Below are 57033 nucleotides of genomic sequence, written 5' to 3' on the forward strand. Positions count from 1 at the left end.
ACTTGGCTCGACCGGGCCTTCGTGGTGAACGATTGGTACATCTCTGGCTACCAGCCGATCACGGATAGTTTCGGCGAGCGGGTAGGGATGCTTTACGTCGGCTTTCTCGAAGCACCCTTTGCACAGACGAAGCGGGAGGCGTTCTGGTGGATGCTAGCTGCTTTCTTTGCCGTGCTGGCGCTGTCGGCGCCGGTGTTCCTTTGGCTGGCACGCGGTATCTTTTCACCGCTCGAACGGATGACAAAGGTCATGCACCGCGTCGGCAAGGGGGAACTTTCGGCGCGGATCGGCGCAGTGCCTGCACGGGATGAGATCGGGGCGGTGGCGCATCACCTCGATTGGTTGCTGGAGCAGGTTCAGGAACGTGATCGGCAGTTGCGCAGCTGGAACGATGAGCTGAACCAGCGGGTGGATCAGCGCACCGCCGAGTTGCGCGAGGCGAATGAGAAGTTGGAACAGACCTTCCGCCAATTGGTGATGAGCGAGAAGCTCGCCTCCATCGGAGAGATTACAGCAGGGGTCGCGCATGAGATCAACAACCCCGTCGCGGTGATCATGGGTAATGTCGATGTCATCCGGGAGACCCTCGGGGCGGATGCCGCGCCGGTGGTCACGGAACTGGGGCTGATCGACAGGCAACTGTCCCGGATTGAGGTCATTGTCGGCAAATTGCTCAAGTTCGCCGCCCCGTCTGAATTTTCCGATTGTGAACATAATATCTCCCTGCGCCCCTTGGTGCAGGACTGCCTTGTACTCGTCGATCATCTGATCAGCCGGGGCGGGGTCGAGGTGCACTGCGACCTTGAAGAGGTCCCACCGGTTCGCGCGGACTCGGGCGAGATACAGCAGGTCGTGGTGAACCTTGTGGTCAATGCCGTGCAAGCGATGCAGGGGGCAGGGCGGCTGGCATTGTACCTTGGGGTTGAGGATCGCGACGGCGTAGCCGGTGTGGCGCTGTCGGTCCATGATAGTGGGCCGGGGGTGCCTGAGGCGCTGCTCGGATCGCTTTTCGATCCCTTCTTTACCACCAAACCGGGGGAGGGGACGGGCTTGGGCCTGTCGATCTCTCAGACGCTGATCCAGCGGGCCGGGGGGATCATCACGGTCTGCAATCGGGCGGAAGGGGGTGCGGCCTTCTCCGTCTGGCTTCCGCAAACCCCCGATGATGCAGGCCCCCCTAAACGCCCGTGACGCTCAAGGGGGCAGGGGGCTTTAGGCTGTCTTGCCGTCAAAGCCTTCGAGGTAGGCGACGAGGATATCCAGCGCCGCCTGTAGGTCTCCCTTCGACACCATCTCGGTCACCGTGTGGATATAGCGGGTGCCGACCACGATCCCCACAGCCCGCGCGCCAGCGGCGGCTTGCTGCGCCGCAGCACCGTCTTGTCCGCCTGCGGCGAGCATGGTGCGTTGGAAGGGGATGTCGCGGGCTTCGGCCAGTTTTTCGATGTCGCGCACGAGGTCCACATCCGCGATGAAGCTGCTGTCGCGGACGTGCAGGCCAAAGCCTTTGCCGAGCCGCGTGGTAGAGAGGTGCTCCGGCACTCCGGGCGTGTCACAGGCCAGCGTCGTGTCGATGCCAAGGCCGATGTCGGGTTGTACCTTATAGGCCGCCGTGCGCGCCCCGCGCAGGCCGACTTCTTCCTGACAGGTGAAGGCCACATGAATCTCCGCGCCGCGCCCCTTGCCGGCCAGCTTGCGGATCGCCTCGATCCCGAGCCAGCAGGCCACGCGGTTGTCGAGCGCTTTGGAGACGAACTGCTCACCCATCTCAAGGAAAGGCTCGTCCATGACGACGAAGTCACCGACCTTGACGATGTCCTTTGCTTTTTCGCCGAGCCCCAGATCGACGAAGAATTCCGAGACTTCGGGGATCTTCTTGCGGTCTTCGGGGGAGGAAATGTGAATGGGCTTGCCGCCGGGGTTCATCACGCCCTTCAGATCGCCCTGATCGGTGCAGACCAGCACCCGGCGCGAGAAAAGGTTGCGCGGATCGAAACCGCCCACGGGCTGCAGGTAGAGGAACCCGTCTTTCGACACATGGCTGACCAGAAAGCCGATCTCGTCCATATGGCAGAGCAGCATGATCTTGGGCGCTTTGCCATCGCCCGCCGTCGCATCCCGGCGGCAGAGGAGGGAGCCCATGGCGTCGGTCTCCACATGGTCGAACAGCCCTTCGATCTCACGGGTGATCAGATCGCGCACGCGGTGTTCGCGCCCCGGAACGCCGGGGGTTTCGCAAAGGTCTTTGAGTAGGTCGATGTTCATGCTGGCCTCATCCTTGGTGATTTGGCCGCACTATCGCGCCGCGCCTGCCGAAGTGCAAACAGGCGCGGTGCGATGAGGCTGAGAGGGCAGGGGGCTACATCTGACCCGGCAGGAACAGCACCAGCGCGGGGAAGACGAGCAATAGGATCAGCCGCAGGATATCGACCAGCCAGAACGGGGTGACGCCGCGAAAGATCGTGCCGGTGGAAACATCGCCGACCACGCCTTTGAGGACAAAGACGTTGAGGCCGACGGGCGGGGTGATCAGGCTGATCTCGGTCACGACGACGACGATGATGCCGAACCACACCGGATCGAAGCCAAGGCTCGTGACCAGCGGGAAGAAGATCGGCACCGTCAGCAGCAGCATCGACATGCTTTCAAAAATGCAGCCGAGCGCGATGTAGATCAGAAGGATTAGACCCATCACCACCCAAGGCCCGAGGTCGAGCGCGGTGACGGTGGCCAGCAGCCCTTCGGGCAGCCCCGCGAGGTTCACGAAGTTGGAGAAAATCCACGCCCCGATCAGCACAGAGAAGAGCGAGGCGGAGGTGAGCGTCGTCTCCTCCAGCACTTCACGCAGGCCCCGCCAGCTAAGCCCGCCGCGCGCCCAAGCGATGAGGAAGGCCCCCGCCGCCCCCATGCCCGCGGCCTCGGTCGGGGAGAAGGCGAGGTGGATCGGCCAGAAGTCCAAGACCCCATAGAGCCCGCCGATGACCAGCGCAAAAAGCGCCAGCACCGACCAGACGTGATTGAGCGCGCGTAGCCGCTCGCCCCAAGTCGCACGGGGGCCAGCAGGGCCGGCCTCGGGGTTCATGGCGACGGAAAACCGCACCGCGCAGAGGTAGAGCAGGATGCCCAATGCGCCCGGCACGATGCCCGCGATGAACAGCGCGCCGATGGAGGTCTCGGTCAGCAAGCCATAGATCACGAGGATCACCGACGGCGGGATCAGGATGCCGAGCGTGCCCCCGGCGGCGATGGAGGCGGTCGAGAGGCTATCGGAATAGCCGTATTTGCGCATCTCCGGCATGGCGACCTTGGACATCGTGGCGGCGGTGGCGAGCGATGAGCCGCAGATCGCGGCGAAGCCCCCGCAAGCGACGATGGTGGCCATCGCCAGACCGCCCCGGAAGTGGCCCAAAAAGGCGTTAGAGACTTGGTAAAGCTCGCGGCTGATCCCGCCTTTGTTGACGAAAAGCCCCATGAGGATGAAGAGCGGGATCACCGACAGCCCGTAGTCTTGGCTGGTGTCGATGATCAGCCGCGACACCATGGAGATCGACGCGCGGTAGCTGGTCTCATAGACCAGCCCGATCATCCCGACGAGGCCCATGGCAAAGGCAATAGGCAAGCGCAGCAAGACGAGGACGAAAACGGCGGCAAAGCCGATAGCAGAGGCGATCATGTAGCAGGGTCCAGAAGTTGCGGCGCAAAGAGGCGCAGAAGCCCGCGCAGGATCAGCACGACAGCGGTGAGATAGGTCATCACCGCGATGAACATGCCGATGTAGAAGGTCGGGATTTCAAGATATTCGGTGACGTCGCCATAGCTGAGCGCGCGGTAGGCGAGGTCGACGACCCGCCCCGCCGGAAACCACAGCATCACCCCGCACCCCAGCGTCACCAGCCCGTCGCGCCAGCGTTGCAGCCCCCAGTTTTCAAAGGGGCGGTCCAAAAGGTCGGCGGCGATATGCCCCTCGCGGCCCGACAGGACCGGCAAGGCAGAGAAAACGATCAGCGCGATGCCGATGCGGATCAGCTCGGTTGCAGCTTCGATGGGTGCATTGAAGACCGACCGCATGATGACATCGGCAAAGGTCAGCACCATCAGCGCGAAGAGCGCGAGAGAGGCCATCGTCATCGGCAGGGCCGAGAGGGCGGTGGTTAGGCGGATTAAAGAGCGCATGGCGGTTCCCTGGCTGGGGGCCGACCGCGTTTGCGCCCGGCCCCTTTGGCGGTGGGGGTTACTGGCTGGCGTTCGCCATTTCCTCACGCATCATCTCGTAGGCGGCCCGCCCATCGACACCGGCCTCGTCGAGTTCCGCGATCACCTTGTCGCGCACTTTGGCGGCCATCTCGGCAAAGCGGGCTTGGTCCTCTTCCGAGGCGGTGACGATCTTGTTGTCGCCCGCGGCCTCGGTCGCCTCACGCGCGTCAACGTCGCTTTGGTCCCAAACGGCACCCATCATGCGGCTCGCCGTCTCGCCAAAGACTTCGCTGTCGAGCTTTTGCTGCACGTCTTCGGGCAGGCTGTCGAAGGTCTCTTGGCTCATGATGACCGAGAAGGAACCGCGGTAGAACCCGCCGGGCATCTCATAGACGTTCTTGGCCACTTCGTTCAGCTTAAAACTGATCCGCTCGCCCATGTTCATGGCCACCGCATCGGCGGCGCCGGAGTCGAGCGTCTCGTAAACCTTGGGCGCGGGCACCTGAATGCCGACAAGGCCAAGTTCCGCCCCCACATCCGCCGAGACACCACCGCCGAGGCGGGTTTTCAGCCCCTGCAGATCGTCGAGGGTGTTGACCTCTTTGTTGGAGTGGATTTGCCCCGGGCCGTGGGTTGTGAGCGCGATCACCTTCACGCCGCGGTGCTCGTCCAATTCAGACAGCATCGCCTCATGCACGCGCCAATGGGCAACCGATGCGGCCTCGGCGTTGCCTTCGTAGCCCGGGATTTCCACCAGTTTCGTGCCGACGAAACGACCGGGCGTGTAGCCGTGGAACAGAATGGCGATATCGGCGGCACCGTCCAGCAGCAGGTCCATCTGCGCGGGCGGCGGGGCGAGGCCGTTTTTCAACTCAGTCTCGATCAGCCCATCGCTGGCCTCGGCCATCATGTCGGTCAATTGGGTGAACATCCCGGTGTTGACCGGGTGGCTCGGCGGCAGCCATGTGGAAATGGTCAGCGTCTCGGCGGCGAAAGCGCCGGTCGCGGTGCAGAGCGCAAGCGCACTCGTTGTGAGAAACTTGGTGAATTTGGTCATTTTGGGCTCCTCCCCATACCGTTCGATATGCCTTGGCGGGGTTCTCCCAAACCCGTATCGCCAAGTATATGCTTTTTCATGTATTCACATTTACAGCACGATTGGAACCATTTTTTGCCCCCGGGGCAAGGGCGGTGATCAGCCGCGAAGATCGCCCGTGTCATCCAAGGCGGCGAGCAGCGATTTCAGCGCGGGCTTCAACTGCGCCCCCTCGTTGCGCTTCAGCATTTCCATCAAGGCCGCCTCATGGCGGCGCGCTTGCGGCACCAGTTCGGCGGCCAGCGCGCGGCCCGCGTCGGTCAGATATACCCGCACGCGGCGGCCATCGGCAGGGTCGCTGCGGCGAAGCAGCAGGCCGCGTTCCTCCATTTGGGCGATGATCCGTGTGAGGCGGGACTGTTCGGCCAGCGCCCGGCGTGCGAGCTGCGTGATCATCGCGCCATCGGTGTCCGACAGGCAGGCCAACACGCGCCATTCCGGCACCCGCAGCCCCGCTTTGCGCACCTGCGCGTGGAACTGCGCGCTTGCCACATCGCTGGCCGCCGCCAAGAGATACAGCAGGTAATCCGAGACGAATCCCCCCTCCTGACCCGTCTCCTTTTGGGCGGTTGCATCGGTCTTTTGCTGCGTCACACCAGTTAACCCTTTGATGGAAAGAGGGCTCCTCGCACCTCGGCATCCCTAAATGGCGGGCAAACTCGCGCTTGGCAAGAAAACCCTTGACCAAAACTATATGAAAAATCATATTGTTTGTCAGGGAGGACGCCACATGTCGAAGATCAACGCCGTCGTGCGCAAGGTCACAGCGCTGACCGATCGCATCACCGAGTTCGAGATTGCAGCCGCCGACGGCAGCCCGCTGCCGAACTGGGAAGCGGGGGCGCATGTGCTTTTCGATCTGCCCGATGGCGACACCCGCGCCTATTCCCTGATCACCTTCGATCCGATCCCCGAGGCCCCCGAAAGCTACCGCATCGCCGTTCAACGCGAGCCCGAGGGCAAGGGCGGCTCGACCCATATGCACGGGCTGAAACCGGGGGCACAGATCACCTGCGCCGCGCCGAAGAACGATTTCCCCCTGTCCCCGGACGCGCCCGCCGTGCTGCTGGCGGGGGGGATTGGCATCACGCCGATGATCTCGATGGCGGCGACGCTCAAGGCCGCGGGGCAGGACTTCGCCTTTCACTATACGGGCCGCAGCGCGCCCGTTATGGCCTACCGCGATGCCCTACGCGACAATTTCGGCGATGCGCTGCATCTGCATTGCGATGATGATGCGACGGCGCTGGACCTCGGCGCGGTGATCGACAGCCTTGGAGCCCAAGCGCATCTCTATGTCTGCGGCCCCAAAGGGTTGATCGACGCGGCCAAGGCAAAAGCCGAAGCCGCGGGCATCGCCGCCGAGCGCATCCATTTCGAACTCTTCGACGCGCCACAGGAGCAAGAGGGCGACAGCGCCTTCGAGGTCGAAGTCGCCTCAACCGGAGAGGTTTTCACCATCCCCCCCGGCCAATCCATCATCGACGTGCTGGAAGCGGGCGGTGTCGATGTCATGTACGACTGCCAGCGCGGCGACTGCGGCATCTGCCAATGCGATGTGCTCAGCGGCACCCCCGATCACCGCGACGTGGTCCTGTCAGAGGCCGAGCGCGCGGCAGGCAATGTCATGCAAATCTGCGTCAGCCGCGCGAAATCTCCGCGCCTTGTGCTCGACATCTGAGGGAGGAACTCATGGGACGTTACGACAGCCCGGCGGCCTTGGCCGCCCTCGTGCAGCCACATCAGGTGCACCGCGATATCTACAATGACCCAGAGGTGTTCCAGCAGGAGATGAAGCATCTCTTCGCCAATGCTTGGGTCTTTGTCGGCCATGAAAGCCAGACCCCGAATAAGGGCGATTATTTCAGCACCCATATCGGCACCCAGCCCGTCATTCAGGTGCGCCATTCGACGGGCGACATCCATGTCCTGCTGAACCGCTGCCCCCACAAAGGCACCAAGATCGTGATCGACCGGCAAGGCAACACCGGCAAATTCTTCCGCTGCCCCTATCACGCATGGAGCTTCAAGACCGATGGGTGCCTTTTGGCGATCCCGCTCAAGAAGGGCTACCAGAACACCGGGCTGGAAGAGACCGACAGCGGCAAAGGAATGCGCAGCGTCGGCGATGTGAAGAACTACCGCGGCTTCATCTTTGCCCGCCTCGCCGAAGAGGGCATCAGTTTCGAAGAGTTCTTCGGCGAAAGCCTGTCGTCGCTCGACAATATGGTTGACCGCTCCCCCGCCGGACGGCTCGAAGTGGTCGGCCCGCCGCTGCGCTACATGCATCATTGCAACTGGAAGATGCTGGTAGAAAACCAGACCGACACCTGCCACCCGATGGTGGCGCATGAAAGCTCCGCCGGGACGGCGGTGAAGCTCTACGAAGAACTGGGCCTGCCTGAGGACGCGCCCAAACCCCCCGCGATGGAGATCATCGCCCCCTTCATGTCGCCTTACGATTTCTTCGAAGGCATGGGCATCCGCACATGGCCCAACGGGCATGGGCACACCGGCGTAAACCACTCTATCCACTCGGATTATTCCGCCATCCCCGGGTATTTCGAAGCGCTCTGCGACAGCTATGGAGAGGAGAAGGCCAAGGCGATCCTCGATGAGAACCGCCACAACACGGTCTATTTCCCCAACATCATGATCAAGGGTCCGATCCAGCAATTGCGGGTCTTCATCCCCATCGCCGCCGACCGGACCGTGGTGGAAAGCTACATCTACCGCCTTGTCGACGCACCCGATGAGCTGACGGCTCGCACCGCGATGTACAACCGCATGATCAACGCGCCCACCTCCATCGTCGGCCATGACGATCTGGAGATGTACGAGCGCGCGCAGGAAGGGCTGATGGTCGACGGGCTGGAATGGGTGAACATCCAGCGCCTGATCGAAGAAGACGAAGACTTCGATGTCGAAGCGGTCGAGAACGGCACCACCGAACGCCAGATGCGCAACCAATTCCACGCATGGGTCAAGTTCATGACCATGGGCCAAAAGACGGAGGCGGCGGAATGAGTGTGACGCGCGAAAGCCTGATCGACTTCATCTATGACGAAGTGCGCATGCTGGACGAGGGGCGCTATACCGAATGGCTCGACCTCTGGCTGCCGGACGGGCACTATTGGATGCCGTTGGACTATCAGCAAAAAGACCCGATCAACGAGACCTCGTTGATGTATGAGGATATGTTCATGCTCAAGCTGCGCGTCGAACGTCTGAACGGCGCGCGCACCTTCAGCCAAAAGCCCAAGAGCCGCTGCCACCATGTGATCCAACGGCCTTTCGTGGATGAGATGGACGCGGAGGCCGGGCGTTTCGTCACGACCACCTTCATGCACTACGTCGAGACGCGGCTGGACGAGCAACAGTTGCTCGCCGTCACCGCGCGGCATGAGCTGGCGCTGGTCGAGGGGCGTCTGCGCATTGCTAACAAACGGGTCGATATCGTGAATTGCGACGCGGCTTTCCGCAACATCCAGTTGCTGCCATGATCGGGGCAGAGACTGAGACGGTCTACGCGGCCTTTGAAGACACCGCCGCGCGGCACCCCGAACGGGGTTTCCTGAATGTCCTGCCGGAAACGGCGGACATCTACGGCATCGCGGCGGGGGAGGTGAGTTATGCCGAAGCCGCGCGCGAGGTTGCCGCCCTGCGCAAGCGCATTTCGGCGGCGGGCTATCTGCCCGGGCAGCGCGTGATGCTGCTGATGGAGAACCGCCCGGCCTTCTTCCTCTGGTGGCTGGCGCTGAATGGACTGGGCCTGTCGGTCGTGCCGGTGAACCCCGATCTGCGTGCGGCAGAGCTGAGCTATATGATCGACCATGCCGAACCGGTCTTGGCCGTGGCGATCCCTGCGCGCGGCGAGGACTTGCGCGCGGCGGGACGGCAAGTCGGGCGCGACATGTCGGTAATCGCACCGGAGGATCCCTTGCCCGCCCCCGCGACGCGTGAGACCATCGCGGCACGGCAAGGGGGGGCGGAGGAGGCTGAGGCGGCACTGCTCTACACCTCGGGCACCACCGGTCAGCCCAAAGGCTGCATTCTGACCAACACCTATTTCCTAGATGCCGGATGCTGGTACGCCGACACCGGCGGGCTTTGCGCCCTCTCGCAAGACGGCGAGCGCATGATCACGCCCCTGCCGATCTTCCACATGAACGCGATGGCCTATTCCTTCATGGCGATGATCGCAGTGGGCGGCTGCCTGACCGCGCTTGACCGCTTCCACCCCCGCAGTTGGTGGTCCTCGGTCCGGGCCTCGGAGGCGACCTGTCTGCACTACCTCGGCGTGATGCCGTCGATGCTCATGGGGGCCGAGGCAAGCGAAGCTGACCGCGACCATGCCGCGCGCTTTGGCTTCGGCGCGGGGGTGGACCCGAAATTGCACGCCGCCTTCGAGGCGCGTTTCGGTTTTCCATTGGTTGAGGCTTGGGCCATGACCGAAACCGGCGCGGGCGCGGTGATCTGCGCCAACCGCGAACCGCGCCGCGTGGGCGAAAGCTGCCTCGGCGCGCCCGAAGGGGGGCTGGAGGTCCGGCTGCTCAACGATGCCGGGGAAGAGGCCGATCAGGGCGAATTGCTGGTGCGCCGCGCCGGTGCCGACCCGCGGCGTGGGTTCTTTGCGGGCTACTTCAAAAATACCGAAGCCACGGATGAGGCTTGGGCGGGCGGTTGGTTCCACACCGGCGACATCGTGCGCCGCGCGCCGGATGGGGCGATGTATTTCGTCGACCGCAAGAAAAACGTGATCCGCCGCTCGGGCGAGAACATCGCGGCGGTCGAGGTGGAATCGACCCTGATGCGCCACCCCGCCGTGGCCAGCGCCGCCGTGGCCGCCGTGCCTGACGCGGTGCGCGGGGATGAGGTTTTCGCCTGTATCGTGCCGAAGGACGCCGGTGCCGACCCTGCCGTCTTGGCCCGTGAAATCACCGAATGGTGCCTGACCCAACTTGCCTATTACAAAGCCCCCGGCTTCATCGCCTTTGTCGAGGCGCTGCCGCTGACGGCGACGCAGAAACTCCAACGCGGGGTGCTGAAAATGCTGGCCGCCGACCTGCTGGACGATCCCGCCACGCAAGACCTGCGCGGGCTAAAGAAACGGACGGCAGCATGAGACGCAGGGGCTATGACGGCGTCGTCATCGCGGTGCCCACCTCGGTGCCCTATGCGCGCTACAGCAATGAGACCGCCCATTGGTGGATCGCCCGCGCGCTGCGCGCGATGCTGGGCAAGGCTGGGATCGCGCCGGGCGAACTGGACGGGTTCTCGGTCTCCAGCTTCTCGCTCGCGCCGGACACGCCGGTCGGGTTGACCCAGCATTTGGGGCTCAGCCCGCGGTGGCTCGATACCGTGCCGACGGGCGGGGCCAGCGGGGTCATCGCGCTGCGCCGCGCTGCGCGGGCGGTGCAGGCGGGCGATGTGGATGTGGTGGCCTGCGTGGCGGGGGACGCGAACCGGATCGACAGCTTTCGCAGCCTGCTCAGCGGCTTTTCGCGCTTTTCGATGGATGCGACCTTTCCCTATGGTTTCGGCGGCCCGAACGCGAGTTTCGCCCTGCTGATGGACCGCTACATGCAGGAATTCGGCGCCACGCGAGAGGACTTTGGCAAAATCGCCGTGGCGCAACGCGCCAATGCGCTCTGCTATCCCGATGCGCTGATGAAAACCCCGCTGACGCTTGACCAATACCTGAATGCGCGCATGATCTCGGACCCCATCGCGCTATTCGACTGCGTGATGCCCTGCGCCGGGGCCGAGGCGTTTTTGGTCATGCGCGAGGATGAAGCCCTGCGGCGCGACCTGCCCTTCGCGCGGATCAGCGGCACCATCGAGCGACACAACGCCTACCCCGAAGATCCGATGCAACTGCGCGGCGGCTGGGGCGTGGATATCGGTGAGCTCTACGAGATGGCGGGCCATGGGCCTGAGGGGATCGATCTGCTGCAAACCTATGACGACTACCCGGTGATCTCGATGATGCAGTTCGAAGACCTCGGGTTCTGCGCCAAGGGGGAGGGGGCCGCCTTTACCCGGCGGCGGGATCTGACGATCCACGGCGATTTCCCCCACAACACCTCGGGCGGGCAGTTGTCGGTCGGCCAAGCCGGGGCCGCGGGCGGCTATCTGGGGCTGGTCGAGGCGATCCGGCAGGTGACGGGGAAGGCCGAGGCCACACAGGTTGCCAACGCCCGGCGGGCCTTGGTCTCGGGCTTTGGTATGATCAACTATGACCGGGGCGTCTGTTCTGCCGCGGCGATCATCGAAGGGGGCGCGCCATGACCGACCCATTGACCCCGCCCCGAAAGAAGAACCCGCAAAAGCGCAGCAGGGTGCCGACGCTGCCGCCCGCGCAGCGGTCGCGCGCGGCCCTCGGCCTTGCCATCGCCGCCGGGCGTGGCACCTTCGCCTTGCAACACTGCGCCGATTGTGGGGCGGTGCAATACCCCCCGCGCGATGCCTGCTGCAAATGCCTGTCCGTCGCGCTGGACTGGCGCGAGACGGACCGCGCGGGCGAAGCCTTGGCCGAAACCACGATCCGCGTCTCGCCCGACCCGTATTTTCGTGAGCGGTTGCCGTGGCGCATCGGCACGGTGCAACTGGCCGCAGGGCCGGTGGCCGTGTGCCATCTGCATGGCGAGGTCGAGCGCGGTGATGCCGTGCGGCTGGCGTTGAAACTGGACCGGGCCGGGCAGGGGGTCATGGTGGCCCTGCCGCGAGAGGGAAGCGAATTGATGCAAGACGATCCGATGCTCCGCGAAATGTCGAGCGATCCGAAACATCGGCGGGTGTTGATCACCGATGCCCGCTCGCCCTTGGCCCTGCCGCTGGCCCAAGCGCTCCTGAGCGCAGGTGCGGCGAAGATATTCCTGGGGGAGCCGGAACATTGGCGCCGATGGGAAGGCCGCGCGGCCTTCGAGGGGATGGAGAGCGTCAGCCTCATGCCGCTCGATGTCACCGATGGGGCCTCCGTCTCGCGCCTCGCGGCTGAGATCGGTGGCAAGGTCGACATCCTGATCAACACCGCCCAATTCATCCGCCCCGGCGGGGTGCTCGGCAGTGACACTGTCTTTGCCCGCGAGGGGATGGAGACCAATGTGCTGGGCCTGATGCGATTGGCGCAGGGCTTTGGCCCCGCGATGGCCGCGCGCACGGCGGATGGGGCTAATGCCGCGGTGGCTTGGATCAATCTCCTCTCGGTCGGGGCCTTGGCCCCAGAGGCGGGGTTCGGTGGTTTCGATGCCTCACAAGCGGCGGCGCGGTCGCTCAGCCAGACGATGCGGGCGGAGTTTGCCCGGGCAGGGCTGCGGGTGATGAATGTCTACACCGGCCCCGTCGATGACGAATGGCGCCAACCCCTGCCGCCGCCCAAAGTCTCCCCCCGCGCACTGGCGCGGACCGTGGTGAGCGGGCTGGTCGACGGGTTGGAAGAGGTCGCATGCGGTGACGTGGCCAAGGACGCGCTGGCCCGCTGGCTGGACGATCCGGCCTTGATGGAACGCGAAACGCGAGGGGGCGGCGCATGAGCGATGCAATCATGACACTGGCCGAAGCACTGGCAAGCGGTGCCGCAAAGGTCGTCGATCTGACCCATCGGCTCGACCCGGACTTCCCGGTCATCGTCCTGCCGCCAGAGTTCGGCCAATGTGCGCGGTTTCGGATGGAGGAAGTCTCAGCCTATGATCAACGCGGCCCGGCGTGGAAGTGGCATAACCTCACGCTGAACGAACACACCGGCACCCATTTCGACGCGCCCATTCACTGGGTCTCGGGCAAGGACGTGGCCCATGGCGCGGTGGATGAAATCCCGCCCGAAGCCTTCATCGGCCCGGTCGTGGTGATCGACTGCTCGGCGGGGGCGGCGCAGAACGACGACTTCGAACTGACGCCCGAGATCATCCGCGATTGGGAGGCCCAGCACGGGCCGATCCCCGCCGACGTTTGGGTGTTGATGCGCACCGATTGGTCGAAACGCAGCGGCGCGGATTACCTCAACATGCGCGAGGATGGCGCCCATTCGCCCGGCCCCACTCCCGCCGCCATCGAACTGCTGCTAGAGCGTGGCATTCGCGGCTTTGGCACGGAAACGGTCGGCACTGACGCGGGGCAGGGGATGCATTACGACCCGCCCTTCCCCGCGCATTACCTGCTGCATGGGGCGGGGAAATACGGGCTGCAATGCCTGTGCAACCTCGACCAACTGCCGCCCACCGGGGCCATGCTGATCGCACCGCCGCTTAAGATCAAAGGCGGCACCGGCAGCCCCTTGCGGGTGCTGGCACTGATACCGGGAGAGAGGCCATGACCGAGTACACCGCCGTCATCACCGGGGGCAGCAAGGGTATTGGCGCCGATCTCGCGCAGCGGTTGCTGGGGCGAGGCTATCGCGTGATCTCGATCGCGCGGGGCAAGCCGGAGTGGGAGGCGGAGGGCTGCGAGCATATCGAAACCGACCTGCTCGACCCCGCCTCCGTCGCCGCCGTTGCCGCTGACATCGCCGCGCGCCATGAGGTGACCCATCTGGTGCATAACGCGGGGCTGATCTGGCCCAATCTGGTTGAAGAGGCCAAGCCCGAAGACATCACCGGCCTTGCGCAACTGCACCTCGGCTCGGCCCTGACGCTGCTGCAAGCCTTCTTGCCCGCGATGAAAAAACGCGGCTTTGGCCGAGTGATGTTCAACGCCTCCCGCGCGGCCCTAGGCGCGCCAACGCGCACCGCCTATTCGGCCTCGAAAGCCGGGATGATCGGCATGGCGCGCACATGGGCGCTGGAGCTTGCGCCGTATGGGATCACCGTCAACGTCGTGGCCCCCGGCCCGGTGCAAACGGATAATTTCTGGGGCATCATCCCGAAAGAAAGCGAACGCGAAGCAGAGTTGGCCAAGCGCATCCCCGTGGGGCGGTTAGGACAGGTGGAGGACGTGACCAACGCCTTCCTCTTCTTCTGCGACCCGGCCAGTAGTTTCGTCACTGGCCAGACGCTTTTCGTCTGCGGCGGGTCGAGCATCGGGACGCTGACGCTCTGACCCCTCGGGCTTAACCCTTGCGGAAATGTTGCACCAATTCAGGGACATAGGCATCGCCCGCGCCCTTTTCGACGACGTTGGAAAGGGCGCGATAGACCCCATCGGCAATCTCGACTTGCGCGCCCGCTTGGGCGGACATCTGGCGGTAATAGTCGAAGTCCTTCAGCGCGTTGCTGATCGCGAAGGGCAGCGCCTCGCGGTCGCCGCTGGTGATGAAGGGCGACAGCCGATCAAGCGCGACACTGGCACCGCCGCCGCCCGCCAAGACATCCACGAAGCTCTGCGGATCGATCCCCGCATCTGCCGATTGCGCAGCCGCCTCGGCCAGCAGAGACATGAAGCCGACCGAGACATAGTTGTGCAGCAGCTTCAGCCGATGGCCCGCGCTGACCGCGCCCACATGTTTGACCTCTTCGGTAAAGGCCGCGAGCACCGGAGAGACCTTTTCGACCGTGGCCGCGTCACCGCCGACGAGCAGGTTCAACTTCCCCTCATGGGCAAACTGCGCCGTGCGGGTCATCGGCGCATCGACGAAATCGCCCCCCGCCGCCTTCACCGCCTCGGCCATCTTCAACGTTGAGGCGGGCAGGGAGGTTGAGCAATCGACGACCACAGCACCCGGTTTCAGCCCCGCGATGACGCCGCCCTCTCCGGTCAGGATCCCTTCGACCTGCGGCGAGCCGGTAACGCAGAGGATGATCACATCGGAGGCGGCGGCCAGATCGCTCAGACTGTCGAAAGCCGTAGCCCCCAGCCCGTCCAACTCATCGGTCGGCTGGTTGCCGGGGTGGTCGAAATAGCCAAGCGCAAATCCCCCGCGCCGCATTACATTGCGGGCAATTCCGTGGCCCATCAGGCCGACACCGATCATACCGATTTTCATGGATTTTCCTTCGCTTGCCACCGCCACCCCTGCGCGCGGTTCCCTTGGGGAAAGTTCTAGCGATCCACCCAGCACGGTGCAACGCGGCAGGGCCGGATTTTCTTGCCCAAACAGGGCTTTGTATATTTGAAACCGACAATTCGATTGATAGGAATGGCGCATAAATGGAATGAGGCTGAAATGACTTTGACCCGCGACCCCCACCAGATTGCCGAAACGCTTTACCACGGGCAGTTCTGCCCGATGTTCATCGATGGTCAGGACGTGCCCGCCTACTCCGGCGCGGTGATTGAGGTGAAGGATCCCGCCTCTGGCCGCAAGCTGGCGGAAGTGCCGCGCGGCGGGGCGCGGGATGTCGATCAGGCCGTGGATGCCGCGCGCCGCGCCTTCGAAGGCGTCTGGTCCACCTTCACGCCCTACGACCGGCAGGAGGTGCTGTTGCGCATCGCCGATGTGATGGAGCGGGATTGGGAGAAGCTCTGTGTCTCCGACACCGCCGACATGGGGCTGCCGCTGGCGCGGACGCTCGGGAACAAGCGGCGGGTGATCGGGATGCTGCGCTTCTACGCAGGTCAGGCGGTGGCGCTGCATGGCGACGTGATCGAGAACTCGATCTCGCAGTCGATGCTGTCCTTCACCACCCGCGAACCGGTCGGCGTGGTGGGCGCGATCATCCCGTGGAACGCCCCGACCGCCGCCTCGATCTGGAAAATTGCGCCTGCGCTGGCCACCGGCTGCACCGTGGTGCTGAAACCCTCTGAGGACGCGCCGCTGACGCCCTTGATGATCGCGCGGCTGATGCAGGAGGCGGGCGTGCCCGACGGCGTGGTCAACGTGGTCACCGGCACGGGCCGTGAGGCTGGCGCGCGGCTGGCCGAACATCCGGATGTTAACAAGGTGGTCTTCACCGGCTCGACCGCGACGGGCAAGACCATCGCACGGGCCGGGGTGGAGAACCTCAAGCGGATCACGCTGGAGCTTGGGGGGAAAAGCCCGCTGATCATCTGCAAGGATGCCGACCTCGACAAGGCGGTGCCGGTGGCGGCGATGGCGGTCTATGCCCACTCGGGGCAGATCTGCATCGCCGGCTCGCGGCTTTTCGTGGCGCGGGAGATTCAGGATGAGTTTATCGAGAAACTGGCGGCCTTCGCGCGGGGGCTGAGGATCGGGCATGGCCTCGACGAAGGTACCGATCTCGGCCCGCTCATCAACGCCGTGCAGACCGAAAAGGTCGAAGACTATATCGCCAAGGGCAAGGCCGAGGGCGCGCGGCTGGTCACGGGCGGCGGTCGGCCCGAGGGGGAGGGCTATGCGGGTGGCAACTTCCTCGAGCCGGTGATCTTTGCCGATGTGAAAGACGAGATGACCATCGCGCGGGAGGAGATTTTCGGCCCCGTGATCTCGGCCCTGCCCTTCGACACGATGGAGGAGGTCGTGACCCGCGCCAATGCCACGCCCTACGGGCTGGCGGCGGGGATATTCACCCGCGATCTCGGGGTGGCGCATCGGACGGTGAAAAAGCTGAAGGCGGGCTCGGTTTGGGTGAACATGTACCACGCGATCGACCCGGCGGTGCCCTTTGGCGGGCTGAAGATGTCGGGCTACGGCAAGGAGGGTGGCGTGGAGCACCTGCAGGCGTATCTGGATACCAAGGCGGTTTGGATCCAGACCGAGTAAGGACAAGCTCAGCGCGGCGCCGCCCGGTCTGATGCCGGGCGGTAAATTGCTAAAAACCGCTGACCTTTGGCAGCCATGTCGAAATTGCTGGCACAAACGTCAGCAACATCAACACGACGAAATTCGCCAAAAAGAACGGCGGCATCTCGCGGATCAGCGCGGCGGGCTTCAGGTTCACCGCCGAGGAGACCACGAAGATCAGGCTCCCCACCGGTGGCGTCGTCAGCCCCAGTGTCAGGTTCACGATCACCACGATGGCGAAATGATCCGGCGCGATGCCGAGGGCGTGGCTGATGGGTGCCAGGATCGGGACGAGGATCATAACCCCCGGCAGCGGATCCATGAACAGACCAAAAAGCAGCAACAGCACGTTCACCGCCAAGAGGAACAGGATCGGCGAAAGCTCCCACGCGATGATCGTCTCGGCCAGAAACTGGGGCACGCCTTCGATCACCAAGACCCATGCGAAAGCCCGCGCGGCCCCAAGGATCAGCAACACCGCGGATGAGATCAGTGCCGCGCGCAGGATCAGCCCCGGCAGATCGCGCAGGCGCAGGGCGCGGTAAACGAAGAACCCGCAAAACAGCGCATAGAACACGGCGATGACCGACGCTTCGGTCGGGGTGAAAATGCCGCCCCGGATGCCGCCGACGATCAGCACGATCAGCCCAAGCGCGGGCAGCGCCATCAGGCTGTTGCGCCACATCTGCGCCCGCTCGGGCCGGGCCTCATCACTGCGGTAATCGCGTTTCCAACTGACCCAACCATTGGCCGCAAGGCTCCCTCCGGCGAGCAGCAGCCCCGGAATGACGCCCGCCATGAACAGCGATCCGACCGAGACTTCCTGATCCTGCAAGGCATAGATAATCATCACGATCGAGGGCGGGATGATCGGCCCCACCACTGCCGAAGAAATCGTCAAAGCTCCGGCGTAGGAGCGGTCATAGCCGCCTTTCTCCATCATGCGGATCATCATCGCGCCCGGTCCCGCCGCATCGGCCAGCGCCGAGCCGGAGATCCCTGCGAACATGGTCGAGGAAATCACATTGGCATAGCCCAGCCCCCCGCGCAGATGGCCCACGAATTGCGCCGCGAAACGCAAAAGCGTGTGGGTGATTGCCCCGCCGGTCATGATCTCGGCGGCGAGGATGAAGAAGGGCACGGCCAGCAGCGGGAAACTGTCGAGGCCCGAGAACATCTCTTTCACCACGACGATCTGCGGGTAGGAACTGCCCAGACCGATGGCGGCGAAGACGGAAATGGCCATGGCAAAGGCGACGGGCAGCCCCAGCACCATAAGCACGAAAAGCGAGATGAAGAGGATCTCAGCCATTGGCGGCTCCCGGCATGTTTTCGGTCTGACCTTCGGGCTGGTGATAGCGGCCCGCCATGATGAAGGGCCGCGCGATCAGCAACAGATGTACGATCAGCAGCGTGAAGCCGACTGGCATGGCGGCATAGACATAGCGGAAAGACAGGCGCATCGCGGGGGTCATCTGATACTGCGCGCGCTGCATATAGTCCCAGCCGACTTTGACCATGAAGGCAAAGAAGAACAGCAAAATCAAAACGATGACCCCGCGCAGGATGCGCTGCATCCGGGTGCTCATCACATCATGCAGATTGGTGATGGCCACATGGCCGCCCTGCCGCAGGGCAAGGCCAGCCCCCAGAAAGGCCATCCAAATCATCAGGTAACGGGCGGATTCATCGGACCACGACAACGAATGGTTGGTGCTGAACCGCAGGGCGACATTGGCCCCCACGACCAAGACCATCCCCGTCAAACAGGCGATCACCACGGCGGCGTTCACCTTGACGAATAGCTGTTCCAATCTGCGCATGGTTTCCCTCCCGTGCAAAACGGCCGGAAGCACTGCTCCCGGCCGTCCGTCTTTACGTCGCGGCGCTTACTCGGTCGCGGCGATCTGGTCGATCAGTTCTTTGCCGTAGGTCTCGTAGTACCCCTCATAGGCGCTCTCGATGGAGGCGCGGAAAGCGGCCTTCTGGTCTTCGCTGAGCTCGTTCACTTCCATGCCGCGCTCTTTCAGCGTCTCGACGCCGCTTTGCTCCACGTCATCGACGAAGGCGCGCATGGCGGAGACGGCCTCGGTCGCGCCTTTCTCGAAGGCGGCTTTGTCCTCATCCGACAGGCCTTCCCAAAAAGGTTTGGAGACCAGCAGCATGGCGGGCGAATAGACGTGACCCGAGAGCGTCAGGTACTTCTGCACCTCGTCGAGCTTCACGGAGACGATCACCGAGAGCGGGTTTTCCTGCCCGTCGATGGTGCCCTGTTGCAGCGAGCTGATCACCTCGGGCCAGGCCATCGGGGTGGGGGCGGCGCCAGCGGCGTTGAAGGCTTCGAGGTGGACCGGGTTTTCCATGGTGCGCAGCTTCATGCCCGCGATGTCTTCGGGGGTCTCAATGGCGTTGCGGTTGTTGGTGATGTGGCGGAAACCCTGTTCGCCCCAAGCCAAGGCCACCATGCCCGCGCCGTCGAACTCGGCCAAGATGTCCTGACCGATCGGCCCGTCAAGCACGCGGCGCGCGTGGTCGAGGCTGCGGAACAGGAAGGGGATGTCGGTCACGCCGGTGGCAGGGACGAAGTTGCTCAGCGTGCCGGTGGAGACGATGGTCGCCTCGACAGTGCCGAGTTGCAGGCCCTCGACGACCTCGCGCTCACCGCCCAGACCGGAGGAGGGGAAATGGCGGAAGCTGAACTTGCCGTCGGTTTCGGCCTCAACGACCTCTTGCCACTTCTGCGCTGCGACGCCGTAGTGGCTGTCGGGGGCGAGGGCGTAGCCGATCTTGACTTCGGTCTCGGCGCTCAGGGCTCCTCCGGTGAGCGCGGCCAAAGTGGCGAAAATTGCCGTGGGCTTGGTGATTTTGAACATTTTGTATCCTCCAGCGATCTTATTAACAAGGTCACGAAAACTGCTAGCGGCGGATGTTCAGAATGGCAATGGGGGTGGGGCGCTTTGTGGACAATGAATCCACAGCAAAGCGCTGCTAAATTTCCGTGACGATATGATCGGGCGCGATGCCCGAGCCTTGGATCGCCGCAGCAACCTCCAACCCCAAGAGGGAGCCGTGGCCGGTGACCAGCGCGGTGGCGAAACCCGCCTGCGCCCCGCCGAGGATGTCGGTGTGCAGCGTGTCGCCGACCATCAGCACGCGCGCCGGATCGAGGGGCTTTGCCCGGGCGAGGGCCAGATCAAAGATATCGGGGAAGGGCTTGCCACAGAAATGCACCGCCACGCCGGTCGCGTCGATCAGACGATGCGCGAACCAGCCGGGTTCGAGCGAGAGACCATCCTCACGCGGGGCGACAAGATCGGGGTTGCCGACAAAGACAGGCCGGGGCTGGCGTTTCAGACTGGCCTCCAACAGGGCCTGCCGCGCCTCTGTCCACCCATCCGCCCCGACGAGGAGGAAACCTTCGGCCCGATCATAGATTGCCGGATCATCCGCCAGAACGGTCGCGCCGAGATCGGTAATCTCTCCCATGTCCTTATCGGGGTTCAGCATCACGCCCCAGCGGCGCGCGGGTTCTGTCGCGACGCGGTGCAGCAGCGCCTCGCGGCTGGTGACCACCTCGTCGGCTGCGAAATCAAAGCCAAGCCGCGCGTAGCGGTCCATCATACGCGCCTTGGGATAGGCGGCGGAGTTGCTGACGACCATGACCGATTTGCCCATCTCGCGCAGAGCGGCGATGGTCTGCGCGGCCCCTTTGATCGCGGTTTCGCCGACGTTCAGCACGCCGTAGGCGTCGAACAGGATCAACTCATAGGGCGCGACGATATCAAGGAAACGGGCGGCCTCTGCCCCATGGCCGAGCTTGTCGCAGGCGGGCAGCCGGGGGCGCAGGCGCTGGTATTCGGCCAGCGCCTGCGCGGGGTCTATGGCGACACTCACAGGATGCGGCGGCGTAAGAAGGCCGAGATCACCTCACCGATGATCACCAACACGATGATCGCGATGAGGATCGTGGCGACCTCGGGCCAGTTGAAGGTGTCGATGGCACCTTGCAGGATGATCCCGATGCCGCCCGCGCCAACGAGGCCCAGAACGGTGGATTCACGCAGGTTGATGTCCCACCGTAGGATCGACACGGCCCAGAAGGTCGGCATGACCTGCGGCACGATGGCATAGGCGATGACCTTGAACCGCGAGGCGCCGGTGGCCTCCAGCGCCTCCACGGGGCGGCGGTCGATCTCCTCAATCGCTTCGCCCAGAAGCTTGCCGATAAAGCCGATGGAGCGGAACATGATGGCTAAAATACCCGCCACCACGCCGGGGCCGAAGATTGCCACGAAGAGAAGCGCCCAGATGATCGTGTTCACCGACCGCGAGGTCACGAGGATCAGCCGCCCAAGCCAGAGCGTGGCCCGGTTGGGCGTGGTGTTCTGCGCCGCGATATAGGCCACCGGCAGCGACAGCAGCACCGCAAAGGTGGTGGCGAAAGTGGCGATGTTCACCGTGTCCCACAACACCTTGAGGATCGTGTCGAGGTTGCTGGGGTCGGGCGGATACATGCGGCCAAAAAGGTCACCGATCTGCTCGGGCGCACCCCAGACCCAGGCCCAGATGACCTCGATCGAAGTCAGCGCCCAAGCGATGGCGAGGGCGCAGCCCAGAAGCACGCCGTAGCGCGTGAGGCGTTGGCGCAGGGTGAAACGGGTCCAGTCGTCGCGGCCGAACTTCTCTGCAATCGTCGTCATTGGATGCGCTTTCTGATCACGCCGCTGACGGCTTCGGAGACAAGGATGACACCGACGATGACCATGGTGATGGCCAGCGCGAAGTCATAGTCGTAGCGGCCAAAGGCATTGGCGAGCGTCGCGCCGATGCCGCCCGCGCCGACGATGCCCACCACGGCCGAGGCGCGCAGGTTGCTGTCGAGCTGGTAGATCGTGAGGCCGATCTGGCGCGGCATGATCTGGGGGAAAATCGCGTAGATCAGGGTCGAGAAATAGGGCGCACCGGCGGCGCGCATGGCTTCGACCTGACCGAAGTCGATCTCCTCGATCCGTTCGGCCAGCATCTTGGCGACGAAGCCGATGGAATAGACGATCAGCGTCAGCACGCCCGCGAAGGGGCCGAAGCCCACGGCCTTGACGAAGAGGATCGCCACGATCACCGGGTGAAAGCTGCGTGCCACGATGATGATGGCGCGGCCAAGGTAGAAGATCGGCTTGGGCGCCACGTTGCGCGCGGACATGAAGGCGATGGGGATCGACAAAAGCACCCCGCCTGCGGTGGCGAGGATGGCGATCTTGAGGCTCTCAAGAAAGCCGTCGATCAACAGGCCCGAGCGTTCGAAACTGGGCGGGAACGCCCCGCCGAAGATGCGCCCGGCGCGCCCCAGCCCTTCGGCGACGCGGTTCCAGTCAATCGGCATCGTCAGACCGACCCAACCGAAATAGGCCACCGCGCCCAAGATCACCGCCCACCGCAGCACCGGGTTGGCGATGAAGGGCGGCTTTTTCCAACTGTCCCGTGGCGCGCTCATGCCGCGGCCCCATCTTTGGCGCGGTCCGCATGGGGGCTGCCGGCGTAGATCTGATCCATCGCCGCTTGGTCGAGCTTGCTCGGCTCGTCGTCGAAGATGATCCGGCCATAGCGCATGCCGACGATACGGTCGGTGTATTCCTTGGCCTCGGTCACGTTGTGGATGTTGATCAGCACCGGCAGTTTTAGCTCCCCGGCGAGGTCGCGCAGCAGGCCCATGATCTGCTCTGAGGTCTTGGGGTCGAGCGAGGCGGTGGGCTCATCCGCCAGCAGAATGTCGGGGTCCTGCATCAAGGCGCGGACCACACCGACACGCTGGCGTTCGCCGCCCGAAAGCTGGTCGGCGCGGGTGTTGGCGTATTGGGCGATACCGACCCGCTCCATCAACTCATAGGCGCGGCGGATGTCGGCCTTGGCATAGCGGCGGGTCACGGCGGACCATGTCGAGATGTAGCCCAGGCGGCCCGATTGGACGTTCTCCATCACCGTGAGGCGGTCGACAAGGTTAAAGCCCTGAAACACCATGCCGATCTTGCGCCGTGCGGCGCGCAGGTTTTTGCCCCTCAGGTTGGTCAGTTCGGTGCCATTGAGCATGATCGACCCCGAGGTCGGCTCCACCAGTCGGTTGATGCAGCGCAGCAGCGTCGATTTGCCCGCGCCGGAGGAACCGATGATCGAAACGACGCTTTCGCCCTCGATCGTCAAATCGAGGTTCTTCAGCACCGGATCACCGCTGCCATAGCGTTTCACGAGGTCAGAGATTTTCAGCATTTAATGTACCTTAAACGTGGGGCCGACCGCTTGGTCGGCCCCCGGTGTTGAACGATTACTCAGCCGCGAGGCCCTGCGGCGTGTACTCGACGCCGTTCGCCTTCTGGATCTGACGGATCACCGCCCACTGGTCCTTGTAGGTGATCGGGACGAACTTGCTCACCCCCGCGAATTCCTCACCCAGTGCGGTGCCTTCGAAATCGAAGGAGAAGAAGGCTTCCTTGATCTTTTCCTTCAGCTCGGGCGCGAGGTCATGCGCGACACCGTAGGAGGTTGTCGGGAATGGGTCGCTTTCCCAGACAATGCGCACATCCTCGGGGTCGTAAAGACCGCGCTCGGCCATGCGGTCGACCACTTCGGAGGCGACGGGGGCCGCGTCATAGTCGCCCGCGACGACGCCCAGCATCGACTGGTCGTGGCTGCCCGAATAGGTCACTTCGTAATCCTCACCCGGCACCACGCCCAGATCGGGGAAAAGCGCGCGCGGCGCTTGGTTGCCGGAGTTGGAGGTCGGCGAGGTATGCGCGATGCGCTTGCCGGCGAGATCCTTCATCTCCTTGATGTCGCTGTCGGCCTGTGTGTAGACCTGCAGCTTGTAGCCGAACTGGCCGTCCTCGGCGCCCATGATGGCGAAGGGCTCGACGCCTGCGAGGTTCACGGCAAAGGGCGTGGGACCGGTGGAGAAACCGGCGATATGCAGACGGCCCGAGCGCATCGCCTCAACCTCGGCGGAGTTCGACTGCACGGCGAAGAACTGCACGTCCTTGCCGGTCACGTCCTCGAGATGCTCAATGAAGGGGGTCCAGATGTCTTCGTAGATCGCGGGGTCTTCGACGGGGGTGTAGGCGAAAACCAGCGTCGAGGGGTCTTTCAGCATATCGGGATCGGTCGGCGCGTCGGCGACCAGATCGCCATCGGCGTCGCAGAACATCTTGTCCAAGGCGCCGCGCTCGCAATCCTCTTGCGCGAAGGCAAGGCTGCCCGTGAGTGTGAAGGCCGCAGTGAGACCTGCGGCGAATAGGTATTTATGAGACATTGCGTTCTCCTCCCTGAGAATCCGCGCATCTGGCGCGAAATACAATAGTGCGCAGATACGAACATCGAACAGTTTCGTTTGCAAGCTGTTCCGGCGCGTCGGCGGACAAAATTGTCACAAAGCTGTAACATCTCCCGCCGCAAAGCGGGGAAGACCAGTGCCTGATTTAACCAGTCGAAACAGGGGGATTCAGAGATCGAGTTCAATCTTGCGTACCCGGTCGCGCAGCAGGGTCTTGGAAACGGTCAGCAAATGCTGCTCCATCGCGGCGGCAGCGCCGAGCGTATCGCGCCGGGCGATGGCGTCGTTCAGGGTCATGTGCTGCTCGCCCAGAACCTGTAGGGTTTCCGGGGCGTGATAGGTCCGGCGGCGCGAGGTCCATGCCACTTCGCGGCGCACCGCGCGGATGGATTCGTAGACCGTAAGGAACAGCGGATTCCGCGCCATCTCGGCGATCTTGTAGTGGAACATGTCATCCGCCGCCTCATAGGCGTCAGGGTCACTGAGGTTGAGCGTGGCGCGCATCAACTGGTCCAACCGCTCGATCTCCTGCGGGCGGGCGCGATCGGCGGCGAGGGCGGCAAGGGCAGGTTCGACCTCTAGCCGCACTTCCATGACGTCGCTTGGCGTGACTTGTCGTGCAAGGTGGCGCAGACTGTCGGCATTGGTCGCGGGGGGCGGTGTGGCGAATGTGCCTTGGCCGTGGCGGCGGTAAATCGTGCCGTCCTCTTGCAACAGGCCAAGCGCCAGCCGCAGCCGCGCCCGGCTCACGCCGAAATGCTCGGCCAGCGCCCGTTCGGGCGGCATCCGCCCGTCGTTCAGGATGTCCCCTTGGCGGATCGCTCCGCGCAGCCGCTCGGCCAATTCATCTTCACTTGGGGCGGACTGGGGGGGCTGTGTCATGAGTTGGAAAACGCTTCAAATAAATCAATGAACATACGCAGAGAGGTTACCATTAGGAAAATTCCAAAGGCAAACCGAAGCGCCCGGCGCGGGATGCTATGGGCCAGTTTCACACCCACATGGGCAAAGCTGGAGGTCAGCGGAATGATGATGGCCGCAGCGGCAAGGTTCACATAGCCAAGCGAGAAGGGCGGCAGCCCCTCGGCCCCGAGGCCGGTGAGCGCATAGACCACCGCACCGGGCAGGCCGATGATGAAACCGATCGCGGCAGAGGTGCCCACGGCGCGGCGGATGTCATAGCCCAGAAAGTTCAACAACGGCACGCCAATGGTGCCGCCCCCGATGCCCATCATCGCCGACAGCCCGCCGGTGACGACGCCGAGGATCGCCCAGATCGGTTTGGCAAAGCCGCGCGGCGTGGGGTCGTCCTTGGTCTTGCGAAAGATCATGTCGAGCGCGACGAGTGCGGCCACGGTGGCAAAGACGCCCACAAGGATCAGCCCCGAGACATAGCCCCCCAGAAGCGCGCCGATCACGACGCCGATCAGCAGCGACGGCGCCCAGAGTTTCAAAAGGTCCATATCAATGGCGCCGCGTTTGAAGTGACCATAGCCCGAGGACAGCGAGGTAAAGACGATTGTCGCAAGCGAGGTGCCCACCGCCACTTGCATGGTGATCGCCGGGTCCATCCCCGCCGTCGACAGCGCAAGATAAAGCGCGGGCACGATCACGATACCGCCGCCCACACCAAGCAGCCCCGCAAGGATGCCGCCAAAGACCCCGGCGGAAACCGCAATGGCGAGAAGGGGCAGAAGCTGGCTGAAATCGAGCGCGTTCATATGGTTAATCTTTCTTTGTCTCTAAATCTGTCGCCAGCGACCGGCTGGGCTTGCCTGCTGCCTTGCGCGCCTCTTCGGCGCGGGTGATCGCCGCATCAATCGGCGCGCGGTCCGAGGCGCCCGAGAAATTGTCGAGGCTCGGCATCGCTTCGGCCACATGCAGATAGCGCTCTCCGGCGACGTCGAGCAGCCGATCAAGCTCGCTCAGCGGGTCGCCGTGGTCATCGACGCGCAGGTCGAGATAGGCATGGTCCTGTCCGCGGTGGATCACCAGCCCCGCCGCTTGGCGCCCGCGCATGTCGCCGCCCGCCTCTTCGCCCGCGCGCATGGCGGCGAGCAGACGTTCGGCCATCGGCAGATCATGGCGCGCGGCGTAGGTCTCGAACGTGGCCTCCACCACCTCCGGCCCGGTCAGCATATTGCCCGCGACGGAGTGAATGGTCCCCACACGGTGCCCGGCCCAATCGACACAGCCCGCACCGGTATGCGCGGCGAAGTTTCCTTGGGCATCGAGCATGTGGCACTGGCGGATGTCGCGCCCCGCATCGCGGGCGGCGAATTCCTTCAGCAGTGCTTCGGCGGGGTCGCCGCTTTCCAACATGCGCCTGCCTTCGGTCCCCCAGAGCGGGTTGACGAAAGCCTGTGTGGCCACGGCGACGCGCCGCCCGATGTAGGGCACGGCGGCACCGCAGGCGAAAAAGCGGCTGGCCACGGCGATGCCAATCTCTTGGCTGTCGGGGTCACGGGCGATGATGGAATAGGTCATGGGTCAGCGTCCTACGGCATAGGCCTGCATCAGGCGGGGGGTCGCGGCGGCGTGAAGGCTGCCATCGGGGTTGCGCAGCGCGGCGGTCATCCGCCCCACCGACCACGGCTCGGCCACGGTGACGATATGCCCCCGGGCGCGCAGCGCGTCGATCACCGCAGGGCCGACATTGGGCTCGATCATCATCTCACCGGGCAGGGCTTGGCGGGGGAAGAAACTGCTTTGGAAGTGCAGCGTGTGGAACAGCGGCGCGTCCATCCCCTCTTGCAGGTCGAGGCCGTGGTGCACGAAACGCAGGAACCAGATCAGCTGCCATTGGTCCTGCTGGTCGCCGCCCGGCGTGCCAAAGACCAACTGCCGCCCATCGGCATGTTGGGCAAAAGAGGGGGTCAGCGTGGTGCGCGGACGCCGTCCGGGGGCGAGGGAGGTGGGCAGCCCCCGCTCAAGCCAGAACATCTGCGCGCGGGAGTTCAACGGAAAGCCCAGGCCCGGCACCACCGGATTGCTCTGCAACCACCCGCCCGAGGGCGTGGCCGAGACCATATTGCCCCAGCGGTCGATCACATCGAGATGCACGGTATCGCCGCGTTTCTCGGTCAGATGCGCCATCGTCGGCTCTTGCGGGGCGGCGTTCTGAACGCCGAAATCACGGGCCGCGCGTTCGATATAGCGCTCGGCCAGATGCTCCAGCCCCGCGATCACGCCGGGGCGCTGCTCAAGCGATGCCTTGCCGTTCACCAGCTTCGCGCGTTCCGCGTTGTAGGCGTCGGAAAGCAGCTCTTCCATCGGGATGATGCTCTGCTCGGGGTCGCCGTAATAGGCCTCGCGGTCGGCATAGGCGAGTTTCATCGCCTCGATCACCGTATGGGTAAAGGAAGCGCCCATCGGATCCATCGCGGCCAGATCGAAATGTTTGAGGATGGCGAGGGTCTGCAAGAACACCGGCCCTTGCGACCATGCGTGGGTCTTATGCACCGTCCAGCCGTGGTATTCGTAGGTCAGCGTGTCCTCATAGCTGGCCTGCCATTTGGCCATGTCCTCGCGCGTTAGAAGGGCGCTGTTCTTTTGCTCGGACACGTCATGCACGCATGCATCTTCGAGGTAGTCGAAAATCGCATCGGCCACGAAACCTTCGGACCAGATTTTGCGCGCCGCTTCGATCTGCGCGCGGCGGTCTTCGCCTGTGGCTTCGGCCTCGCTGACCAAGCGCTCATAGGTCGCGGCCAGATCGGGGTTCTTGAAGTTGGCGTTCGGCTCAGGCGCTGCACCGCCGGGCGTCCAGACTGCGGCGGAGCTGGGCCATTCGGCGGCGAAATATTCGGCCAGCCCCTTGATGGTGTTCGACACGCGCGGCAGTACCGGATGCCCGTCGCGGGCATAGTCGATCGCCGGTTGCATCACCTCGCGCAGACCCATCGTGCCATGGTCGCGCAGCATCAGCATCCAGCCGTCAAAGGCACCGGGCACCACGGTGGAGAGAAGACCCGAACCGGGGATCAGCTTGAGCCCCAGAGCCTCGAAGTGCTCCAGCTTGGCGGCGGCGGGGCTGACCCCTTGCGCGCAGACCACTTTGGTCGTTTGTTTCTTCGCGTCGTGAAAGATGATCGGCAGGTCGCCCGCCGGGCCGTTCAAATGCGGCTCGACCACTTGCAGGACAAAGCCCGCAGCGACAGCGGCGTCAAAGGCGTTGCCGCCTTTTTCAAGAATGCCGAACCCCACGGTCGAGGCGATCCAATGGGTCGAAGTGGTGACACCAAAGGAGCCGCGGATCTCGGGGCGGGTGGTGAAGGGGGTCATGTCGTCTCCGGTCAGTGTTCGCGTGGGTCGAGCGCGTCGCGCAGACCGTCGCCCAGAAGGTTGAAGCCAAGCACGACCATGAAGATCGCGATGCCGGGCCAAAGCGCCATCCAAGGCGCCTGATTGAGGAAGTTCTTCGCCGTGTTCAGCATCGACCCCCAAGAGGGCGCGGGCGGCTGCTGCCCAAGGCCAAGGAAGGAGAGCGACGCCTCGGCGATGATGGCGGTGGCGACGGTCAGCGTGGCCTGCACCAACACGGGCGGCAGCACATTGGGGAAGATATAGCGGCGCAGGATGCGCGGCGTGCTCAGGCCGATGGCGCGGGCGCTTTCGACGTAATCCTCGGCGGCGACGCTCAGCACCTGACCGCGGGTCAGGCGGATGAAGATCGGCGTGGCCGAGATGCCGATGGCGATCATTGCGTTGGTCAGGCTCGGCCCGAGGAAGGCCGCAAGCGCAATGGCTAGGATCAGGAAGGGCGCGGCCAGAAGCGCCTCGGTGCAGCGTGAGATCACCGCGTCGGTCCAGCCCCCGAAGTAGCCCGCCACGATGCCCAGAGGCACGCCAAGCCCAAGCGCGATGGCGACCGAGACGACCCCGGCCAGCAGAGACGCCTGCGCCCCCCAGACCAGACGGCTCAGCACATCGCGGCCCAACTCATCGGTGCCCATCCAATGCGCTGCCGAAGGCCCCTTGCGCACCGCGCCCCAATCGGTGGCGGCGGGGTCGGGGATCGGCAGCAGCGGGGCCAAAAGCGCGATGGCGCAGAAGAAGATCACCAGCACGCCGCCCAGCATGGCGCTGCGATGGGTGCGGAACTTCTTCCAAACCCGGTTTTCCGGGCGGGCGGAGAGGACCGGATCGGCGGCGCTTTCGGCGTCGATGGTGATGGGGGTGGCAGGTTGAGCCATTATTGCTTCCTCAGGCGGGGGTTCAGCAGCACATAAGCGACATCGGCGAGTAGGTTCATAAAGATGAATCCGACGGCGGTGACGAGCACGATACCTTGGACCACGGCGTAATCGCGGTTGAACACGGCATCGACCACGAGCTTGCCAAAGCCGGGGATGGTGAAAATCTGTTCGGTCAGCACCGCGCCCGCGATCAGCTCACCAAAGAGCAGGGCGGTCAGCGTGACGATCGGCGTCAGCGCGTTGCGAAAGGCGTGTTTCAGGATCACCCGCCGCTCGACCAGACCCTTGGCGCGGGCGGTGCGGACGTAGTCACTGCTCAGCACGCTCAGCATGGCCGACCGGGTGTGGCGCATCAGCGTCGCGGCCAGCGCCGTGCCCAGCACGAAGGCGGGCATGATCATCACGGTGATGGAGCGGATGGGGTCTTCGCTCAGCGGCACATAGCCTGAGGCGGGCAGCAGTTTCCATTTCACCGAGACCAGCAGGATCAGCATGATACCCAGCCAGAAGTTCGGGATCGACAGGCCCGAAAGCGCTACGACATTGGCCACATAATCGGTCACGGTGCCCTTCTTGACGGCAGAGAAGATGCCCGCCGGCACGCCGATCAACAGGGCAAAGATCATCGCCATCGTGGCCAGTTGGATGGTCACGGGCAGTTTCTCTCCGATCAGTTCCAGCACCGGCTGGTTGGTGCGCAGCGAAATGCCCAAGTCACCGGTCAGCGCGTTGCCGATCCAAGTGAAATATTGCACCGGAATAGGATCGTTCAGGCGGTATTTCTCGCGCAGGAACTCCAGCACCTGCGGGTCGCGTTCTTCGCCGGCCATGGCCAGCACCGGGTCGCCCGGCAGCAGCTTTTGCAAGGTGAAGACAAAGACCGAGATCAGGATGATCGTCGGGATCGCGATCACCAGACGGCGCAGGATGAAGGACAGCATTTTGAAACGTCTCGCTCAGGGGAGGGGCACCGCCGGAACCGGCCCGGCGGTGCGGATGCAGAAGGGTTAGCCTTCTTCTTTTTTCATGCCCGCAAGGCGGATCATGCCGTCAGGATAGGGGGTGAAACCGGTGATGTCGGAATCCAGCGCCCAGATCCATGTCTGGTGGTAGAGGTACACGATCGGCATTTCTTCGTTCAGGATCGCGCGGGCAGCGGTATAGCTCTCGCGGCGCACGTCTTGGTCGTTGGACTTGCGCGCCTTGTCGAGCAGTTCATCTACTTCGGGGTTCGAGTATTTGGAATCGTTGATCCCGCCTTCGGTGGTCATGAACTGGTGGATGTTGCCATCGGGGTCCACACGGCCCGACCAGCCGATCTGGCTCGCCTGATAGTCACCCGCCGACTGGTCGGCCAGCAGCGTCGCGAATTCCTTGGAAGTGATCGAGATGTTGATCCCCGCCTCGGCAGCCATGGACTGCACGACCTGCATCAGTTGCAGCGGGATCGTGGTGTTGGGCACCTGCACCTCAAGGTCGATGCCATCGGCAAAACCGGCTTCGGCCAGCAGTTCCTTGGCTTTTTCCACGTCACGCTCAGGCACGGGATAGTCGGTGCTGTACCAAGGGGAGTTCGGCGGGAAGGGCTGGTTGCCCGCGGCGAAGGCACCATTGAAGACGACCTGATTGATCGCTTCGCGGTCGATCGCATAGCTCAGCGCCTGACGCAGACGTTTGTCGTTGCCCCAAGGGTTGTCGCCCTTTTCGCCATTGGCCACGTTGATCGTGATGCCCTGATAGCCGAGCGACACGGCGCTTTCGACATTGATGCTGTCGTCACCTTCGGCCTGCGCGAGGTCGGTCGCGGCCAGACGCTCCAGCATGTCAATGTCACCCGATTGCAGGTTCGCCAGACGCACGGTGGTGTCGGGGATCGGCAGATAGGTGACGGTGTCGAAGTGGTATTCCTCGGCATCGTAATAGTCGGCAAATTTCTCAAGCACGATACGGTCTTGGGCCACACGCTCTTTGAACTGGTAGGGGCCGGAGCAGACCGGGTTCAGGCCAAAGTCATCGCCCGCAGCCTCGGCTGCGGTGGGGGAGACCATCATGCCCGCGCGGTCGGCGAATTGCGCCATCAGCGTGGCATCGGCATCGGCGAGATCAAAGCGGATCTCATGGCTGCCCAGCACTTCGACGCCGGTGATGGAGGAAAGTTCGGACTTGCGGCGCGAAGTCTCCATGTTCTGGCTGCGGTCGATGTTGGCGGCCACGGCCTCGGCATCAAAGGGCGTTCCATCGTGGAAGACCGCATCGTCGCGCAGTTTCATGGTCAGCTGTTTGCCATCTTCTGAAAAGGACCATTCGGTCGCCAGCTGCGGGATGATTTCGAGGTCTGGCGTGATGTCCACCAGCTTGTCGCAGAGCGACGCGTAGACGATGCGGCCCACGAAGGTGCGCGACTGGTCGGGGTCCAGCACATCGGCATCGGATTGCAGCGCGATGCGCAGATCAGCCGCCTGCGCGCCGAGGGTCGTGGCCCCCAGCAATGCAGCGGCAAGTGTCATTTTGGTAAGTGTCATGTCGAACTCTCCTGTCGTTTCAATGAGTCTGGTTCAGCCTGTTATTCTTGGTTTTGGCGGGGGCGGAGCGTGGTCCGGTCCCGCATGGCGTCTTGGTAAAGCGCAAAGCGCGCGGCGGCCCCGGGGGCGCGTTCGGGCGCATCGGCAAGGCCGAGGTCCGGCGTGGCGGCGGCGATCTCTTCGAAGTAATGGCAGGCGGCGACATGGCCCACGCCCGCGCGGGTCTCCCGCAGAGAGGGCGGCTCGTTCGCGCAGCGCTCTTTGGCAAAGGGGCAGCGGGTGTGGAAGCGGCAGCCTGCAGGCGGGTTCGCCGGGCTGGGCATCTCACCCTCAAGCGCGGTCTGCGGCGTGCGCGCGCCATGGGCGGCCACCGGAATGGCCGACAAGAGCGCGCGGGTATAGGGGTGACGCGGATGGTTATAGACCGTGTCGACATCGCCCTGTTCGACGATTTGCCCCAGATACATCACCGCCACGCGGTCGCTCATATGGCGGATCACGGCGAGGTCATGGGCGATGATGACCAAGGTGAGCCCCAATTCATCGCGCAGATCGCCAAGCAGGTTGATCACCTGCGCCTGCACCGAGACGTCGAGCGCCGAGACCGGCTCATCCCCGATCACCAGTTTCGGGGCCGAGGCCAGCGCCCGCGCGATCCCGATCCGCTGCCGCTGGCCGCCCGAGAACTCATGCGGGTAGCGTTCGGCATGTTCGGGGCGCAGCCCGACCTTGGCCAGCAGTTCGGCCACTTTGCCGCGCCGCTCGGTGGCGGACATTTTCGGAAAATGCGTCTCCAGCGGTTCTCCGACCAGCTTGCCGACACTCATCCGCGGGTTCAGGGATGAGAACGGGTCTTGAAAGATGAACTGCATGTCCCGGCGGAGCGCGGTCAGATCGCGCCCGGCGAGGCTGCGCACATCGCTGCCGTCAAATTGCACGTCGCCCTCGGTAGGCGTCAGCAACCGCATGAGCAGCCGTGCAAGGGTGGATTTGCCGCAACCGGATTCGCCGACGATGGCAAAGGTTTCGCCCCGGCGCACGTCAAAGGAAACGTCATCGACCGCCTTGACCGTGGCCCCTTTGGCCAATCCGCCGCCCGAGGTTTTGAAATGTTTCTTCAGCCCGCGCGCTGTCAGGATCGTGTCATTCATGCGCTCTGCTCCAGATGTGTCTCCAGCGGGGCGAAATGGCAGGCCACGGCATGGCCCCCCTCCAACGGTGCAAGCGGTGGCTCCTGCGCGCAGATGGGCTGGGCGAAGGGGCAGCGCGTGGCAAAACGGCAGCCTTGGGGCATGTTCTGCGTTGTCGGCACCATGCCCGGCACGGTCGCCAAGCGTCCGCGCGGACCGCTAAGCTGCGGGATCGAGGACATGAGGCCGATCGTGTAGGGGTGCTGTGGGTCGTTAAAGATGCGTTCCGCAGGGCCGGTTTCGACGATCGTGCCCGCGTACATGACGGCGACGGTATCCGCGATTTCGGCCACCACGCCAAGGTCATGGGTGATCATGATCGTGCCCATATCGGTCTCGGCCTGAAGGTCGCGGATCAATTCGAGGATCTGCGCCTGAATGGTCACGTCGAGGGCGGTCGTCGGCTCATCCGCGATCAAGAGCGCGGGGTCGTTGACCAAGGCCATGGCGATCATCACCCGCTGGCGCATGCCGCCGGAGAGTTGATGCGGGTAGTCGCGCATCCGCTTCTCCGCCGCCGGAATGCCGACCCGCTTGAGGATCGCCAGCGCCTTGTCCTCGGCCTCGGATTTGCTGGCGTCGCTATGGGCGAGCACGGCTTCGGTGATCTGGTCGCCGATGCGGAAGGCGGGGTTGAGCGAGGTCATCGGCTCTTGGAAAATCATCGTCATCCGACTGCCGCGCAGTTTGCGCATGGCGGTGTGGTCGGCAAGGTCGAGCTTCTGGCCTTCGAAAACCATCTCGCCCGAGCGGATTGTCGCCGCACCGGCCGGCAGCAGCCCCATCATCGCCAGCGAGGTCACGCTTTTCCCGCAGCCGCTTTCCCCGACGACACAGAGTGTCTTGCCCGGGTGGACCGTGAAATTCACATGGTTGATTTGGTCGCTCGGCGCGCCGCGAAAGCGCAGGCTGAAGTCACGCACTTCGAGCAAAACCTTGTCGGGACCGGTGTCGGGGCTGGGCAATGGACCGCTTTCTTGAACCAATATCAGATTGGTCGAGTATGCGGTTGCAGCTTTCGCGCTGTCAATCCGGGGATTACAGTTTTTGAAAAAGCCTTTCTAGGTCAGTCTTTTGGCGCGAATTTGCCTGATATATCGGCGGTGATGCCCGTTTTTTAGGCGATCTGTTGCGGCGGTTGGGTGGGCGGTTGGCGCGGGGTGGCGTTTGGGGAGAGTGCGGAAGGTATTTGAGAAAGGATGAAATGAAGGGGGTGGCGCGCTTTGGGGGCGATAGCGCTATTGTAGGGCGGGGGATTTGTTGCTTTATCGAGGGGGAGCCATGAACATCAAAAGGGCGGCATCCCCGCATGACCAGCAAACCTAAAACGGCGGAACGCAAGCGCGGGTCCGGGGCGCAATTTGTCTATTCCATCCTGCGTGATGAGATACTCGACCTGACCCTGTTGCCGGGCAGTCCGATTGACGAGATTCGCCTTTCCGAGCGGCTGTCGATGTCGCGCACGCCGATCCGCGAGGCTTTGGTGCGGTTGGCAAGCGAGGGGTTGGTGACCACGCTGCCCAACCGTTCGACAGTCGTGTCGAATATCGACTTCATGAACCTGCACACCTTCTTTGACGCGATGACCTTGATGTACCGTGTCACCACGCGTCTTGCGGCGCAGTTTCATACGCCGGCGGATATGGCCAATATTCGCGCGCGGCAGGTGGAGTTCGCCAAGGCCGTGTCGGCGCAGGACGCGCTGTCGATGATCGCGACGAACCGGGAGTTCCATGCCGAGATCGCCCGGGCGGGGCGCAACCCCTATTACGAATCGCTTTGTCTGCGGCTGTTGGATGAGGGGCGCCGGTTGCTGCGGATGTATTACCAGTCCTTCGACGATCAGCTTCCCAGTGAGTATGTGCAGGAACATGAGGACTTGATCGCGGCGATTGAGGCGCGGGATATTGGTCGTGCGGATTCTTTGGCCGCAACCCATGCAGATCAGATCGTGGGGCAGATTCAGGCGCTGATTTCGCGGGATCGGCGGCAGCATATCGACCTTTAATTATAGGAAAACGCACCTTTATCGGCCCGTCATAGGGGCTGTGCAGATTTTATGTCGACAAATAAAATACAATAGCTAAGATGCAGCCAAGCCCGGCAGTATCGCGGCCGGTTTCTATGATGGAGAGATATATGACCCCTTCGATTTTTTCCGGCTGCATCCCGGCCCTGATGACCCCCTGCACCGAAGACCGGAAACCTGACTTCGACGCTTTGGTGCGTATGGGCAAAAAGCTGATCGCCGATGGGATGAGCGCGGTGGTTTACTGTGGGTCCATGGGTGATTGGCCGCTGCTGACCGATGCAGAGCGGATGGAAGGTGTCGAACGTCTGGTCGAAGCGGGCGTGCCGGTAGTTGTGGGCACGGGGGCCGTGAATACGAAGCTGGCCGCCGAACATGCGGCGCATGCGCAAAAGGTCGGCGCCAAGGGACTGATGTTGATCCCCCGCATCCTGTCGCGCGGCACGTCGGTTGCCGCGCAGAAAGATCACTTCAAAAAGGTTCTCTCGGCGGCGCCTGAGCTTCCTGCCGTGATCTACAACAGCCCTTATTACGGTTTCGCCACTCGGGCCGATCTGTTCTTTGCGCTGCGGGCCGAGCATTCCAACCTTGTCGGCTTCAAGGAGTTCGGCGGCGCGGATGATCTGCGCTATGCGGCGGAGAATATCACCAGCCGGGATGATGAGGTCACGCTGATGATCGGTGTGGATACCACCGTCTTCCACGGTTTTGTCAATTGCGGCGCCACCGGCGCGATCACCGGGATCGGCAATGTGCTGCCGCGCGAAGTGTTGCATCTGGTCGCCCTCAGCCAAGCCGCGGCGGCGGGCGATGCCGAGGCGCGTCAGCGCGCGCAGGAGCTTGATGCGGCCCTTGGTGTTTTGTCCTCCTTCGATGAAGGGCCGGACCTCGTGCTTTATTATAAGCATCTGATGGTGCTCGAAGGCCATGCGGAATATGCGTTGCATTTTAATGAGACCGACGCGCTGACCGACAGCCAGCGCGGCTATGCCGAGGCGCAGTATAAGCTCTTCCGCACATGGTATGCCGATTGGAGCCAGCAGGGCGGGGCGGTCGCGAAATACGCCGCTTAATCTCCTTAGCCACCTCTCCCCGGCTGGGCAGGCCCGTCGCATTTGCGGCGGGCCTTTCGCGTTCGTGGCAAGCCTTTCGAAGAAGATAATTGCAAACGCATATAAATGTGACTAGCATCTTGGCAGGGACAACGCATCGGGAGTGGGTGCGCCATTTGAGGGAGATTAATTGAAATGAGTGCTACGGATTTAATGCGTGATTTCGGCGCGATGCTGGCTTCGGGCGGGGTTGAGGTCGTCGATTGCTCGGGCGTTTTGGGGCCGGATACGCCGATCCTGCAACTGCCTGCCGATTTCGCCAAGCCGACGCCGAAGGTCGAGATTCACAAGATCAGCGAATATGACGAAGACGGCCCCTTCTTTGCTTGGAACTGGATGGTGCTGGGTGAGCATTCGGGCACGCATTTCGACGCGCCGCACCATTGGATCACCGGTAAGGATTACGACGACGGGTTCACCGATACGCTCGACGTACAGCGTCTGGTCGCCCCGGTCAACGTGATCGATTGTTCGCAGCAGGCGCAGGAAGACCCGGATTTCCTGCTCGATGCCAAGGGCATCAAGGAATGGGAAGCCGAGTATGGCGAGATCGGCGAAGGCGAATGGGTCGTCATGCGCACCGATTGGGACGCGCGCGTCGATGACGAGGCGCGGTTTCTTAACGCCGATGAGACCGGGCCGCACAGCCCCGGGCCGACCCCGGATGCGATCCAGTACCTGATGGACAAGAAGATCGTCGGCTGGGGCACCCAATGCATCGGCACCGATGCGGGGCAAGCGGGCGGGATGGAGCCGCCCTATCCGGCGCATAACCTGCTGCATAAGAACAACTGTTTTGGTTTGGCGTCACTGGCCAACCTCGACAAACTGCCACCCAAGGGGGCGATCCTGATCGCCGCGCCGTTGAAGATCAAGAACGGCACCGGCAGCCCCATTCGGGCGCTGGCACTGGTGCCGAAGGGCTGATCGGTGACAGATACACCACCTTCCAAGGCCGAGAACGCGCCGCTGGATCGGATGGGGCTCGATAATTTCGCGCCCTATCTGATGAACCGGATCATGGGGCGGTACAATGCCGCCCTGTCGGCGGAGATGGCGGCACTCGGCCTGACCACGCCGCAGATGCGCTCGCTCGCGGTGCTGTCGGTGACCGACGGCATCCTGATCCGCGAGTTGGCGGTTTACGCGGTGGTGCAGCAATCGACGCTGAGCCGCGCGCTCGACGCATTGGTGCGCGACGGGCTGGTCCGGCGCGAGACCGATGCCAACGACAGCCGCGCCACGCGGGTCTACTTGACCGATCAGGGGCGCGAGGCCTATGCGCGGCTCTGGCCGCATATGGCGCAGGCCTATGAGGCGATGTTCAAGGGCATCGGCCCCGAGGAGAAGGCGGCCTTCGTGGCAACCTTGCAGACCATGCTGCGCAACATTCGAAAACACGATTTCTGAGAGGGTCCGATGGCCGAACGTTCGTTCAAGGCAGAGGTGGAACATCTGCGCAAGGGAGACGGCGACGTCTTCACCGGCGAGGGCATCCTTGCGATCACCAAGGCGCTCTTGGAGAACGGCGTGGGCTACGTCGGCGGCTATCAGGGCGCGCCGATCAGCCATCTGATGGACGTGCTGGCCGACGCCGAGGAGCTGATGGGCGAGTTGGGCGTGCGCTTTGAGGCCAATGCAAGCGAGGCCGCGGCGGCGGCGATGCTGGCGGCGAGCGTCCACTACCCGATCCGGGGGGCGGTGACCTTCAAGGGTCCGGTGGGGGTCAACGTGGCCTCGGACGCGCTCGCCAACCTTAGCTCCTCGGGCGTCACCGGCGGCGCGCTGGTGATCGTGGGGGAGGACTACGGCGAAGGCTCCTCGATCATGCAGGAGCGCAGCCACGGGTTCGCGATGAAATCGCAGTTCTGGATGCTGGACCCGCGCCCGAACCTGCCGTCGATCACGAAGGCGGTGAAGGACGGGTTCGAACTTTCCGAGGCCAGCAATACGCCGGTGATGCTGATGGTGCGCATCCGGTCCTGCCATGTCACGGGCAGTTTCGAGACCCGCGACAATCAACGCCCGCCACTCACCGTGGCCGAGGCCGCGGCCAACCCGCAGTCGGACTTCAACCGCGTGGTGCTGCCGCCGATGTCCTACCTGCATGAGAAGGACAAGATCGAGAACCGCTGGCCGGCCGCGGAGACATTCATCCGCGACAACAAGCTCAACGAATTCTTCGGCCCCGAGAAGGCGCCCCTGGGCATCGTGGTGCAGGGCGGCATGTATAATTCTGTCATCCGGGCATTGCAGCGGCTGGGGCTCGCCGATATCCACGGACAGACCGAGGTGCCGCTTTACGTGCTCAACGTCACCTATCCGCTGTTGCGCGAAGAATTCGACGACTTCTGCGCGGGCAAGGAGCATGTGCTGGTGGTTGAGGAAGGCCAGCCCGACCACATCGAACAGCAGCTTGGCTCCTACCTCTACAAGCTCGACCGCCGGGTGAAGCTGCACGGCAAGGACGTGTTGCCGATGGCCGGGGAATACACCGGGCAGGTGCTGCTGGATGGTCTGACGGCCTTCCTCAAGATCGCCGCGCCGGAGATGCTGCCCGGTGCCGTGCGTGCCCCGAACGCCGAGGCGCCCGCGATCCCGGATCTCACGCAGACCGTGCCGATCCGCCCGCCGGGCTTCTGCACCGGCTGCCCGGAACGCCCGATCTTCGCGGCAATGAAACTGACCGAGCAGGAGTTGGGCAAGCACCAGATCACCGGCGACATCGGCTGCCATCTCTTCGGCTGCCTGCCGCCCTTCGAGATCGGCGGCTCGACCATGGGCTATGGCCTCGGCCCCGCTTCCAACGCGGCATTTGATGGCGGCGGCGACAAGCGGGTGATCTCGATCCTGGGCGACGGGGGGTTTTGGCACAATGGTCTGTCGACCTCGATCGGCAACATGGTGTTCAACAAGTCAGACAGCGTCGCGGTGATCGTCGACAACTACTATTCCGCCGCCACCGGCGGGCAGGACGTGATGTCGTCGCGCGCGCATAACGACACGAAAAGCACGAACAACCCGATCTCCAAGGCGCTCAAGGGCGTCGGCGTGGAATGGGTGCGCCAGATCGACCGGACCTATGACGTGGGCAAGCTGCGCGAGGTTCTGCGCGAGGCGCTGACCACCGATTACAAGGGGCCGAAGGTGATCGTGGCCTCCTCGGAATGCATGCTCAACAAGCAGCGCCGCGAGAAGCCGAAACGCAATCAGGCAATCAAGGACGGCCGCCGCATGGAGGTGCCGCGCTTTGGCGTGGATGCGGATGTCTGCACCGGCGATCACGCCTGTATCCGCCTCTCGGGCTGTCCCTCGCTGTCGCTGAAGCGGCTCGACGATCCGCTGCGCGATGACCCGGTGGCGCATATCGACCAGACCTGCGTCGGCTGCGGCAACTGCGGCGAAGTGGCGGATACCGCCGTGCTCTGCCCGTCCTTTTATCAGGCCGACGTGGTGCACAACCCGACGAAGTTCGAGCGCTGGCGGGCCGAAAAGACCGGCCAAATCATTCGCTGGTTGCAAGACCGACGCGATGCGAAACGACTGCGCAACGAAGGAGTGGCGACATGAACATGGTGCTGCCGCAAAAGACCCCCGACGCGCGGGTTGAGAAGATCATCAAGCTTGCCGTCATGGCCGTGGGCGGGCAGGGGGGTGGCGTGCTCACCGGCTGGATCGAGGCGATGGCCCGGGCCGAGGGCTATGTCTGTCAGGCGACCTCGGTCGCCGGCGTGGCGCAGCGCACCGGGGCCACGATCTACTACGTCGAAATGGCCCCCAAGGGCGCGCTCGACCCCGTCTTCGCGCTGGCCCCGGCGGCGGGCGACGTGGACGTGCTGATCGCCGCCGAGATGATGGAGGTGGGCCGCGCGGTGATGCGCGGCTTCGTCACGCCGGACCGGACGACGCTGATCGGCTCGACCCACCGCGCGCTGGCGGTGAGCGAGAAGATGGCGCCGGGCGACGGCATTGCCGATGCCGATGAGGTCCGCGCGGCGGCCGAGATTGCGGCGCATAAGCTGGTGCTTGAAGATATGGAAGGGCTGGCCGTCGGCGCGGGTTCGGTCATCTCGGCCTCGCTCTTCGGCGCGCTTGCAGGCTCCGGCGCGCTGCCGTTTCCACGTGAGGCCTATGAGAATGCGATCCGTGCCGGCGGCAAGGGGGTCGAACCCTCGCTGCGCGCCTTCGCCGTGGGATTCGATGCGGCACAGGGCAAGCTGCCCGAAACACCGCAGGCCCCCGAGGAAGAGATCAAACCGTTCAGCCTTGTCGGGCCTGAGAAGTTGCAGGCCGAATGGGCCGCACTGGTGGACCGGGCCGACCGCCTGCCCGAGCCGGTGCGGGACCTCGCGCTCGCCGGGCTCGCCAAGGTGGTGAACTTTCAGGACTGCGCCTATGGCGCGCTTTATCTCGACCGGCTCGATACCATCTTGGCCCGCGATGACGCCGCGCAGGGCTGGGCGCTTTCGGCGGCGGCGGCGAAATACATCGCCAATGCCATGGCCTATGACGACATCATTCGTGTGGCGGACCTCAAGACCCGCGCGCCGCGTCTGTCGCACATCCGCCAAGAGATGCGCGCGGGTGACGAGAACCTGCTGCAACTGACCGAATACTTCCACCCCCGCGCCGAAGAGATCGCCGGGCTCATGCCCGCGCGGCTCGGCGCCAAGGTGGAGGCGAGCGAGACGTGGATGGCCCGGCTGAACCGCTGGTTCGACAAGGGCCGCCGTCTGCGCACCGACCGGCTGCCCGCCTTCCTGATGCTGCATTTCCTCGGCGGCCTGAAGGGTTACCGCCTGCGCACCCACCGCCATGCCCTTGAGGTCGCGCATCTGGAAGACTGGCTCAGCCGCTGCCTTGCGGAGGTGGAGGGTGACTACGCCCTCGCCGTGGAACTGGTGAAATGCCGCCGCCTGATCAAGGGCTACTCCGACACCCACGCGCGGGGTCTGGGCAAGTTCGACCGCGTGATGGACGCCGCCGATCTGCTGCGCGGGCGTGACGACGCGGCGGAGTGGATCGCACGACTGCGCGAGGCGGCGTTGCAGGATGCCGAAGGCAAGGCGCTCGACGGGGCCATCGCCACGGTGCGGTCCTTCGTCTGAGGTGCCCGCTTTTTTAAGCGGTCGCAGGGCCGATCACGCACCGAGCGGCCCCGGTCGCCTGCATCCCAGTTGACCATGGGCCAGCACCGCGCCTAGCTGGGCGCAGTCACAGGGGACCGCCGCCATGGAACTTTCGCATCTCATCGCCTTCAACATCGCGCTCATCGCGTCGATCCTCAGCCCCGGCCCGGCCTTTCTGATCGCGTTGAAAACGACGCTGAGTTCGGGGCGGCAGGCGGGCGTTGCCGTGGGGGCTGGCCTCGGCCTTGTGGCGTCGTTCTGGACCCTTGCCGCGCTCTTGGGGTTGGAGGCCGTTTTCCTCGCCTTCCCATGGGCCTATGCCATCGTGAAAACCGTGGGCGCAGCCTACCTGCTCTATGTGGCTTACGGCATGTGGCGCGGGGCGCGGGCACCGGTGACAAGCACGGTGACACCCGCCCGTCATGCGTTCCGGCAGGGGCTGATGATCAATATCCTGAACCCCAAATCGGTGCTTTTCGCCGCCGCGGTGCTGGTGGTCATCTTCCCCGAGGGGATGCGGCTGAGCGAGAACTTCTTGATCGTCGCCAATCACCTGATCATCGAACTGGCCTTTTACACCGGATTGGCCTTCGGCATGAGCCGCCCCGCCGTCAGCCAAGGCTACCTGCGCGCGAAGGTCTATTTCGACCGCATCGCCTCGGCTGTGCTGGGGCTTTTGGGGCTGCGGCTGCTGCTTGCGCGTTAAAGCTCGGCCTCCCACCGGCGCGACAGGCGCATGGCGCCGTTGATGATGCCGACCATAGAGTAGGTCTGGGGGAAGTTGCCCCAGCCCTCTCCGGTGGCAAAGGCAGTGTCTTCGGACATCAGGCCAAGGTGGTTGCGGGCCTCCAGCAGCTCTTCGAACAGTTTGCGCGCTTCCTCTTCGCGGCCAATCCGTGCCAGCGCGTCGATGCGCCAGAAGGCGCAGACGTTGAAGCCCACCTCCGGCACGCCAAAATCGTCGGCCTCTTCGTAGCGCAGCATGAAGGGGCCGCGGCCCAGCACCTCCGAAAGGCGTTCGACCGTTGCGATGAAGCGCGGGTCTTTCGGCGGCAGGAAGCCGACCTCGCCCATCAGCAAAACGCTCGCGTCGAGGGTGCTGCCGCCAAAGCTTTCGACAAAGGCGCCGCGTTCCTCGGACCATGCGTTGTCGAGGATCTTGTCGCGGATCACCTCGGCCCGATCGGCCCAGAGGGTGGCGCGGTCGTCCAATTCCAGATGCCGCGCAATCTTGGCCAGACGGTCGCAGGCGGCCCAGCACATGAGCGAGGAGGAGGTGTGAATCCGCGCGCGGCTGCGCAATTCCCAAATGCCCGCGTCAGGCTGGTCGTGCAATTCCCAGGCCTGTTCGCCGAGCGGCTCCAACTGCTCATAGGCGGTGCGCCCGGTGTTCATCGGCAGCCGGTGATCGAAAAACGCCGGGGCCGCGCCGAGGATGATATTGCCATAGGTGTCATGCTGGAAATGCTCATGCGCCTGATTGCCGATCCGCACCGGCCCCATGCCACGGAACCCCTGTAGACTGGGCGAGATACGTTCGGTCAGCGCCGTTTCAAGCCCCAGCCCCAGCACCGGCTGGATATGCCCGCCCTCGGCATCGGCCACAGCGTTCATCAGCCATTGGAAATAATGCTCCAACGTGCGGGTGGCGGCGAGGCTGTTGAGGGCGCGCACGGTGAAAAACGCATCGCGCACCCAGCAATAGCGGTAATCCCAGTTGCGCCCCGAATCCGGCGCCTCAGGCAGGGAGGTGGTGATCGCGGCGATCACCCCGCCCGTGGCCTCGTAGCTACACAGTTTCAACGTGATCGCGGCGCGGATGACGGCCTCCTGCCACTCGAAAGGGATCGCCAAACGCTGGGTCCAGCGCTGCCAATAGCGGGTCGTCTTGGTGCGGAAGGTGGTGCCGATCTGCTCAGGGCTGTCCGACAGGGTCTCATCGGGGCCGAGGATGAAGGTCATCTCACCTTCGAGATTGATCATCCGCCCGTCGAGCACATGGTCAATCGGCGCGTCGGTGGTCAGGCGCATGTTCTGCTCTGGCCCGACGAAACGCACATGGTTGGAGCCGCGGGTGAGGGTCGGGGCCACTTCTCCCCATTGAAAGCGCGGCTTCAGGCGCATCCGCACACGGGGGGAGCCTTCGATACGCCGCACCTGCCGCACCAGCATCTGCGGGCGAAAGCTGCGGCCATAGGCGGTGAAACGGGGGCAGAAGTCGACAACCTCGACCGCGCCTTTCGGGTTGCGCAACACGGTGCGCAGGATCGCAGTATTGGGCAAGTAGCTCTGCTCGCTCTCGGTCATGTCTTCGAGTTCGACAGCAAATTCCCCGTCGCCCTCTTCGCCCGCGCCATGGCCCATCAGGCTGTGAAAGACCGGATCGCCGTCGAAACGCGGCAGGCAGAACCAGTTGATCGCCCCTTCGCGGCTGACCAGCGCCGCAACCGCGCAATTCCCGATGACACCCAGATCCATAAGTCCCTCTTTTCTATTCATGATGCGACTGCCGGGCGGGCCGGATCAGCGCAAAATCTCTTCCAGCCAATCGGCAAAACCGGCCACGTCTTCGATGCGATGTTGGGCCTCGGTCGGCCCTTGGCCGATCTTGATGCCAAAGCCACCCATGGCCTGCGCTGCGCGAAAGCCGTCTTCGTCCGTCACGTCATCGCCGACCATCACGGGCAGACGGTCTGCGAAGGCGGGGGAGGCCATGAACCGCGCCACCGCGCCGCCCTTGTCGACACCTTTCAAGGCGACCTCGCTGACCATCTTGCCATGCAAACCGCGCAGGCTGGAGTCTTCGCCGACCAGCGTATCGACGAAGCCGCGACAGGCGTCTTCTTGATCCGGGGCCTTGCGGTAATGCAGCGCGATGGCGCCCGGCTTGCGCTCGGATGTTACCCCATGCAGCACGGCGAATTCCTCGACCCGGTCGATGACCGGGGTGGGGATGCCCGCGCTCTGCTCCGGCGCGTGATCTTCAGCGGTGCTGAGCCGCAGCTCCAGCCCATGCGATCCCGAGACCGGCAGGCGCAGCGCGCCCAAAATACGGTCCACATCCGCCATGGCCCGGCCAGAGATCACCGCCACCGCCCCATCGGTCTTTGCGACGAGACGGGTCAGCAGATGGCGCGTCGCCTCCGGCAGACAGGCGTCTTCGGGGTTGTCGACAATGGGGGCGAGCGTGCCGTCGAGATCAAGGAAGAACGCATGGCGCTCGACTTTGATCACGGGCGGCAGATGGCGGGGCGACTGGGTGGTGCTATCCATAGGGTCCGGTCTATCCGTTTCGTTGCACGGGCGTTCCCCCAGAAACCTATGCGCCAGCGCAGCGAAATCAACGGATTTATGCTGCAACTGCGCAGAGATGCGCGATGTGCGCCGCGGGAACCCAGCTGATGCGCCCGCGTTGATCAAAATGGGGGCAGGCACCAGACGCCACCCCGCCTATCGCAATCGGAAGCCCAGATGACCGCACCATCGACGCTCAGGTACTACCCCGACAGCAAACCTGGCATCGCTCGGCGGCGCTGCGGGCGGGGGTTTTCCTATCACGCGCCCGATGGCCGCTGCATCAAGGACAAGGCCGAGCGGGCGCGGCTGGTGAAACTGGCGGTGCCCCCGGCCTATGAGCGGGTCTGGATCAGCCCCTATGAAAACGGTCACCTTCAGGCGACCGGCTTCGATGCGCGGGGCCGCAAGCAATACCGTTATCATCCCCTTTGGTCCGAGGCGCAGGCGCAGGAGAAATACGCAAGCCTGCCCGAGTTTGCCGAGACCCTGCCGCGCATCCGCCGCCGCGTGCGCCGTGATCTCAAGGAGGAGTTGGGCGAACGTGATTTTGCGCTGGCCGCCGCCGTGGCGATGATCGACCGGCTGTCGCTGCGCGTCGGCAATCAGGTCTATGCCGAAACCAACCGCACCTATGGCACGCTGACCCTGAAACGGCGGCATCTGGTCCTGCGCGATGGCAAGTTGCAGGCGTCCTTCATGGCGAAGGGCGGCAAACGGGTTCGCCGCCAGATCGCCAACCGCACCCTAATGCGCGCGCTTGAGAAAATTCGCGACCTGCCCGGCGCGGACCTGCTGACATGGCTCGACGAAGAGGGGCAGCCGCGCAGTCTGACCTCAACCGCTCTGAACGATTACATCGCCGAGGCCGCAGGCACCGAAGGCTTCTCGGCCAAGACCTTTCGCACTTGGGCCGGGTCCGTCGCCGCCTTCGACGTTGCGCTGAAAGAGGACAAGCCCAGCATCAAAGCCATGGCCGAAGCCGCCGCCGAACGGTTGCACAATACGCCCACCATCGCGCGCAACAGCTATATCCATCCGCAGGTGATCGAACTTTGCCAGACCCCGCAAGATTTGCCGGACCCGCCCGATATCGACGATATGACCCAAGCCGAACGGGGGCTGCTGGCCTTTCTGCGCGCGAAGACGTGAACTTGAACTGACAATTCGGGCGAACTTTCACCGCGCTCACGCATTGTTAACATGAGTAGCGCTATCGCCCGACGTTAGAAGGACTAGAATTTCATGAGCGATACAGGTCGGCCAACCCTCAGCGGCGTCCTAGATGAGATGGAGCATCTTTCCGGCGGCGCGGATCGGCAAATCACCGTGGAAGAGATCATCGATTGTCTGGGCAAACATTCCTTTGCCTCAACCATCCTCGCTTTCAGCCTGATCTCAACCTCGCCCGCCAGCGGCATTCCGGGGATCACGGCTTTCATCGGATTGGTGGTGCTGTTTCTGGTGGTGCAGATGATCTTTGGCCGCGACAGCCTCTGGCTGCCCGGTTTCGTCATGCGCCGCGACATCGCCGCGAAGAAACTCCGCGAGGGGGTGCGATGGCTGCGCCGTCCGGTGGATTTCGTGGACCGTTATCTGCACGAGCGCTCGACCTTCATCCTGCACCGCCCGTGGATTTACCTGCCCCTGTTCATGGTGATGGCCCTGTCGATGTTCATGCCCTTCATGGAAGTCGTACCCACTTCCGGCTCCATCGCATCGGCGATGATCGCCATCTTCGCGGCGGGCTATCTGATGCGCGACGGGCGGGTGGTCATCCTGTCGATGATCCTCATGTCGCTGCTGCCTGTGGGGGTCGCGTGGTTCTTTCTTGGGCGCTGAGAAAATAATTCCGGCCCTTGGACATGCTGCACCTGCAAAAGATTTGACCAAAGGCGCTCAAGCTGGGAACCTTTACCGACCTAAACCATTAAACCGTTAGTGGTGGTCGGCGTTCCGCCTAATCAGGCTCGGCGACCGAAAATGATTGTTCCCGAGGCATAAAATGGCTGGCAGATTAATTGTAATCTCAAATCGCATCCCGTCGGAGGCCGCCCCTTCCGGTGGGCTGGTCTATGCGCTGCATGAAACCCTACGCAAGATCGGCGGTATCTGGATCGGGTCGCACCCAGAAACCACGGAAACCCCCGCCAACAGTCTCAGCGAATATGGCGATCAGGGCAATTACACCCGGCTGAGCTTTAGCCTAACCCCCGAAGATTACAAGAATTTCTACCTCGGCTTCTCGAACTCCGTGCTTTGGCCCGTCTGTCACCGCCGCGGCGATCTGGTCAAGCTCGACCGCGGGTTCGAGCGGGGCTATTGCGCCGTCAATGCCCGCCTCGCCCGACAGGTGATGGAGGTGGCCGAGCCCGACGATATGATCTGGGTTCACGACTATCATTTCTTCCCCCTCGCCACAGAGCTGCGCAAGCTGGGCTTCACCGGCAAGATCGGGTTTTTCCTGCATATTCCCTTTCCCGCCTTGGGCGATATGGGCGCCCTCCCGCGGGAGGCCAATCTGGCGCATTGGCTGGCGGATTATGACCTCGTGGGCCTGCAAACCCGCGCCGATGTGGCCCGCTGTCTTGAGATGTTCCGGGCCGAAACCGATTCCGAATTCCTGATGGATGGCACGATCAAATGCGGCTCCCGCGCGGTGGCGCTGCGGTCTTTCCCCATCGGCATTGACGTGGAAACCTTCGTTCAGGCGGCGCAGAGCGGCAGCGCGCAGGACCGTCTGGCCGACGATATGGCAGGCGACATCGTGATCGGGGTCGACCGGCTCGATTACTCCAAAGGTCTGCCCAACCGTTTTCGCGCCTTTGGCCGCTATCTTGAAACCCGGGATGAGCGGGAACGCCGGGTAAGCATGGTCCAAATCGCCCCGCCCAGCCGAGAGGAAGTCGCCGCCTATCGCGAGTTGCGCTACGAATTAGAAGAGCTTGTCGGTCGCGTGAACGGGGAGCATGGAGAGATCGACTGGACCCCGCTGCGCTATATCCACCGCAACCTTGATCGCAACCTTTTGGCCCGCCTCTATCGCCGGGCGCGGGTCGGGATCGTGACGCCCTTCGCCGATGGGATGAACCTTGTGGCCAAGGAATATGTCGCGGCGCAAGACCCCGAAGACCCCGGCGTGCTGATCTTGTCGCATATGGCCGGTGCCGCCGAAGACCTGACGGATGCGATTCAGGTCAATCCCTATGATATCGAAGACATGAGCGAGGCCCTCAAGACCGCGCTCGCCCTGCCGCTGGAAGAGCGCAAGCGCCGCCATGCAAGCTGCATGGCGCAGGTGCGGGCCACGGATGTGAACCTTTGGAGCCAGCATTTCGTCGACGCTTTGAAAGCCTGCAAGCCGACGCTCGTGGTCAAGCCCCGCGCGCGGGAATGGACAGACGCCTAGCGGCGGGGGTCATTCTTCCGGCGCATAGACCACCGCGGTCTCCCAACCGCTGCATTTTTCGGCAAGGCCCGCGGGCAGCGCCAGATCGGTAAAGAACATATCCACCTCCCGCGCCGAGGCGATGCGCGCGGGGGCGGAGCGTTTGAATTTGGAATGATCGGTCACCAAAAAAGTCTTGCGCGACTGCGCGATGATACATTGGCTGACGCCCACTTCTTCGATGTCGAAGTCGAGCAGATCACCATCCGCATCCATGGCCGAACAGCCGATCACCGCGATGTCGAATTTGAATTGGCGGATCGTCTCGATCGTTAGATTGCCCACCAATCCGCCGTCCATCCGGCGCAGCGCGCCGCCGGTCAGCACGATGCGGCATTCGGGGTTATCGACCAGAATATTCGCGACGTTCATGTTGTTCGTCACCACCATCAAATCCCGGTGGTGGAGCAAGGCGCGGGCCACCGCTTCGGTACTGGTCCCGATGTTAAGAAAGACCGAACAGCCGTCGGGGATATGTTCGGCGCAGGCGCGGGCGATGCGATTCTTGGCCTCTTCATGCAGATTGCGCCGTTCGGCATAGCCGATGTTGCTGGCCCCCGAGGGCAGCACCGCGCCGCCATGGACCCGCTCAAGCTTACCGCTGTCGGCCAGTTCCGTAAGGTCACGGCGGATGGTCTGATGGGTCACGCCGAAATGTTCGGCCAGCCCATCAACGGTGACTTTGCCTTCGCGCCGGGCGATTTCAAGGATGTCGGGATGGCGGAATGTCTGTGAAATGGGCGTCGCTCCTGCCTGCTGTTGGCGCATTATCCCCAGTGTTTTGGCTAACGCAAGCAATCGCGCAGCAAGACACGTTTAACATGTTCGCTATGCTGGTGAAACGAACATAAACGAAAATAATTCTTGTGCAGATGAGAGTCGTTTCGTAACACTGCCCCAAATTGGACAGTCTGAGCTGGGGGAGGGCCGGATCGTGAACCAACAGCCCGATAGCCATATGGCCGCTGCCCCGGTCGATCTATTCGTCATCGGTGGTGGCATTAACGGCGCCGGGATCGCGCGCGACGCGGCAGGCCGGGGTCTGAGCGTGACCTTGGCCGAGATGAACGATCTGGCCTCGGCGACCTCTTCGGCCTCGACCAAGCTTTTCCACGGCGGGCTGCGTTACCTTGAGTATTTCGAGATCGGCCTCGTGCGTCACGCACTGACCGAGCGCGAGGTGCTGCTAAAGGCGATGCCGCATATCTCTTGGCCGATGCGTTTCGTGCTGCCCTATCACCGCGACATGCGGTTCGAGGGCGACACGCCAACCTCTAAACTGCTGCGGTTGTTCATGCCGTGGATGCGGGGCCGTCGCCCGGCATGGCTGATCCGTCTGGGCCTGTTTCTCTATGACAACCTTGGCGGGCGTAAAATCCTGCCTGCCACACGCAGCCTTTCCTTGCGCGGCACGCCCGAAGGGGCGCCGCTGGAGGATCGGTTCGAGAAGGCTTTTGAATACTCCGATTGCTGGATCGAAGACTCCCGCCTCGTGGTGCTGAACGCCCGCGACGCCGAACTGCGCGGCGCGCGTATCATGACCCGGACCAAAGTCGTCTCTGCCGACCGCAGCGCCGATGGCTGGGCGGTCACGGTAGAGCATGGCGCGGATGGCCGGCGCGAGGTGATCCACGCCAAGATGCTGGTCAACGCGGGTGGCCCGTGGGTCGGCGACATCATCCATAACACCGCGCGGCTGAACTCCTCCGAAGGGGTGCGGCTGGTGCGCGGCAGCCATATCGTGACCAAGCGGCTCTACGATCACGACAAATGCTATTTCTTCCAAGGCACCGATGGGCGGATCATCTTCACGATCCCCTATGAGCAGGATTTCACCCTGATCGGCACCACCGACGCGGATCACCCCGATCCGTCCGTCACCCCGGAATGCACGCCCGAAGAGCAGGACTACCTGATCGACTTCGTGAACGGCTATCTCAAGCAGGACATCACCCGCAAAGATATCGTCTGGACCTATTCCGGCGTGCGTCCGCTTTATGACGACGGGGCCAGCAGCGCCACGGCGGCGACGCGGGACTATACGCTCAAGGTCGACAAGACCGGCGGCGCGCCGATCCTCAATGTCTTTGGCGGCAAGATCACAACCTACCGCAAACTGGCCGAAGACGCGCTGGAGTTGATCGCGCCGCATTTCGACGGGCTGTCGGGCCATTGGACCGCAGGCGTCGCCCTGCCCGGCGGTGATTTCCCGGTGGACGGCGTGGCGCAGTTGATCGCGCGGCTGAAAGCGGATTATGACTTTCTGGATGAAAGCTGGGCAGCACGGCTGATCCGCGCCTATGGTACGGATGCTTGGGCGATGGCGGGCGAGGCCAAGACGCTAGCGGATATGGGCGAGCATTTCGGGGCCACCCTCACCGCGCGCGAGGTCGCTTGGCTGATGAACAGGGAATATGCCCTCAGCGCAGAGGACGTCGTCTGGCGCCGCAGCAAGCTGGGCCTGCGAATGGACGAGACGCAGATCGCGCGTCTTGATGAATGGATGCAGATGCGCGCGGCGAAACAAGCCGCCTCTGCGGCGGAATGAGGGGAGGTCGAACGTGAGTTTGATCCTGAAGAACGTGTCGAAGACGGTAGGCGGCCAAACGCATATCTACCCGACCGACCTGACCTTGGAAAAGGGCACGATGAACGTGCTTTTGGGGCCTACATCCTCGGGCAAGACGTCGCTGATGCGGCTGATGGCGGGGCTCGATGTGCCGGGCACGGGGCAGGTGATCTGGAACGGCGAAGACGTGACCGGCATGCGGGTGCAGGACCGCAAGGTCGCCATGGTCTATCAGCAGTTCATCAACTACCCCTCGATGACGGTTTACGACAACATCGCCTCTCCGATGAAGCTGGTGGGCAAGTCGAAGGATGAGATCGATCGCGCCGTGCGCGAAACCGCTGAGTTGATGCAGCTCACCCCGATGCTCGACCGCAAACCGCTGGAGCTTTCGGGCGGCCAGCAGCAGCGCTGCGCCTTGGCGCGGGCGCTGGTCAAGAATGCCGGGCTGGTGCTCTTGGATGAGCCGCTGGCCAACCTCGACTACAAGCTGCGCGAAGAACTTCGCGCCGAAATCCCGCGTATCTTTGAACGGGCCGGGTCGATCTTTGTCTATGCCACGACCGAGCCGGAAGAGGCGCTGCTTCTGGGCGGCAATACCGCGACGCTCTGGGAAGGCCGCGTTACGCAATTCGGCCCGACGCCGAGCGTCTACCGCCGGCCCGAGAATGCGACCACGGCGCGGGTGTTCTCCGACCCGCCGATGAACTTCCTCAGCATGACCAAATCGGGCGATACGCTGCGGTTCGATGGCGGTGAGATGGCGGCGCCGGCCAGTATGGCCAGTTTGCGCGACGGCGAATATACCGCCGGTTTCCGCCCCAATCACCTCACGCTAAGCGCACAGGCGCCCGAGGCCATCGGCTTTGACGCCGTGCTGAACGTGACCGAGATCACGGGATCGGAGACCTTTATCCACCTCGATTACCACGGTGCGAAATGGGTCGGTCTGGTGCATGGCATCCAGCATTTGCAGCCCGGCCAGCCGCTGCCGGTCTATCTAGACCCGGCGCATATCTACCTGTTTGACGCGAACGGGGCGCTCGTCTCGGCCGCGCCCTATGCGGAGGCGGCATAATGGCCAAGATCACGCTTGATAACCTCGCCCATTCCTATCTGCCCAATCCCAGCGGTGAGGATGATTTCGCCCTCAAGGAATTGAACCACGACTGGATCGACGGCGAAGCCTATGCGCTTCTGGGCGCCTCGGGCTGTGGCAAATCTACGTTGCTCAACATCATCTCGGGGCTTTTGCAGCCTTCGCAGGGGCGCATCATGTTCAACGACGTGGACGTCACCCATGCGCCGACCGCTGAGCGCAACATCGCGCAGGTCTTCCAGTTCCCGGTCGTTTACGACACGATGACCGTGCATGACAATCTGGCCTTCCCGCTGCGCAACCGCGGCGCGGATGCGTCCTATGTCGCGTCCCGGGTCCAGCAGATCGCCAAGATGATCGGCATGGAGGATGAGCTGAACCGCAAGGCGCGCGGCCTCACGGCGGATGCCAAGCAGAAGATTTCGCTGGGCCGCGGCATGGTGCGCGAGGACGTGAACGCGCTCTTGTTCGACGAGCCGCTCACGGTGATCGACCCCCATATGAAATGGGAGTTGCGCACGCAGCTGAAATCGCTGCACCACGAATTCGGCCATACGATGATCTACGTCACCCATGACCAGACCGAGGCGCTTACCTTCGCCGATAAGGTGGTGGTGATGTATGATGGCCGCGTCGTGCAGATCGGCACGCCGCAGGAGCTTTTCGAGCGGCCTGCCCATACTTTCGTGGGCTATTTCATTGGCTCGCCGGGGATGAACCTCTTTGACGCGCAGATCGCGGGAAATGCCGCGCAGGTCGCGGGCACGAGCGTCAATTTGAACAAGACCTACGCCCCCAAGGGCCAGAAAACGCAACTGGGCGTCCGGCCCGAATTCGTTCGGATCAATGGCGAAGGTCTGGGCCTTCCGGCCAAGGTGACCCGTGTCGAAGACGTGGGCCGGCACAAGATCATCCGCCTTGACGTGGCAGGCCAGTCGGTCAGCGCCATTGCCGAAGAAGGCGCGTCGGTGCCGAGCGAAAACACCGCGATCAGTTTCGATCCGGCGGGCATCAACGTCTATGACGACGACTGGCGCATCAGCGCAGAGGGAGAGGCCGCATGAACAAGACCGTCAACCAAAAGGCATGGTTCCTTGTCCTGCCGGTGCTGATCCTCGTGGCCTTCTCGGCCGTGATCCCGCTGATGACCGTGGTGAACTACTCGGTACAGGACACCTTCGGGCGCAACGAGTTCTTCTGGGCCGGGCTGGAGTGGTTCTCTGACATGCTCGACAGCGACCGGATGTGGGACGCGCTTGGCCGTCAGTTGATCTTCTCGGGCGTCATTCTGGCAATCGAAATCCCGCTCGGCATCTTTGTCGCGCTCAACATGCCGAAAAACGGGTTCTGGGCCAGCTTCTGCCTTGTCCTCATGTCCCTGCCGCTGCTGATTCCGTGGAACGTGGTCGGCACCATCTGGCAGATCTTTGGCCGCGTCGACATTGGCCTTTTGGGCTATACGCTCGACAAGCTGGGCATCACCTATAACTACACCCAAGACATCACTTCGGCGTGGATCACGGTTGTGGTGATGGATGTCTGGCACTGGACCTCTTTGGTCGCACTTCTGGCCTATGCCGGTCTGCAATCCATTCCAGACGCTTACTATCAGGCGGCCAAGATCGACCAAGCCAGCCGTTGGGCCGTGTTCCGCTACATCGAACTGCCCAAGATGGCGGGCGTGCTGATGATCGCCATTCTGCTGCGCTTCATGGACAGCTTCATGATCTATACAGAGCCGTTCGTCGTGACCGGCGGCGGGCCGGGCAATGCCACGACCTTCCTGTCGATCGACTTGGTGAAAATGGCCATCGGCCAGTTTGACCTTGGCCCCGCAGCGGCGTTCAGCCTGATGTATTTCCTCGTTATCCTGTTGATCTCATGGGTGTTCTACACCGTGATGGTCAACCTCGACAAAAGGGATGGTGTGTGATGACCGACACAACCGTGCAAGCCCCCGGCGCCGCGCCCATTCCGGGTGACGTGACCGCTGCCAAACGCACCCGGCGCAGCCGCTTCCGGCCCAAAGGCTCGGTGGTGGTGATGACGCTCTACCTGTTGTTCCTGATGCTGCCGATCTATTGGCTCATCAACATGAGCCTCAAGACCAATGCCGAAATCCTCGGGTCCTTCTCGCTCTATCCGCGGGACCTGACGCTGGCGAACTATGCCAAGATCCTAACCGATCCGAGCTGGTACATGGGCTATGTGAACAGTCTGATTTATGTGGTGATGAACACGGTGATCTCGCTCGCCGTGGCGCTGCCTGCGGCCTATGCCTTCTCGCGCTACACGTTTCTGGGCGACAAACATCTGTTCTTCTGGCTGCTGACAAACCGCATGTCGCCGCCCGCCGTTTTCGCGCTGCCGTTCTTTCAGCTTTACTCTTCGGTCAACCTCTTTGACACGCATATCGCCGTGGCGCTGGCACACTGCCTGTTCAACGTGCCGCTCGCAGTTTGGATTCTCGAAGGTTTCATGCGCGGCGTGCCGAAGGAGATCGACGAGACGGCCTATCTCGACGGCTATTCCTTCCCGCGCTTCTTTATCCGCATCTTCACCCCGCTGATTGCCTCCGGCATCGGGGTCGCGGCCTTCTTCTGCTTCATGTTCTCATGGGTGGAACTGCTGCTGTCGCGCACGCTGACCTCGGTCGATGCCAAACCCATCGCCGCCACCATGACCCGCACCGTCTCCGCTTCCGGCCTCGACTGGGGCGTCTTGGCCGCGGCGGGTGTGCTGACCATCGTGCCGGGTGCGCTGGTGATCTATTTCGTCCGCAACTACATCGCCAAGGGCTTTGCCCTCGGGCGGGTATAAGAGAGGAGACCGCCCATGTCTTGGATGGCTTGGACCATGCCCACCGCGATCTTCTTCGGTGTCATCGCGCTGTTACTCGTGACCTTCACGATCCTCGCGATCAAATTCCCTGAGACGCCCCGCGTGGGCATCCTCAGAATTGAGACAACCCGTGGTGACCGTCTGTTCATCACGCTTCTCGGCTCGGCCTTTATCAATTTGATCTGGCTGGGTTTCGAGGCGGGTCCGCAGCCCTATGCGCTGCTGGTCTGCCTTGCCTATGCCGCAGCCGTATTTCGCTGGGTCTAGGCGCTATCACGGCGGACCCCGGGCAACCGGGGCCGCCATACGACACGACCAAATGTCTAGGGAGGACATAATGAAACGATCTGTCATGAAATCGAGTACCGCTTTGGCGGTCACGCTCGGTCTGCTCGCCGGGCCAGCATTCGCGGATATGGAAGCCGCGAAGAAGTTCCTCGACGAGGAAATCGAACGCTCCGCGCTGAGCCGCGAAGAGCAGGAAGCGGAGATGCAATTCTTCATCGACGCGGCCGAGCCCTTCAAAGGCATGGACATCAAGGTGGTCTCTGAAACCATCACCACGCACGAATATGAAGCCAACGTGCTGGCCCCGGCCTTCAGCGCGATCACCGGCATCAACATCACCCACGACCTGATCGGTGAGGGCGACGTGGTTGAAAAGCTGCAAACGCAGATGCAGTCGGGCGAGAACATCTATGACGCCTATGTCAACGACTCGGACCTCATCGGCACCCACTGGCGCTACAAACAGGCGCGCAGCCTGACCGACTGGATGGAGAATGAAGGCAAGGACGTGACCAACCCCGGTCTCGATCTGGACGACTTCATCGGCCTTGATTTCACCACCACCCCGGATGGTGATCTGTACCAACTGCCCGACCAGCAATTTGCAAACCTTTACTGGTTCCGCCACGATTGGTTCACCGATCCTGAGCTGATGGCTGAATTCAAAGAAAAATACGGCTATGAGTTGGGCGTGCCGGTCAACTGGTCTGCCTATGAGGACATTGCTGAATTCTTCACTGGCCGCACGATTGATGGCGTCGAAGTCTATGGCAACATGGACTATGGCAAGAAAGACCCAAGCCTTGGCTGGCGCTACACCGACGCGTGGCTGTCCATGGCGGGTGGCGGCGATGTGGGTGAGCCCAATGGCCTGCCGGTCGATGAATGGGGCATCCGGGTGAACGAGAACTCCCAGCCTGTCGGGTCCTGCATGGCACGCGGCGGCGCCACCAACGATGCAGCGGCGGTCTATGCGATCACCAAAGCGATCGAATGGCTGGAGAAGTACACGCCCCCCGCAGCCGCGGGCATGACCTTTAGCGAAGCAGGCCCGGTGCCCGCGCAGGGGGCCATCGCGCAGCAGATGTTCTGGTACACCACATTCACCGCCGACATGGTCAACGACAGCGCCAAGGCCGTGCTGAACGAAGACGGCACGCCCAAGTGGCGCATGGCCCCCAGCCCGCATGGTGCCTATTGGAAAGAAGGCCAGAAGGTTGGCTATCAGGACGTGGGCAGCTGGACGCTGATGGAAAGCACGCCCGTCGACCGCGCCAAGGCCGCATGGCTTTACGCGCAGTTCGTGACCTCGAAAACCGTGGACGTCGAAAAGGCCCATGCCGGTCTGACCTTCATCCGCGAGTCGACCATCCAGCACGAAAGCTTCACCGAGCGTGCGCCGAAACTCGGCGGTCTGGTGGAATTCTACCGTTCGCCCGCGCGCACCGCATGGTCGCCCACCGGGACGAACGTGCCGGATTACCCGAAGCTGGCGCAGCTGTGGTGGCAGAACATCGGCGACGCAATGTCGGGTGCGAAGACACCGCAAGAAGCGCTCGACAGCCTCTGCGCCGAGCAGGAAAAGGTCATGGAACGTCTCGAGCGCGCAGGCGTCCAAGGTGATCTGGGTCCGAAAATGAACGAAGAGCGGGAAGCCTCCTACTGGCTTGAGCAGGAAGGTTCGCCCGTTGCCAAGCTCGACAACGAAGACCCCGAGCCCGAGACCATCAGCTACGAAGAGTTGATCAAGTCCTGGCAGTAAGCCAAACTTTCGGGGGCCGGGACGCAGCAGCGTTCCGGCCCCTTTTTCGTTTCATCCAACATCCGGGGGCCGCGCCATGACCCATATCCTCGCCATTGATCAGGGAACCACCTCCTCGCGGGCGATCATCTTTGACGGCAACATGTCGGTGACGGCCACGGCCCAAGAAGAATTTCCGCAGCATTTCCCCCGCTCCGGCTGGGTCGAACATAATCCGGGCGACCTGTGGTCGACGACCGCTGGCACCTGCCGCGCGGTGATCGAAAAGGCCGGTCTGCGCCCCGACGACATCACCGCCATCGGCATCACCAACCAACGCGAGACGAC

General features: G+C 63.3%; 54 protein-coding genes (1 of these 54 only partly in view). 28 read left to right on the forward strand and 26 right to left on the reverse strand.

Annotation, left to right across the window (positions count from 1 at the left end; all coding sequences use genetic code 11):
* The coding region (locus ACGYLA_RS06355) for an ATP-binding protein (RefSeq protein WP_394431183.1) at window positions 1–1191 on the forward strand (1191 nt) is incomplete at its 5' end.
* A gap of 21 nt (window positions 1192–1212) precedes the next feature.
* Here ACGYLA_RS06355 and ACGYLA_RS06360 read toward each other — a convergent pair.
* From ACGYLA_RS06360 to ACGYLA_RS06380, 5 genes are all read right to left on the reverse strand, one after another.
* A complete protein-coding gene (locus tag ACGYLA_RS06360; protein ID WP_394431185.1) occupies window positions 1213–2265 on the reverse strand; it encodes a M42 family metallopeptidase in 1053 nt (350 codons plus the stop codon).
* A 94-nt stretch (window positions 2266–2359) separates the two neighbouring features.
* A complete protein-coding gene (locus ACGYLA_RS06365; RefSeq protein ID WP_067266538.1) occupies window positions 2360–3673 on the reverse strand; it encodes a TRAP transporter large permease in 1314 nt (437 codons plus the stop codon).
* Window positions 3670–4173 (reverse strand): TRAP transporter small permease, encoded by a 504-nt coding sequence (locus ACGYLA_RS06370; protein WP_067266537.1) that lies wholly within the window; start codon window positions 4171–4173, stop codon window positions 3670–3672. The genes ACGYLA_RS06365 and ACGYLA_RS06370 overlap by 4 nt, the downstream gene beginning before the upstream one ends.
* Window positions 4174–4231: 58 nt before the next feature.
* A complete protein-coding gene (locus tag ACGYLA_RS06375) occupies window positions 4232–5251 on the reverse strand; it encodes a TRAP transporter substrate-binding protein (protein ID WP_394431187.1) in 1020 nt (339 codons plus the stop codon).
* Between the two features lie 138 nt (window positions 5252–5389).
* Window positions 5390–5884: a MarR family winged helix-turn-helix transcriptional regulator gene (locus ACGYLA_RS06380; RefSeq protein WP_394431190.1), complete on the reverse strand. Its 495-nt coding sequence runs from the start codon at window positions 5882–5884 to the stop codon at window positions 5390–5392.
* A gap of 136 nt (window positions 5885–6020) precedes the next feature.
* Between ACGYLA_RS06380 and ACGYLA_RS06385 the strand changes: the two genes are divergently transcribed.
* Genes ACGYLA_RS06385 through ACGYLA_RS06420 form a run of 8 tightly spaced genes read left to right on the forward strand, consistent with a single transcriptional unit; the run spans window position 6021 to window position 14326 of the window.
* Window positions 6021–6971 (forward strand): PDR/VanB family oxidoreductase, encoded by a 951-nt coding sequence (locus tag ACGYLA_RS06385; protein WP_394431193.1) that lies wholly within the window; start codon window positions 6021–6023, stop codon window positions 6969–6971.
* An 11-nt stretch (window positions 6972–6982) separates the two neighbouring features.
* Complete coding sequence (locus ACGYLA_RS06390; RefSeq protein ID WP_394431195.1) at window positions 6983–8317, forward strand: aromatic ring-hydroxylating dioxygenase subunit alpha; 1335 nt, start codon at window positions 6983–6985, stop codon at window positions 8315–8317.
* Window positions 8314–8793 (forward strand): aromatic-ring-hydroxylating dioxygenase subunit beta, encoded by a 480-nt coding sequence (locus ACGYLA_RS06395; protein ID WP_394431197.1) that lies wholly within the window; start codon window positions 8314–8316, stop codon window positions 8791–8793. Before ACGYLA_RS06390 ends, ACGYLA_RS06395 begins: the two co-directional genes overlap by 4 nt.
* Window positions 8790–10415 (forward strand): AMP-binding protein, encoded by a 1626-nt coding sequence (locus ACGYLA_RS06400; RefSeq protein ID WP_394431199.1) that lies wholly within the window; start codon window positions 8790–8792, stop codon window positions 10413–10415. The genes ACGYLA_RS06395 and ACGYLA_RS06400 overlap by 4 nt, the downstream gene beginning before the upstream one ends.
* A complete protein-coding gene (locus tag ACGYLA_RS06405) occupies window positions 10412–11581 on the forward strand; it encodes a thiolase family protein (protein ID WP_394431201.1) in 1170 nt (389 codons plus the stop codon). Before ACGYLA_RS06400 ends, ACGYLA_RS06405 begins: the two co-directional genes overlap by 4 nt.
* Window positions 11578–12825, forward strand: a complete 1248-nt coding sequence (locus ACGYLA_RS06410) for an SDR family NAD(P)-dependent oxidoreductase (protein ID WP_394431203.1) — start codon at window positions 11578–11580, stop codon at window positions 12823–12825. Before ACGYLA_RS06405 ends, ACGYLA_RS06410 begins: the two co-directional genes overlap by 4 nt.
* Window positions 12822–13604 (forward strand): cyclase family protein, encoded by a 783-nt coding sequence (locus ACGYLA_RS06415; RefSeq protein ID WP_394431205.1) that lies wholly within the window; start codon window positions 12822–12824, stop codon window positions 13602–13604. The genes ACGYLA_RS06410 and ACGYLA_RS06415 overlap by 4 nt, the downstream gene beginning before the upstream one ends.
* Window positions 13601–14326, forward strand: coding sequence for an SDR family NAD(P)-dependent oxidoreductase (locus tag ACGYLA_RS06420; RefSeq protein WP_394431207.1), 726 nt, complete (start codon window positions 13601–13603; stop codon window positions 14324–14326). Before ACGYLA_RS06415 ends, ACGYLA_RS06420 begins: the two co-directional genes overlap by 4 nt.
* 10 nt (window positions 14327–14336) lie before the next feature.
* On the opposite strand, the gene ACGYLA_RS06425 is transcribed toward ACGYLA_RS06420, so the two are convergent.
* A complete protein-coding gene (locus tag ACGYLA_RS06425; protein ID WP_394431209.1) occupies window positions 14337–15209 on the reverse strand; it encodes an NAD(P)-dependent oxidoreductase in 873 nt (290 codons plus the stop codon).
* A gap of 180 nt (window positions 15210–15389) precedes the next feature.
* Here ACGYLA_RS06425 and ACGYLA_RS06430 point away from each other — a divergent pair, with 180 nt between their 5' ends.
* Window positions 15390–16886 (forward strand): aldehyde dehydrogenase family protein, encoded by a 1497-nt coding sequence (locus tag ACGYLA_RS06430; RefSeq protein WP_394431211.1) that lies wholly within the window; start codon window positions 15390–15392, stop codon window positions 16884–16886.
* A gap of 49 nt (window positions 16887–16935) precedes the next feature.
* On the opposite strand, the gene ACGYLA_RS06435 is transcribed toward ACGYLA_RS06430, so the two are convergent.
* The 17 genes from ACGYLA_RS06435 to ACGYLA_RS06515 form a co-directional block, all read right to left on the reverse strand.
* Window positions 16936–18219, reverse strand: a complete 1284-nt coding sequence (locus ACGYLA_RS06435) for a TRAP transporter large permease (protein WP_394413003.1) — start codon at window positions 18217–18219, stop codon at window positions 16936–16938.
* A complete protein-coding gene (locus ACGYLA_RS06440; protein WP_322329754.1) occupies window positions 18212–18730 on the reverse strand; it encodes a TRAP transporter small permease in 519 nt (172 codons plus the stop codon). The genes ACGYLA_RS06435 and ACGYLA_RS06440 overlap by 8 nt, the downstream gene beginning before the upstream one ends.
* A 66-nt stretch (window positions 18731–18796) precedes the next feature.
* Entirely contained in the window at window positions 18797–19780 is a 984-nt protein-coding gene (locus ACGYLA_RS06445) for a TRAP transporter substrate-binding protein (RefSeq protein ID WP_394402813.1), read from the reverse strand.
* 115 nt (window positions 19781–19895) lie between these two features.
* Entirely contained in the window at window positions 19896–20801 is a 906-nt protein-coding gene (locus tag ACGYLA_RS06450; RefSeq protein WP_394431214.1) for an HAD-IIA family hydrolase, read from the reverse strand.
* Complete coding sequence (phnE, locus tag ACGYLA_RS06455; protein ID WP_067266492.1) at window positions 20798–21607, reverse strand: phosphonate ABC transporter, permease protein PhnE; 810 nt, start codon at window positions 21605–21607, stop codon at window positions 20798–20800. The genes ACGYLA_RS06450 and phnE (ACGYLA_RS06455) overlap by 4 nt, the downstream gene beginning before the upstream one ends.
* Complete coding sequence (phnE, locus tag ACGYLA_RS06460; RefSeq protein ID WP_322329752.1) at window positions 21604–22398, reverse strand: phosphonate ABC transporter, permease protein PhnE; 795 nt, start codon at window positions 22396–22398, stop codon at window positions 21604–21606. The genes phnE (ACGYLA_RS06455) and phnE (ACGYLA_RS06460) overlap by 4 nt, the downstream gene beginning before the upstream one ends.
* Window positions 22395–23168: a phosphonate ABC transporter ATP-binding protein gene (gene phnC, locus ACGYLA_RS06465; protein ID WP_394431216.1), complete on the reverse strand. Its 774-nt coding sequence runs from the start codon at window positions 23166–23168 to the stop codon at window positions 22395–22397. The genes phnE (ACGYLA_RS06460) and phnC overlap by 4 nt, the downstream gene beginning before the upstream one ends.
* Window positions 23169–23223: 55 nt before the next feature.
* The gene (phnD, locus tag ACGYLA_RS06470; RefSeq protein ID WP_394431218.1) at window positions 23224–24204 is read right to left on the reverse strand and encodes a phosphate/phosphite/phosphonate ABC transporter substrate-binding protein; all 981 of its coding nucleotides are present in this window, start codon (window positions 24202–24204) and stop codon (window positions 23224–23226) included.
* A 189-nt stretch (window positions 24205–24393) separates the two neighbouring features.
* On the reverse strand, window positions 24394–25107 hold the full coding sequence (locus ACGYLA_RS06475; RefSeq protein WP_209219188.1) for a FadR/GntR family transcriptional regulator: 714 nt from the start codon (window positions 25105–25107) through the stop codon (window positions 24394–24396).
* The gene (locus ACGYLA_RS06480) at window positions 25104–25946 is read right to left on the reverse strand and encodes a sulfite exporter TauE/SafE family protein (protein ID WP_067266472.1); all 843 of its coding nucleotides are present in this window, start codon (window positions 25944–25946) and stop codon (window positions 25104–25106) included. Before ACGYLA_RS06480 ends, ACGYLA_RS06475 begins: the two co-directional genes overlap by 4 nt.
* A 4-nt stretch (window positions 25947–25950) precedes the next feature.
* Entirely contained in the window at window positions 25951–26712 is a 762-nt protein-coding gene (locus ACGYLA_RS06485) for a DUF1028 domain-containing protein (protein ID WP_394431221.1), read from the reverse strand.
* Between the two features lie 3 nt (window positions 26713–26715).
* The gene (locus ACGYLA_RS06490; protein WP_394431223.1) at window positions 26716–28509 is read right to left on the reverse strand and encodes a gamma-glutamyltransferase family protein; all 1794 of its coding nucleotides are present in this window, start codon (window positions 28507–28509) and stop codon (window positions 26716–26718) included.
* Window positions 28510–28520: 11 nt separating this feature from the next.
* A complete protein-coding gene (locus tag ACGYLA_RS06495; protein WP_394431225.1) occupies window positions 28521–29420 on the reverse strand; it encodes an ABC transporter permease in 900 nt (299 codons plus the stop codon).
* Window positions 29420–30364 carry an ABC transporter permease gene (locus tag ACGYLA_RS06500; RefSeq protein WP_067264018.1) on the reverse strand — a complete coding sequence of 315 codons (945 nt, stop codon included), beginning with the start codon at window positions 30362–30364 and terminating at the stop codon, window positions 29420–29422. The genes ACGYLA_RS06495 and ACGYLA_RS06500 overlap by 1 nt, the downstream gene beginning before the upstream one ends.
* Window positions 30365–30430: 66 nt before the next feature.
* Window positions 30431–31945 (reverse strand): ABC transporter substrate-binding protein, encoded by a 1515-nt coding sequence (locus ACGYLA_RS06505; protein WP_271693902.1) that lies wholly within the window; start codon window positions 31943–31945, stop codon window positions 30431–30433.
* Between the two features lie 41 nt (window positions 31946–31986).
* The gene (locus ACGYLA_RS06510) at window positions 31987–33096 is read right to left on the reverse strand and encodes an ABC transporter ATP-binding protein (RefSeq protein WP_394431227.1); all 1110 of its coding nucleotides are present in this window, start codon (window positions 33094–33096) and stop codon (window positions 31987–31989) included.
* Entirely contained in the window at window positions 33093–34100 is a 1008-nt protein-coding gene (locus ACGYLA_RS06515) for an ABC transporter ATP-binding protein (protein ID WP_394411650.1), read from the reverse strand. Before ACGYLA_RS06515 ends, ACGYLA_RS06510 begins: the two co-directional genes overlap by 4 nt.
* A 344-nt stretch (window positions 34101–34444) precedes the next feature.
* Between ACGYLA_RS06515 and ACGYLA_RS06520 the strand changes: the two genes are divergently transcribed.
* The 7 genes from ACGYLA_RS06520 to ACGYLA_RS06550 all read left to right on the forward strand — a co-directional run bounded on the left by ACGYLA_RS06520 (window position 34445) and on the right by ACGYLA_RS06550 (window position 42111).
* Window positions 34445–35143 carry a GntR family transcriptional regulator gene (locus ACGYLA_RS06520; protein WP_394411645.1) on the forward strand — a complete coding sequence of 233 codons (699 nt, stop codon included), beginning with the start codon at window positions 34445–34447 and terminating at the stop codon, window positions 35141–35143.
* A 131-nt stretch (window positions 35144–35274) separates the two neighbouring features.
* The gene (locus ACGYLA_RS06525) at window positions 35275–36237 is read left to right on the forward strand and encodes a dihydrodipicolinate synthase family protein (protein WP_209219179.1); all 963 of its coding nucleotides are present in this window, start codon (window positions 35275–35277) and stop codon (window positions 36235–36237) included.
* Window positions 36238–36429: 192 nt separating this feature from the next.
* Window positions 36430–37203: a cyclase family protein gene (locus tag ACGYLA_RS06530; RefSeq protein ID WP_394431230.1), complete on the forward strand. Its 774-nt coding sequence runs from the start codon at window positions 36430–36432 to the stop codon at window positions 37201–37203.
* 3 nt (window positions 37204–37206) lie between these two features.
* Window positions 37207–37686: a MarR family winged helix-turn-helix transcriptional regulator gene (locus tag ACGYLA_RS06535; RefSeq protein WP_394431232.1), complete on the forward strand. Its 480-nt coding sequence runs from the start codon at window positions 37207–37209 to the stop codon at window positions 37684–37686.
* A 9-nt stretch (window positions 37687–37695) separates the two neighbouring features.
* Window positions 37696–39846 (forward strand): thiamine pyrophosphate-dependent enzyme, encoded by a 2151-nt coding sequence (locus ACGYLA_RS06540; RefSeq protein ID WP_394431234.1) that lies wholly within the window; start codon window positions 37696–37698, stop codon window positions 39844–39846.
* Window positions 39843–41384 carry an indolepyruvate oxidoreductase subunit beta family protein gene (locus ACGYLA_RS06545; protein ID WP_394431236.1) on the forward strand — a complete coding sequence of 514 codons (1542 nt, stop codon included), beginning with the start codon at window positions 39843–39845 and terminating at the stop codon, window positions 41382–41384. The genes ACGYLA_RS06540 and ACGYLA_RS06545 overlap by 4 nt, the downstream gene beginning before the upstream one ends.
* Window positions 41385–41508: 124 nt before the next feature.
* A complete protein-coding gene (locus ACGYLA_RS06550) occupies window positions 41509–42111 on the forward strand; it encodes a LysE family translocator (protein ID WP_394431238.1) in 603 nt (200 codons plus the stop codon).
* Here ACGYLA_RS06550 and ACGYLA_RS06555 read toward each other — a convergent pair.
* Both ACGYLA_RS06555 and otsB read right to left on the reverse strand, forming a co-directional pair.
* Window positions 42108–43883, reverse strand: coding sequence for a glycoside hydrolase family 15 protein (locus ACGYLA_RS06555; RefSeq protein WP_394431240.1), 1776 nt, complete (start codon window positions 43881–43883; stop codon window positions 42108–42110). The two genes, ACGYLA_RS06550 and ACGYLA_RS06555, sit on opposite strands and share 4 nt — an antisense overlap.
* 45 nt (window positions 43884–43928) lie before the next feature.
* A complete protein-coding gene (otsB, locus tag ACGYLA_RS06560; RefSeq protein WP_394431242.1) occupies window positions 43929–44678 on the reverse strand; it encodes a trehalose-phosphatase in 750 nt (249 codons plus the stop codon).
* A gap of 198 nt (window positions 44679–44876) precedes the next feature.
* Between otsB and ACGYLA_RS06565 the strand changes: the two genes are divergently transcribed.
* From ACGYLA_RS06565 to ACGYLA_RS06575, 3 genes are all read left to right on the forward strand, one after another.
* Window positions 44877–45851, forward strand: a complete 975-nt coding sequence (locus tag ACGYLA_RS06565) for a DNA topoisomerase IB (RefSeq protein WP_394431244.1) — start codon at window positions 44877–44879, stop codon at window positions 45849–45851.
* 93 nt (window positions 45852–45944) lie between these two features.
* Window positions 45945–46541, forward strand: a complete 597-nt coding sequence (locus ACGYLA_RS06570) for an exopolysaccharide biosynthesis protein (RefSeq protein ID WP_067268470.1) — start codon at window positions 45945–45947, stop codon at window positions 46539–46541.
* 163 nt (window positions 46542–46704) lie between these two features.
* Window positions 46705–48108 (forward strand): trehalose-6-phosphate synthase, encoded by a 1404-nt coding sequence (locus ACGYLA_RS06575; protein ID WP_394431246.1) that lies wholly within the window; start codon window positions 46705–46707, stop codon window positions 48106–48108.
* 9 nt (window positions 48109–48117) lie between these two features.
* Here the strand turns inward: ACGYLA_RS06575 and ACGYLA_RS06580 are convergent, their stop codons facing one another.
* Complete coding sequence (locus tag ACGYLA_RS06580; RefSeq protein WP_067268490.1) at window positions 48118–48885, reverse strand: DeoR/GlpR family DNA-binding transcription regulator; 768 nt, start codon at window positions 48883–48885, stop codon at window positions 48118–48120.
* Between the two features lie 220 nt (window positions 48886–49105).
* Here ACGYLA_RS06580 and glpD point away from each other — a divergent pair, with 220 nt between their 5' ends.
* The 8 genes from glpD to glpK form a co-directional block, all read left to right on the forward strand.
* Window positions 49106–50695: a glycerol-3-phosphate dehydrogenase gene (gene glpD, locus ACGYLA_RS06585; RefSeq protein WP_394431420.1), complete on the forward strand. Its 1590-nt coding sequence runs from the start codon at window positions 49106–49108 to the stop codon at window positions 50693–50695.
* Between the two features lie 13 nt (window positions 50696–50708).
* Window positions 50709–51794 (forward strand): ABC transporter ATP-binding protein, encoded by a 1086-nt coding sequence (locus ACGYLA_RS06590; protein WP_394431248.1) that lies wholly within the window; start codon window positions 50709–50711, stop codon window positions 51792–51794.
* Complete coding sequence (locus ACGYLA_RS06595) at window positions 51794–52879, forward strand: ABC transporter ATP-binding protein (RefSeq protein ID WP_394431250.1); 1086 nt, start codon at window positions 51794–51796, stop codon at window positions 52877–52879. The genes ACGYLA_RS06590 and ACGYLA_RS06595 overlap by 1 nt, the downstream gene beginning before the upstream one ends.
* Window positions 52876–53748, forward strand: a complete 873-nt coding sequence (locus ACGYLA_RS06600) for a carbohydrate ABC transporter permease (RefSeq protein ID WP_067268460.1) — start codon at window positions 52876–52878, stop codon at window positions 53746–53748. Before ACGYLA_RS06595 ends, ACGYLA_RS06600 begins: the two co-directional genes overlap by 4 nt.
* Window positions 53748–54635 (forward strand): carbohydrate ABC transporter permease, encoded by an 888-nt coding sequence (locus tag ACGYLA_RS06605; protein ID WP_067268458.1) that lies wholly within the window; start codon window positions 53748–53750, stop codon window positions 54633–54635. Before ACGYLA_RS06600 ends, ACGYLA_RS06605 begins: the two co-directional genes overlap by 1 nt.
* 15 nt (window positions 54636–54650) lie before the next feature.
* Window positions 54651–54923 (forward strand): DUF2160 domain-containing protein, encoded by a 273-nt coding sequence (locus ACGYLA_RS06610; protein WP_067268456.1) that lies wholly within the window; start codon window positions 54651–54653, stop codon window positions 54921–54923.
* A gap of 70 nt (window positions 54924–54993) precedes the next feature.
* Window positions 54994–56706 carry an ABC transporter substrate-binding protein gene (locus ACGYLA_RS06615; RefSeq protein WP_394431252.1) on the forward strand — a complete coding sequence of 571 codons (1713 nt, stop codon included), beginning with the start codon at window positions 54994–54996 and terminating at the stop codon, window positions 56704–56706.
* A 76-nt stretch (window positions 56707–56782) separates the two neighbouring features.
* Window positions 56783–57033, forward strand: partial view of a glycerol kinase GlpK gene (glpK, locus tag ACGYLA_RS06620; RefSeq protein WP_394431254.1) — the start only. Its footprint extends 1246 nt past the window's final position; the window shows 251 of its 1497 coding nt (coding positions 1–251); it begins with the start codon at window positions 56783–56785; its stop codon lies off the right edge, out of view.

The sequence above is a fragment of the Sulfitobacter sp. 1A13679 genome, from assembly GCF_043557115.1.
GTDB lineage: Bacteria > Pseudomonadota > Alphaproteobacteria > Rhodobacterales > Rhodobacteraceae > Sulfitobacter > Sulfitobacter faviae.

Bases quoted from the DNA above. Each gene is read 5' to 3' on its own strand.
- ACGYLA_RS06570 (WP_067268470.1), top strand. From the start codon at position 45,945: ATGAGCGATACAGGTCGGCCAACCCTCAGCGGCGTCCTAGATGAGATG.
- ACGYLA_RS06500 (WP_067264018.1), bottom strand. From the start codon at position 30,364: ATGCTGTCCTTCATCCTGCGCCGTCTGGTGATCGCGATCCCGACGATC.
- ACGYLA_RS06400 (WP_394431199.1), top strand. From the start codon at position 8,790: ATGATCGGGGCAGAGACTGAGACGGTCTACGCGGCCTTTGAAGACACC.
- ACGYLA_RS06615 (WP_394431252.1), top strand. From the start codon at position 54,994: ATGAAACGATCTGTCATGAAATCGAGTACCGCTTTGGCGGTCACGCTC.
- ACGYLA_RS06510 (WP_394431227.1), bottom strand. From the start codon at position 33,096: ATGAATGACACGATCCTGACAGCGCGCGGGCTGAAGAAACATTTCAAA.
- ACGYLA_RS06475 (WP_209219188.1), bottom strand. From the start codon at position 25,107: ATGACACAGCCCCCCCAGTCCGCCCCAAGTGAAGATGAATTGGCCGAG.
- phnD (WP_394431218.1), bottom strand. From the start codon at position 24,204: ATGTCTCATAAATACCTATTCGCCGCAGGTCTCACTGCGGCCTTCACA.
- ACGYLA_RS06495 (WP_394431225.1), bottom strand. From the start codon at position 29,420: ATGGCTCAACCTGCCACCCCCATCACCATCGACGCCGAAAGCGCCGCC.
- ACGYLA_RS06530 (WP_394431230.1), top strand. From the start codon at position 36,430: ATGCGTGATTTCGGCGCGATGCTGGCTTCGGGCGGGGTTGAGGTCGTC.
- ACGYLA_RS06545 (WP_394431236.1), top strand. From the start codon at position 39,843: ATGAACATGGTGCTGCCGCAAAAGACCCCCGACGCGCGGGTTGAGAAG.
- ACGYLA_RS06605 (WP_067268458.1), top strand. From the start codon at position 53,748: ATGACCGACACAACCGTGCAAGCCCCCGGCGCCGCGCCCATTCCGGGT.
- ACGYLA_RS06610 (WP_067268456.1), top strand. From the start codon at position 54,651: ATGTCTTGGATGGCTTGGACCATGCCCACCGCGATCTTCTTCGGTGTC.
- ACGYLA_RS06550 (WP_394431238.1), top strand. From the start codon at position 41,509: ATGGAACTTTCGCATCTCATCGCCTTCAACATCGCGCTCATCGCGTCG.
- ACGYLA_RS06375 (WP_394431187.1), bottom strand. From the start codon at position 5,251: ATGACCAAATTCACCAAGTTTCTCACAACGAGTGCGCTTGCGCTCTGC.
- ACGYLA_RS06490 (WP_394431223.1), bottom strand. From the start codon at position 28,509: ATGACCCCCTTCACCACCCGCCCCGAGATCCGCGGCTCCTTTGGTGTC.
- ACGYLA_RS06525 (WP_209219179.1), top strand. From the start codon at position 35,275: ATGACCCCTTCGATTTTTTCCGGCTGCATCCCGGCCCTGATGACCCCC.
- ACGYLA_RS06385 (WP_394431193.1), top strand. From the start codon at position 6,021: ATGTCGAAGATCAACGCCGTCGTGCGCAAGGTCACAGCGCTGACCGAT.
- ACGYLA_RS06555 (WP_394431240.1), bottom strand. From the start codon at position 43,883: ATGGATCTGGGTGTCATCGGGAATTGCGCGGTTGCGGCGCTGGTCAGC.
- otsB (WP_394431242.1), bottom strand. From the start codon at position 44,678: ATGGATAGCACCACCCAGTCGCCCCGCCATCTGCCGCCCGTGATCAAA.
- ACGYLA_RS06390 (WP_394431195.1), top strand. From the start codon at position 6,983: ATGGGACGTTACGACAGCCCGGCGGCCTTGGCCGCCCTCGTGCAGCCA.
- ACGYLA_RS06415 (WP_394431205.1), top strand. From the start codon at position 12,822: ATGAGCGATGCAATCATGACACTGGCCGAAGCACTGGCAAGCGGTGCC.
- ACGYLA_RS06370 (WP_067266537.1), bottom strand. From the start codon at position 4,173: ATGCGCTCTTTAATCCGCCTAACCACCGCCCTCTCGGCCCTGCCGATG.
- ACGYLA_RS06420 (WP_394431207.1), top strand. From the start codon at position 13,601: ATGACCGAGTACACCGCCGTCATCACCGGGGGCAGCAAGGGTATTGGC.
- ACGYLA_RS06565 (WP_394431244.1), top strand. From the start codon at position 44,877: ATGACCGCACCATCGACGCTCAGGTACTACCCCGACAGCAAACCTGGC.
- ACGYLA_RS06440 (WP_322329754.1), bottom strand. From the start codon at position 18,730: ATGCGCAGATTGGAACAGCTATTCGTCAAGGTGAACGCCGCCGTGGTG.
- glpD (WP_394431420.1), top strand. From the start codon at position 49,106: ATGGCCGCTGCCCCGGTCGATCTATTCGTCATCGGTGGTGGCATTAAC.
- ACGYLA_RS06445 (WP_394402813.1), bottom strand. From the start codon at position 19,780: ATGTTCAAAATCACCAAGCCCACGGCAATTTTCGCCACTTTGGCCGCG.
- ACGYLA_RS06480 (WP_067266472.1), bottom strand. From the start codon at position 25,946: ATGAACGCGCTCGATTTCAGCCAGCTTCTGCCCCTTCTCGCCATTGCG.
- phnC (WP_394431216.1), bottom strand. From the start codon at position 23,168: ATGCTGAAAATCTCTGACCTCGTGAAACGCTATGGCAGCGGTGATCCG.
- ACGYLA_RS06485 (WP_394431221.1), bottom strand. From the start codon at position 26,712: ATGACCTATTCCATCATCGCCCGTGACCCCGACAGCCAAGAGATTGGC.
- ACGYLA_RS06505 (WP_271693902.1), bottom strand. From the start codon at position 31,945: ATGACACTTACCAAAATGACACTTGCCGCTGCATTGCTGGGGGCCACG.
- ACGYLA_RS06540 (WP_394431234.1), top strand. From the start codon at position 37,696: ATGGCCGAACGTTCGTTCAAGGCAGAGGTGGAACATCTGCGCAAGGGA.
- ACGYLA_RS06365 (WP_067266538.1), bottom strand. From the start codon at position 3,673: ATGATCGCCTCTGCTATCGGCTTTGCCGCCGTTTTCGTCCTCGTCTTG.
- ACGYLA_RS06595 (WP_394431250.1), top strand. From the start codon at position 51,794: ATGGCCAAGATCACGCTTGATAACCTCGCCCATTCCTATCTGCCCAAT.
- ACGYLA_RS06360 (WP_394431185.1), bottom strand. From the start codon at position 2,265: ATGAACATCGACCTACTCAAAGACCTTTGCGAAACCCCCGGCGTTCCG.
- ACGYLA_RS06425 (WP_394431209.1), bottom strand. From the start codon at position 15,209: ATGAAAATCGGTATGATCGGTGTCGGCCTGATGGGCCACGGAATTGCC.
- ACGYLA_RS06410 (WP_394431203.1), top strand. From the start codon at position 11,578: ATGACCGACCCATTGACCCCGCCCCGAAAGAAGAACCCGCAAAAGCGC.
- ACGYLA_RS06395 (WP_394431197.1), top strand. From the start codon at position 8,314: ATGAGTGTGACGCGCGAAAGCCTGATCGACTTCATCTATGACGAAGTG.
- phnE (WP_322329752.1), bottom strand. From the start codon at position 22,398: ATGAGCGCGCCACGGGACAGTTGGAAAAAGCCGCCCTTCATCGCCAAC.
- ACGYLA_RS06430 (WP_394431211.1), top strand. From the start codon at position 15,390: ATGACTTTGACCCGCGACCCCCACCAGATTGCCGAAACGCTTTACCAC.
- ACGYLA_RS06520 (WP_394411645.1), top strand. From the start codon at position 34,445: ATGACCAGCAAACCTAAAACGGCGGAACGCAAGCGCGGGTCCGGGGCG.
- ACGYLA_RS06405 (WP_394431201.1), top strand. From the start codon at position 10,412: ATGAGACGCAGGGGCTATGACGGCGTCGTCATCGCGGTGCCCACCTCG.
- ACGYLA_RS06435 (WP_394413003.1), bottom strand. From the start codon at position 18,219: ATGGCTGAGATCCTCTTCATCTCGCTTTTCGTGCTTATGGTGCTGGGG.
- ACGYLA_RS06575 (WP_394431246.1), top strand. From the start codon at position 46,705: ATGGCTGGCAGATTAATTGTAATCTCAAATCGCATCCCGTCGGAGGCC.
- phnE (WP_067266492.1), bottom strand. From the start codon at position 21,607: ATGACGACGATTGCAGAGAAGTTCGGCCGCGACGACTGGACCCGTTTC.
- ACGYLA_RS06600 (WP_067268460.1), top strand. From the start codon at position 52,876: ATGAACAAGACCGTCAACCAAAAGGCATGGTTCCTTGTCCTGCCGGTG.